The 57,671-nt window shown below is 60.8% G+C and carries 38 protein-coding genes and 2 pseudogenes (1 of these 40 cut by a window edge); 13 read left to right on the top strand and 27 right to left on the bottom strand.

The window, feature by feature from the left end:
* The 8 genes from urtA to dksA all read right to left on the bottom strand — a co-directional run.
* Positions 1-486, bottom strand: the start of a protein-coding gene (gene urtA / locus IEY47_RS05700; protein ID WP_188982184.1) for an urea ABC transporter substrate-binding protein. 780 nt of this gene lie to the left of the window's left edge; the window shows 486 of its 1,266 coding nt (coding positions 1-486); it begins with the start codon at positions 484-486; the stop codon falls past the left edge of the window.
* Between the two features lie 50 nt (positions 487-536).
* Entirely contained in the window at positions 537-1,274 is a 738-nt protein-coding gene (locus tag IEY47_RS05695; protein ID WP_188982183.1) for a GntR family transcriptional regulator, read from the bottom strand.
* Between the two features lies 1 nt (position 1,275).
* Positions 1,276-4,905: an urea carboxylase gene (gene uca, locus IEY47_RS05690; RefSeq protein WP_188982182.1), complete on the bottom strand. Its 3,630-nt coding sequence runs from the start codon at positions 4,903-4,905 to the stop codon at positions 1,276-1,278.
* An 89-nt stretch (positions 4,906-4,994) separates the two neighbouring features.
* Positions 4,995-6,803 (bottom strand): allophanate hydrolase, encoded by a 1,809-nt coding sequence (gene atzF / locus IEY47_RS05685; RefSeq protein WP_188982181.1) that lies wholly within the window; start codon positions 6,801-6,803, stop codon positions 4,995-4,997.
* A 267-nt stretch (positions 6,804-7,070) separates the two neighbouring features.
* Positions 7,071-7,709, bottom strand: coding sequence for an N-acyl homoserine lactonase family protein (locus IEY47_RS05680; protein ID WP_229779234.1), 639 nt, complete (start codon positions 7,707-7,709; stop codon positions 7,071-7,073).
* 172 nt (positions 7,710-7,881) lie between these two features.
* The gene (gene zigA / locus IEY47_RS05675; protein WP_188982180.1) at positions 7,882-9,099 is read right to left on the bottom strand and encodes a zinc metallochaperone GTPase ZigA; all 1,218 of its coding nucleotides are present in this window, start codon (positions 9,097-9,099) and stop codon (positions 7,882-7,884) included.
* Positions 9,100-9,129: 30 nt separating this feature from the next.
* Entirely contained in the window at positions 9,130-9,504 is a 375-nt protein-coding gene (locus IEY47_RS05670) for a Fur family transcriptional regulator (RefSeq protein ID WP_229779233.1), read from the bottom strand.
* Between the two features lie 241 nt (positions 9,505-9,745).
* A complete protein-coding gene (gene dksA / locus IEY47_RS05665; protein WP_188982178.1) occupies positions 9,746-10,150 on the bottom strand; it encodes an RNA polymerase-binding protein DksA in 405 nt (134 codons plus the stop codon).
* Between the two features lie 345 nt (positions 10,151-10,495).
* Between dksA and IEY47_RS05660 the strand changes: the two genes are divergently transcribed.
* From IEY47_RS05660 to IEY47_RS05645, 4 genes are read left to right on the top strand one after another with little or no spacing between them, the layout of a single operon-like run.
* Positions 10,496-12,034, top strand: coding sequence for an ABC transporter substrate-binding protein (locus IEY47_RS05660; protein ID WP_188982177.1), 1,539 nt, complete (start codon positions 10,496-10,498; stop codon positions 12,032-12,034).
* Positions 12,031-12,966, top strand: a complete 936-nt coding sequence (locus IEY47_RS05655; protein WP_188982176.1) for an ABC transporter permease — start codon at positions 12,031-12,033, stop codon at positions 12,964-12,966. Before IEY47_RS05660 ends, IEY47_RS05655 begins: the two co-directional genes overlap by 4 nt.
* Positions 12,963-13,784, top strand: coding sequence for an ABC transporter permease (locus IEY47_RS05650; RefSeq protein ID WP_188982175.1), 822 nt, complete (start codon positions 12,963-12,965; stop codon positions 13,782-13,784). Before IEY47_RS05655 ends, IEY47_RS05650 begins: the two co-directional genes overlap by 4 nt.
* The gene (locus tag IEY47_RS05645) at positions 13,781-15,235 is read left to right on the top strand and encodes an ABC transporter ATP-binding protein (RefSeq protein WP_188982174.1); all 1,455 of its coding nucleotides are present in this window, start codon (positions 13,781-13,783) and stop codon (positions 15,233-15,235) included. Before IEY47_RS05650 ends, IEY47_RS05645 begins: the two co-directional genes overlap by 4 nt.
* Positions 15,236-15,296: 61 nt before the next feature.
* On the opposite strand, the gene IEY47_RS05640 is transcribed toward IEY47_RS05645, so the two are convergent.
* From IEY47_RS05640 to IEY47_RS05585, 12 genes are all read right to left on the bottom strand, one after another.
* A complete protein-coding gene (locus tag IEY47_RS05640) occupies positions 15,297-15,647 on the bottom strand; it encodes a hypothetical protein (RefSeq protein WP_188982173.1) in 351 nt (116 codons plus the stop codon).
* Positions 15,648-15,800: 153 nt separating this feature from the next.
* The gene (gene hisI, locus IEY47_RS05635) at positions 15,801-16,310 is read right to left on the bottom strand and encodes a phosphoribosyl-AMP cyclohydrolase (protein ID WP_188982172.1); all 510 of its coding nucleotides are present in this window, start codon (positions 16,308-16,310) and stop codon (positions 15,801-15,803) included.
* A 68-nt stretch (positions 16,311-16,378) separates the two neighbouring features.
* Positions 16,379-17,713, bottom strand: a complete 1,335-nt coding sequence (locus tag IEY47_RS05630; RefSeq protein ID WP_188982171.1) for a dihydroorotase — start codon at positions 17,711-17,713, stop codon at positions 16,379-16,381.
* Complete coding sequence (thrS, locus tag IEY47_RS05625; protein WP_188982170.1) at positions 17,710-19,722, bottom strand: threonine--tRNA ligase; 2,013 nt, start codon at positions 19,720-19,722, stop codon at positions 17,710-17,712. The genes IEY47_RS05630 and thrS overlap by 4 nt, the downstream gene beginning before the upstream one ends.
* Positions 19,723-19,725: 3 nt before the next feature.
* Entirely contained in the window at positions 19,726-20,286 is a 561-nt protein-coding gene (locus IEY47_RS05620; protein WP_188982169.1) for a gamma carbonic anhydrase family protein, read from the bottom strand.
* A gap of 19 nt (positions 20,287-20,305) precedes the next feature.
* Positions 20,306-21,334, bottom strand: coding sequence for an arsenic resistance protein (locus tag IEY47_RS05615; protein WP_188982168.1), 1,029 nt, complete (start codon positions 21,332-21,334; stop codon positions 20,306-20,308).
* Positions 21,328-22,446: an NAD(P)/FAD-dependent oxidoreductase gene (locus IEY47_RS05610; RefSeq protein WP_188982167.1), complete on the bottom strand. Its 1,119-nt coding sequence runs from the start codon at positions 22,444-22,446 to the stop codon at positions 21,328-21,330. Before IEY47_RS05610 ends, IEY47_RS05615 begins: the two co-directional genes overlap by 7 nt.
* 73 nt (positions 22,447-22,519) lie before the next feature.
* Entirely contained in the window at positions 22,520-22,774 is a 255-nt protein-coding gene (gene yidD / locus IEY47_RS05605) for a membrane protein insertion efficiency factor YidD (RefSeq protein ID WP_188982166.1), read from the bottom strand.
* Positions 22,771-24,186 carry a cysteine--tRNA ligase gene (gene cysS / locus IEY47_RS05600; RefSeq protein ID WP_188982165.1) on the bottom strand — a complete coding sequence of 472 codons (1,416 nt, stop codon included), beginning with the start codon at positions 24,184-24,186 and terminating at the stop codon, positions 22,771-22,773. The genes yidD and cysS overlap by 4 nt, the downstream gene beginning before the upstream one ends.
* Entirely contained in the window at positions 24,183-25,253 is a 1,071-nt protein-coding gene (locus IEY47_RS05595) for a CobW family GTP-binding protein (protein WP_188982164.1), read from the bottom strand. Before IEY47_RS05595 ends, cysS begins: the two co-directional genes overlap by 4 nt.
* Positions 25,243-26,166 carry a GTP cyclohydrolase FolE2 gene (gene folE2 / locus IEY47_RS05590; protein ID WP_188982163.1) on the bottom strand — a complete coding sequence of 308 codons (924 nt, stop codon included), beginning with the start codon at positions 26,164-26,166 and terminating at the stop codon, positions 25,243-25,245. Before folE2 ends, IEY47_RS05595 begins: the two co-directional genes overlap by 11 nt.
* Before the next feature lie 353 nt (positions 26,167-26,519).
* Complete coding sequence (locus IEY47_RS05585; RefSeq protein WP_188982162.1) at positions 26,520-26,750, bottom strand: hypothetical protein; 231 nt, start codon at positions 26,748-26,750, stop codon at positions 26,520-26,522.
* A gap of 213 nt (positions 26,751-26,963) precedes the next feature.
* On the opposite strand from IEY47_RS05585, the gene IEY47_RS05580 reads away from it, so the two are divergent.
* The 9 genes and pseudogenes from IEY47_RS05580 to IEY47_RS05545 all read left to right on the top strand — a co-directional run bounded on the left by IEY47_RS05580 (position 26,964) and on the right by IEY47_RS05545 (position 48,187).
* On the top strand, positions 26,964-29,150 hold the full coding sequence (locus IEY47_RS05580; RefSeq protein ID WP_188982161.1) for a TonB-dependent siderophore receptor: 2,187 nt from the start codon (positions 26,964-26,966) through the stop codon (positions 29,148-29,150).
* 276 nt (positions 29,151-29,426) lie between these two features.
* A pseudogene (locus tag IEY47_RS20730) lies at positions 29,427-31,037 on the top strand ((2,3-dihydroxybenzoyl)adenylate synthase); the annotation flags it as partial.
* Positions 31,038-31,091: 54 nt separating this feature from the next.
* On the top strand, positions 31,092-32,453 hold the full coding sequence (locus IEY47_RS20725) for a salicylate synthase (RefSeq protein WP_268240434.1): 1,362 nt from the start codon (positions 31,092-31,094) through the stop codon (positions 32,451-32,453).
* Positions 32,450-42,205 carry a non-ribosomal peptide synthetase gene (locus IEY47_RS05570; RefSeq protein WP_188982159.1) on the top strand — a complete coding sequence of 3,252 codons (9,756 nt, stop codon included), beginning with the start codon at positions 32,450-32,452 and terminating at the stop codon, positions 42,203-42,205. Before IEY47_RS20725 ends, IEY47_RS05570 begins: the two co-directional genes overlap by 4 nt.
* Entirely contained in the window at positions 42,202-43,173 is a 972-nt protein-coding gene (locus tag IEY47_RS05565; RefSeq protein WP_188982158.1) for an alpha/beta fold hydrolase, read from the top strand. Before IEY47_RS05570 ends, IEY47_RS05565 begins: the two co-directional genes overlap by 4 nt.
* 2 nt (positions 43,174-43,175) lie before the next feature.
* Positions 43,176-44,318, top strand: a complete 1,143-nt coding sequence (locus IEY47_RS05560; RefSeq protein ID WP_188982157.1) for a saccharopine dehydrogenase NADP-binding domain-containing protein — start codon at positions 43,176-43,178, stop codon at positions 44,316-44,318.
* Positions 44,315-46,219 carry a saccharopine dehydrogenase NADP-binding domain-containing protein gene (locus tag IEY47_RS05555; protein ID WP_188982156.1) on the top strand — a complete coding sequence of 635 codons (1,905 nt, stop codon included), beginning with the start codon at positions 44,315-44,317 and terminating at the stop codon, positions 46,217-46,219. The genes IEY47_RS05560 and IEY47_RS05555 overlap by 4 nt, the downstream gene beginning before the upstream one ends.
* 20 nt (positions 46,220-46,239) lie before the next feature.
* Positions 46,240-47,076 carry a class I SAM-dependent methyltransferase gene (locus tag IEY47_RS05550; protein WP_188982155.1) on the top strand — a complete coding sequence of 279 codons (837 nt, stop codon included), beginning with the start codon at positions 46,240-46,242 and terminating at the stop codon, positions 47,074-47,076.
* Between the two features lie 208 nt (positions 47,077-47,284).
* Positions 47,285-48,187: a helix-turn-helix domain-containing protein gene (locus IEY47_RS05545; protein ID WP_188982154.1), complete on the top strand. Its 903-nt coding sequence runs from the start codon at positions 47,285-47,287 to the stop codon at positions 48,185-48,187.
* 126 nt (positions 48,188-48,313) lie between these two features.
* Here the strand turns inward: IEY47_RS05545 and IEY47_RS05540 are convergent, their stop codons facing one another.
* The 7 genes and pseudogenes from IEY47_RS05540 to IEY47_RS05515 form a co-directional block, all read right to left on the bottom strand.
* On the bottom strand, positions 48,314-50,071 hold the full coding sequence (locus IEY47_RS05540) for an ABC transporter ATP-binding protein (protein ID WP_188982153.1): 1,758 nt from the start codon (positions 50,069-50,071) through the stop codon (positions 48,314-48,316).
* A 122-nt stretch (positions 50,072-50,193) separates the two neighbouring features.
* Positions 50,194-51,939, bottom strand: coding sequence for an ABC transporter ATP-binding protein (locus IEY47_RS05535; protein WP_188982152.1), 1,746 nt, complete (start codon positions 51,937-51,939; stop codon positions 50,194-50,196).
* A complete protein-coding gene (locus IEY47_RS05530) occupies positions 51,936-53,174 on the bottom strand; it encodes an MFS transporter (RefSeq protein WP_188982151.1) in 1,239 nt (412 codons plus the stop codon). The genes IEY47_RS05535 and IEY47_RS05530 overlap by 4 nt, the downstream gene beginning before the upstream one ends.
* 1 nt (position 53,175) lies before the next feature.
* Positions 53,176-55,185, bottom strand: a complete 2,010-nt coding sequence (locus IEY47_RS05525; protein ID WP_188982150.1) for a TonB-dependent receptor — start codon at positions 55,183-55,185, stop codon at positions 53,176-53,178.
* Between the two features lie 88 nt (positions 55,186-55,273).
* Positions 55,274-55,495 (bottom strand): annotated as a pseudogene (locus IEY47_RS20720) (LysR family transcriptional regulator); the annotation flags it as partial.
* 775 nt (positions 55,496-56,270) lie between these two features.
* Positions 56,271-56,570: a BPSL0761 family protein gene (locus IEY47_RS05520; protein ID WP_229779230.1), complete on the bottom strand. Its 300-nt coding sequence runs from the start codon at positions 56,568-56,570 to the stop codon at positions 56,271-56,273.
* 50 nt (positions 56,571-56,620) lie between these two features.
* Positions 56,621-57,064: a hypothetical protein gene (locus IEY47_RS05515; RefSeq protein ID WP_188982149.1), complete on the bottom strand. Its 444-nt coding sequence runs from the start codon at positions 57,062-57,064 to the stop codon at positions 56,621-56,623.
* Positions 57,065-57,671 lie beyond the last annotated feature (607 nt).

The following is a 57,671-nucleotide window of genomic DNA, read 5'->3' as shown; positions in this document are numbered from 1 at the left end:
GTCTTCGCTCATGAGGTACTCGACGGCCGGGATCGCTTGCTGGTTCGGCGCCGCGCCGGTGTAGAACACGTTCGGCGACATCTCTTCGCCTTCGTACTGCACGGGGTAGAACAGTAGGCCGTTCAGTTCTTCGTAGACGGGCAGTACGGATTTACGTGAAACGGACGTCCAGCAACCGAAGGTGACCGCCACTTTGTCCTGCGTCAGCAGTTGACGCCCACGCTCCGCAAACAAAGGCCAGTTGGACGCCGGGTCGACGACGACGGGCTCAAGTTTCTTGCCGAGCACGCCGCCCTTGGCGTTGATCTCGTCGATCGTCATCAGCGCCATGTCCTTGAGAGACGTCTCGGAAATGGCCATGGTGCCGGACAGCGAATGCAAAATACCGACCTTGATGGTCTCGGCGGCTTGCACGGTCCAGCTCATCCCCATGGCGGCGATGGATGCGGAGAGGGTAAAGGCTTTGATCAGACTACGACGTTGCATGGTGCGATCTCCATTCACAAATATGAGGTGTTGTTGTCGAGGGCAGAGACTCAAGAGACATGGCTGTCACCTTTCTCCGGTGTCGCGCGCTCACGGGCGAGGTGGAGCATGTGGAGGGTGATCTTGCGCACTTCTGCTTTGCTGATCTCGATGTGTGCTCTCAGCAAGAGCTGTGCTTCTTCGTAGCGACGCGAAAGGATCGCGCCGAGTATTCGTGCGTGTTCCTGATAGGTGAGCTCGACGCGGGGGACCTTGGTGAAATCCAGGCGTCGGATGATGCGAATCTTCTCGCTGACGTCCGCATGGATACGTGCCATCTCCCGGTTGCCCGCGGCTTCCACCAGCTGGCAGTGAAAGCGCTCATCGAGCTGGGAAACTTCGCGGCCATCCGAAAGGTATTCGCCGGCAGCCACGCACCAGATGACCTTCAGCTCATCCAATAGCGGCGCTGGTTGGTCGGCCGGGCGTTCGCAGAGGCGTTTCACCGCCTCGATTTCCAATACGATGCGCAGCTCGTACAGTTCTTCGAAGTATTGGAAATCGAATGGACGGACCTGCCACCCACTGCGGAAATACACCTCGAGATAGCCTTCGCGCTCGAGGCGGTAAAGTGCCTGGCGTACGGGCGTCCGGCTGACGTCCATGCGCGCCGCGATCTCGCCTTCGGAAAAGCGATCGCCAGGCAGCAGGCGGAACTCGAAAATGTCGTCCTTCAATTGGCCGTAGATACGCTCGGCAAGGTTCTCCGGGCGTTCCTTCGTGCGGCTGTCGGACCTCAAGAGTTGCATTTCAAGCAGCCTCTTCCGTTTCGAGCAGCACCAATGCGTCGCCTGGGGCAACGGCCTTACCGGGTTGGCAGCGCACGGATTTAACGATGCCTGCGACCGGTGCGGTAACCGCGAGCTCCATTTTCATCGCTTCGACTACCAATAACGGCGTACCGGCTTCGACGCGCTGGCCGGGCTCGACCAGGACCTTCCATACGCTGCCGCACATGTCGGCGCTGACGAGATGACCATCGAGGTCGCCATCGTCTTCCAGCGCGCTGGCCAAGGGTTGTGCCGCCGCGGGATCGTCATCGCGCCAGAGCTCGACTTCAGCGTCGAACGCGGCTTTCTGACGGGTCTGAAAGGCGCTAATGTCTGCGGCGTTTTCACTCAAGAAGCGCTGGTATTCAGCGAAGTCGAACTCGGTGTGTTCGATGCGTACCTCGGCGCGACCTTCGCGAAAGGCTTCACGGAAGGTGTCGAGTTCGCTCTCGCTGACCGGGTAGAAACGCACCTGATCGAAGAAGTGCAACAACCATGGCTGCCCCCCTTCGAACTGGGCATTCTTCACGAACTTGTTCCAGATCGGCAGGGTACGGCCCACGAGCTGATAACCGCCGGGCGAGTCCATGCCGTAGATGCACATGTACATGCCGCCGATACCTACCGTGCCTTCGGCGGTGTAGGTGCGCGCCGGGTTGTATTTGGAGCTGAGTAGCCGATGGCGTGGATCCAGCGGCACGGCGCAGGGTGCGTCGAGGTAGACGTCGCCAAGGCCGAGGATCAGGTAGCTGGCGTCGAAGAGGATGTCGCGTACCTGCTCGCGGGTCTCCAAGCCATTGGTGCGTTGCAGGAAGTCGACATTGTTCGGCAGCCACGGTGCTTCGCTGCGTACCGTTTCGCGATAGCGGGTCACGGCGCCAAGCGTCGCACTGTCCTCGAAGGCCATCGGCAGATGGACGATGCGAGTCGGGACCTTGAGGTTGGCGACATCGGCTAGTCGCAATTCCAGACGCAGCAGGTGATCGAGCAACGCTTGCTGATGCAGCACGCGGCTGTCGTAGCGGAGCTGTAGGGAACGCACGCCCGGTGCCAGCTCTTCCAGCCCGGGCAGAGGTTCGGCTTTCAGTGCTTCCATCAGCAGGTGCACGCGTAGACGCAGCGCCAAGTCGAGGACGTTATCGCCGTACTCCAGGAGCACATAGGCATCGCCGGCCTGGCGATAGACCACCCGCGGGCGGCTACCTTCAGGCGGGAATTCGGCCAGCACGGTGGCCGATACGGTGTGCGAGGGCTGCAAACTGGGCGCGGGCAATGTGACGGCCTTGATCGCAGCGAGCGCTTCGAGGCTACCCCGTTGGGCCTGCTCCAGGCTCTGCGCCTGTTGGAAACCGATTGGGTGAAACCGCAGTTTGTCGCCGGGTTTGACCTGACCGACCTTCCACAATTCGGCCTTGGCGATGGTGACTGGGCAGACGAAGCCGCCGAGGCTCGGGCCATCCTTGGTCAGGATCACGGGGAAGTCGCCGGTGAAGTTGATGGCGCCGATGGCGTATTCGCAATCGTGGACGTTCGACGGATGCAAGCCCGCTTCGCCACCGTTGGCGCGTGTCCAGCTTGGCTTGGGTCCCGACAGACGTACGCCAAGACGGTTGGAGTTGTAATGGACTTCCCATTCGGCGGCGAAGAATTCTTCGATGGCTTCGGGGGTGAAGAAGTCCGGCGCGCCATGAGGACCGTAAAGCACGCCGATGTTCCAGGTGTTGCCATAGGCCGGGATCAAGCTGGCGTGTGCGGCTTGCGCCGGCGCTACCGGTGCAGGCGTTGTGCAAGCCGGTAGATGCGGTTGCGAGACCGCCAGCATGTCAGCAGGACGCAGGGTCCGACCGGCGTGGCCGCCAAACTGGCCAAGCGAAAAGGTCGATCGACTGCCGAGATATTGCGGTACATCGAAGCCGTTGCGAACCGCGAGGTAGGTGCGGCAGCCGTTCACGGCGCGTCCGAGTTTGAGTACTTGGCCCGCCTTGACCGCAATCGGTTCCCAGTACGCGACGGCCTCTCCATCGAGGGTGGCCGGGCAGTCGGCGCCGGTCAGGGCAATCAGTGCATCACAATGAAAGCGCAGTGTTGGCCCCTGGAGCGTGAATTCGAGGCCGGCGGAATCGGCGTGGTTGCCGACGATGCGGTTTGCCAAGCGAAAAGCGAAATCATCCATCGGGCCGGACGGTGGCACGCCAATGTCCCAGTAACCGAGGCGACCGGGGTAGTCCTGCACGCTGGAGTAGGTACCGGGCTCGATCACTTCGACCACGCTGGCATTGAACCCGAAGGTGTCGAGCAGGCGAGTCCACACCTTGCCACTCGCGAAGCGCGGATCGGCCACTACCTGCCGCAGGTAATCGAGGTTACTGGCAATGCCATGCAGACGGGTTTCGCTCAGTGCTGTGCGCATCTTGGCGATGGCATCATTGCGGTCGGCGCCATGGACGATCAGCTTGGCGATCATCGGGTCGTAGAATGCCGAAACCTCGCTGCCGGTGCTGACCCAGCCATCCACGCGCACGTCGTCGGGGAATCGCACTTCGGTCAGCACACCAGGGCTCGGCTGGAAGTTCTTCAATGGGTCTTCGGCGTAGATTCGCACCTCAATCGCTGCGCCTTGTGGCGCGCGATTCAGTGCGTTCCAGTCAAGCGCGTCGCCCGCGGCCACGCGCAGCATGCATTCGATCAGATCGAGGCCGGTTACCATCTCGGTAACCGGATGCTCGACCTGCAGGCGGGTGTTCACTTCAAGGAAGTAAAAGTCATCGCGGGCGGCGTCATAGATGAACTCCACAGTGCCGGCACTGCGGTAGTTCACCGATTCACCCAGTTGAATGGCGGCGGCATGCAGGCGTTCGCGAGTGGCTTGCGGCAGGTTTGGCGCTGGGGTTTCCTCGACCACTTTCTGGTTGCGCCGTTGCAGCGAGCAGTCACGTTCACCGAGCGCGGCGACTTTGCCCTGGCCGCTCCCGAATATCTGTACTTCGACGTGGCGAGCCTGATCGACGAAGCGTTCGAGGAACACGCCGGCATCGCTGAAAAACTGCTCGCCCATGCGCTTGACGCTTTCGTAGGCGCTGGACAGCGCGTCGGCATCGGCGCAGCGGGTCAGCCCGATACCGCCACCGCCCGCGGTGGTCTTGAGCATCACTGGGTAGCCGATGGTTTCGGCAGCGGCGAGGGCGTCTTCCAGGCTCTGCAGCAATCCTGTGCCGGGCGCCATTGGCACTTGGGCTTCACCGGCCAGTTCACGAGCGCGGTGCTTGAGGCCGAATTCACGAATCTGCTCACCCGTCGGACCGACGAAGGCGATGCCGGCGGCTTCGCAGGCATCGGCGAACTCGGCGCTTTCGGAGAGAAAGCCGTAGCCCGGGTAAATTGCCTGGGCACCCGTCTCCCTGGCCGCTGCGAGGATCTTGTCGATGCGCAGGTAGCTGTCGGCCGGTTTGTCCCCGCCCAATGCGATGGCGATATCGGCATCACGCACGTGCGCTGCATTGCGGTCGGCATCGGAATACACCGCGACACTTTTCACGCCAAGGCGCTTCAGCGTGCGGATAGCGCGAACGGCGATCTCGCCACGGTTGGCAATCAGGACGGTATGGAACACGATCGATCCCTTTTCGTAGGGTGAAAACCGCTAAGCGTTTTCCACCCGCTGTCTGGTGGTGGATGGCCCTGGCCATCCACCCTGCGGTTTCAGTGCTTGGCTGTTTGCTGGCTGGCGATGAAGGCGCGCCAACCGCCGAAGGTCGTGATGTCGCGGGCGCCGTCGAGCGCGTAGGGCTCGCAGATGAAGCCCTTGACCCAGCGCCCGTCAGCCAATTGCACGTTGCCGATGCCTAGCGGCGGCGGGATCTCGGCCACGAATTCACCGAAGCGGGCCTGCGGGACGTCCCACAGCTCGACGATGATTTCCGCGCCGTCGTCCGCGACCTTCGCCAGGCCTGGCTTTGGCGGTACGGTGCCGGGGAGGGCGTAGAGGCGATAGGCCGGTGCGGTGGTGGTCTGTTCGACGAGCACCGCATCGCGTGTCATCAACTGGAAGTTCAGCGGCATGCCGGTGAGATGGGCACCCACCACCGCGACTCGGACGCTACCGGGGGCTTGTTTCGCCGTAGCCTGTTTCGGCAGCGCGCGGCCCGTTGCGCCGAGCGGCAAGCCCAACGCCTGTTGCCAACGTTCGCCAAATGCCGCAAGGGCATGGTCGTGCCATGCTGGCGCAATCAAGGTGATGCCGGCGGGCAAGCCATCGGCGCGGAATCCGGCGGGCAGCGCCAAGGCAGAAAGGTCGGCGAGATTGGTGAAGTTGGTATAGGTGCCGAACTGGCTGTTGTAGAGCACGGGCTCGGCGGCCATTTCAGCGAGGGTCCGAAGGGTGGGCGACGTCGGAACCACCAAGGCGTCGAAACCCACGAGCGCATCATTGATCTGACGGGACAGCTCCGCGCGGATGTACTCGGCCTTGTACGCGTCGCAGGCGCTGTACTTCAGACCGTTCTCGACGATACCGCGTACCACGGGGTCGATGTGTTCGGCGTTCACACCTTCCACCGCGACCGTTCGTTCAGCCACCCACGGGCCGTAGTACAGCTGTTCTGCCAGTTTCCGGAACGGCATGAAGTCGATGGTTTCAATCTCGGCGCCCAACTCACGTAGTTTGCCTAGCGCGGCCTCGTAAACGGCCTGGTTTTGCGTATCGCCAAAGAACTCGGTTTCGGCCGGTACGGCCAGCCGCGGCTTCACCGGCATGCCGACCTTTGCGCTGTTCGGGTTCTTCCGGCTGTAGGGATCGGCGGCATCGTACCCCCCGATGATTTGTGCGACCTGGGAGGCATCCGCAACGGTCAAGGCGAACACGGAAATGCAGTCCACCGTGCGGCAGGCGGGTACGAGACCGGTATTGGGGACCCAGCCTTTGGTCGGCTTCAGGCCGACGATGTTGTTGAAGCCCGCCGGAACACGTCCGGAGCCGGCGGTATCCGTACCCAGCGAGAAGGCAACCAGCCCGCGCGCGACCACACTCGCGGAACCGGAGCTGGAGCCGCCGCTGACATAGTCAGCGTTGAAGCTGTTGACGACCGCGCCATGGGGCGACCGTGTGCCGACGAGGCCTGTGGCGAACTGGTCCAGATTGGTCTTACCGATGAGGATCGCACCCGCTTCACGCAAGCGGGCAACGACCGTCGCATCGGCCTCCGGCGTATAGGCAAATGCCGGACAGGCCGCGGTCGTGGGCCAACCCGCAGCATCGATATTGTCCTTGAGGGCGAATGGGATGCCGTAAAGCGGAAGGGTTGTTTTGTCGCCGCTCACTGCGTCCAGACGCCGTTGTAAGTCCGCCAACTGCTGCTGTAGTTGCTCGGTACTCGCAAGCGCAATCCATGCGGAATCCACCTGTTGGCACTCTTCGGCAAGGAGTGGGATCAACACGTCTACCGGAGTAAGACCGCCGTCATAGAGTGCTTGCCATTCGGGAAGAGTAAGACCAGCAGTCGATAGAGACATATGTGGAATCCAATCTTGTATCCAAGTTGAATTCGCTTGAGCAATTCCGATGCCAGCTGGCTCTAGCCCAGTATTTTCGATGGTTTGAAAGCAAAGTTGGTGGATTAGCTAACTGTCTTCTGTATAGCAATGCACCAACGGTGATCGCTGTGCACATTACCGGTGCGGTTGTCGAAGACGTTGCGCCTCGCACGTATGGGACCTAGCGGGTGGGCGGTGACACAGCAGGCAACGCCCATTCGCTACGGAAACGCGCGCGCGTTGGTGTCAGTCGTAGAATGCGGGCGCGTGCTTGAGGGATGCGGTCTGCGCTGCGTCGTGGTTCAACCAAAGCGTGGCGTTTTCCGTAACGATCCGATCCATGGAGCGACGAGACGCCTCGGGATCGCTGTTCATGCTGGGTACGTTGCGGCGCTTAAGGTTGTAGTGGTAGTGCGCTACATCCGCTGAAAGCAAAACTGGGCCGGTACGTTGAAGCTTTACCAGCAACGAGCAATGACCGGGGGTATGGCCTTGCGTGTCGATGACACGGACAGCGCCATCGCCGAACAGATCGAGATCGCCGTCCATGAACTGAACATCCGCGTGCTTCAAGGCCTCATAGAGCGGCGGGGTATAGCCGTATTGCGCGTAGTCCTCGCCGAACATGGCGTCATGCTCGCGCTGCTGAATGTGCCATTTGGCATGTGTGAGCAGCCGTGCATTGCCGACATGATCGAAGTGCCCATGTGACAAGATGATCCGCCTTACGTCCGAAGCCTTGATCCCAACGTCCGACAACTGCTCGACGAGGGTTCGTACGACGATGCCGCGGAGTTCGTGAGCAATGATCTTGCCGCCGGCTGCTTTGGCAACCTCATCATCGATACCGGTATCCCAAAGTATCCATTCCCCCGCGCGGTGCATGAGCTAGGCATTGTAGGGCAGGATGATTTGCTGGTTCTGCCACCGCCCCGGGCTGTAGATCGATCGGTCCGGCGCCACGGCAAATCCGGCATTGAGTGCATAGAGGCGATCTATGTAGCCCAACTGGAGGCCGCCCTTCAGGGCGGCTTCCAGCGCATGCGCTCGTGGGGGCTCAAGGCCAGTCGGAAAAGGGATTGTTCCAGGTTTTCCAGACGCTTGGCCCTTGCGCCATTTCGGTGTCAGTCAATAGGCATCCGTCCAGCCATTCGCGCAGCTGGCCTTCATCCATGTTCATGCCGATAAGCACTAACTCCTGGCGGGCGTCGCCCACATCCGCGTCCCATTGTTCGCGTATCAGCGCCACCGTTTCTGCGTCTTCGGGCCATTGCTCTTCAGGCATCGCCGCCCACCAATAGCCGGCTGGCCCGTGCCGAGCCACGGCCCCGGCCTGGGACCAGCTGCCAGCCATGGTTGGATGGCAGGCCATCCAGAAGAAGCCTTTTGAACGTACAACGCCGGGCCATTCTTGCTGCACGAGATCGAAGAACCGCTGCGGGTGGAAAGGGCGACGGGCGCGATAGACGAAGCTATGGATGCCGTATTCCTCCGTTTCCGGCGTATGGGTACCGCGCAGTTCCTGCAGCCAGCCCGGTGCGTTGGACGCCTGTTCGAAATCGAATAGGCCAGTGGACAGCAACCGGTCCAGCGGTACCTTGCCGAACTCGGAGATTTCGATGCGGGCACGGGGGTTGAGGCTCTTGAGTATCGCGATGAGTTGATCACGCTCGGCCGCGGAAATGAGATCGATCTTGTTCACGACGAGCACATCGCAAAACTCGATTTGGTCGATCAACAGGTCGACAACGGTACGGGTGTCTTCTTCGCCCAACGATTCGCCACGTTCGGCGATATCGTCCTGGGAGCTGTAGTCACGCAAGAAGTTGAACGCGTCAATCACAGTGACCATGGTGTCGAGCTTCGCGACGCTGCTTAGGCTTCGTCCGTCTTCGTCCTCGAAGGTGAACGTTTCGGCGACTGGCATCGGCTCGGAGATTCCGGTGGATTCGATGACTAACTGGTCGAAGCGTCCGGCTTTGGCGAGGCGATCCACTTCGACCAAAAGGTCTTCGCGCAGCGTGCAGCAGATGCAGCCGTTGCTCATTTCGACCAGCGTTTCCTCTGTGCGGGAGAGTTCGGCACCCCCGTCGCGCACCAGGGAGGCATCAATGTTGACCTCACTCATATCGTTGACGATAACGGCAACTCTGCGGCCTTCTCGATTGTTGAGGATGTGGTTGAGGAGGGTGGTCTTGCCCGCGCCCAGAAATCCGGACAGGACGGTAACAGGAAGCCGGCCCGATTCGGGCGACGATACGGTTGTCTGGCTCATCAGGATCTATCTCGGTTAGTAGTCTTGCGGTTATCGATCGCTTCTATTTGGCGATTCGTTGGCGCAACTTGCGCAATTGCCGTGTACTTCGATCGTGGATTCGCCTGCGGCGAAATGGGTACGTGCCATCCAGTCGCGCAGGCTGTGGGTCAACGCTTGATCCGTGAACGCTTCTACCTGTCCGCAACAATCACAGATGGCAAATGCAGTGAAACTCGCATGGCCTTGCGGCGACTGGGAGGCGACATAGGCGTCCAACGTTTCAATTCGATGCGCCAGGCCGTAGCTGGTAAGCACGCGCAGGGCACGGTAGACCTGCATCGGCGCGTTGATACCGGTTCCTCGAAGGTTTTCCAGCAGCGCATAGGCACCAAGCGGTACCTTGGCCGCTTCCAGAGCAGTCATAACGTGTTGCTGATTGGCGGTAAGGCGTGTCGCCTTTTGCCGTGCTTTGGCCATGGATTGGTGTCACTACCAAATCAATGTGTTCAGTAGTTATAACATAACATATTGAGAGGTGTATGCCGGACTTACGTGACGTCGCGATGTGAAGCTAGGAGGAGCGCTTTCAAGGGGTTCGCATGAGGGTGTGCGAGCGGCGGAAATCAATAGGCACGCCGCCTGCGGTAGGGATAAGGCCAGCTGATTAGCTGTTTCGCAGATGTTTTTCTTTCTGCTCTTGGAGCTCTTTCGCCTCAATGGACAGTGTCGTCGTTGGACGTAGAAGCAGGCGTTTTAGGCCTATGGGCTCACCAGTCTCTTCGCACCAGCCATAGTCGTTTCGGGCGATACGCTGTAGCGCCTCGTCAATTTTGTCCAAGAGTTTCTTCTCGCGTTCAAGCAAGCGAAGCTGCCATTGATGCTGTTCTTCGGCGCTGCCAATGTCGGCAGGATCGCTGCTAGGCTCTCGTTCTCGAAGTCCTTCGAACTCGCCAGCAATACGGTCTTGCAACTCCTGACGCTGAGCGTTCAGTAGGTCCCTGAAAAACGCGAGCTGCGTGTCATTCATGTATGCGTCGGCGGGTTGCTGGAGCAGTTCTTGTTCCGTCATGAAAGCGCTTCCTATTGAAGAGGGTGGCGTGGCTAAGGCAGCGTTTGAGCGTATATCAGCCCCGAAATTCAACATGTTATGTTGTAACATTTGATGGCGGTCAAGCTGTTTCTCTCAATCCATCGTTCTGACCTATGCCGATCAATAGCGGGCGCGGAGATCCTGGGCCGTTTTGTTTTATTGAGACAAGAAACGATGAAATAGGAATGATTATCGACGTGCTGTCTGGATGTTATTTCGTAACATACCTATTATGTCCGGCTTCTGTCCTGTCGGCGATGCAGCGCGTTGCTCGACGGCTCCGCTGAAACCCATCTCAGATCAACTTTGATAACTAGGAATGTCATGTTTCTAAAGGCCCCTCGCCAACATCTGGCCGCGGTGGCGCTGACCGCGCTATTCGCTATCAACCCCAGCTTTGCTATCGCCGAAGACGACGTATTCGACGTTGTTGCTCCGTTCGAAATAGGGGGCCTCGATCCTTCCATCTCTGGTTTTGTATTCCAACGGATGCAAATCACCGAGACGCTGCTCGATGCCGATGAAAAGGGCCTTCCGGCGCCAGGTCTCGCAGAGAAGTGGGTCGTCTCTCCCGATGGCAAACGTTGGACGTTCAGCATCCGTCCCGGCGTTAAATTCCACGATGGCAGCGACTTGACGGCGAAGGCGGTGGAGAAATCATTGAACGCAGCGCTGGCTCAGCCGGGCATGCTCAAGAATGCCGACATCGCCACCATCGAGGCCCAAGGCAACGAAGTAATCATTTCCCTGAACGCGCCGTTCAAGCCTCTGAGTTCGGTGCTCGCTCACTCGTCGACCAATATCCTTGCGCCAGCGTCCTATGACGCGGAAGGCCGCGTACAGAAGATCATCGGTACGGGCCCGTTCAAACTGACTGGCATCGAGCTGCCGCAACGTCTGTCGGCCGAGCGGTTCGAGGCCTATTGGGGCACCAAGCCGACCATTACCAAAACCACTTACCTGGCTGCAGGCCGTGGTGAGACCCGTACCCTGATGGCCGAAAGTCAAGGCGCGGACATGGTCTTCCAGCTAGACGCGCCCAGCATTTCGCGCCTCAAGCGTTCGGATGACGTACAGGTACTCATGGGGCCAGTTCCGCGGGTCGTGATCCTAAAGGCCAACGCCGGCGAGGGCGCAACGGCGTCGGTTGCGGTACGCCAGGCACTCAGCCTTGGGATCCAGCGCGAAGGTATTGCCGCGGCGGTATTGCGAACGCCGGGTACCGATGCAAAACAAATGTTCGCCGACAACGTGCCTGCCTGGCACGACCCGGCGCTGGCGCCGTTGACGTTCGATCCCGCAGCAGCGAAAGCGCTTTTGACGAAGGAGGGGTGGACACCCGGCGCCGATGGTGTGCTCGAGAAGAATGGTCAACGCTTGCATTTGCAGTTGCTGACCTACGCGGATCGGCCTGAACTGCCCCTGATTGCGACGGCAGTCCAAGCCCAGCTTGGCGAAATCGGCGTAGACGTCGAAGTGTCGGTCACCAGTTCCAGCGCGGTGCCCGCCGCCCATACCGACGGCACGTTGCAGCTTGCTCTTTACTCACGCAATTACGCGCTGGTACCCGATCCACTGGTGACACTGCTGGGTGACTTTACCCGCGGCGGTACGGAATGGGGGCCGTTGGGCTGGAACAATCCGAATTACGAAAAGACCATGAGCGCGTTGCTCGAGAGTGATGACCCTGCGGAACAGCAACAGTTGCGCAATAAGATCGTGGGATTGATCCAGCATGACCTGCCGCTGATTCCGATCGCTTGGTACCGCCAGTCCATCGCCGTCTCCAAGAAGGTGGAGGGCGCGGCCATCGACCCATTCGAACGTAGCTTCGGCCTGACCCACATGCGGTGGGCGGAATGACGCGACTGCTGACATTTCGGCTCATGCAAGCGGTGATGGTCGCAGTACTCGTCGGTGCCTTGACCTTCCTGCTGATGAGTCTGCTTCCCGGTGATGCGGCTTACCGCATTGCCGCAGGACGCTACGGCTATGACATGGTGAACAGCGCTGCCGCAGATGCTGTTCGCGCCGAGCTGAACCTCGATGGTCCCGTGTTGAGCCGCTTCGCCGCCTGGATCGGGGATTTATTGACCCTCGATCTTGGGCATTCACTGGTCTCGGGCGAGCCCGTGCTGGCGGTGGTCGCCCATGAGTTGGGCGGATCGATTCGTCTCGCGGTCGGCGCAGTGCTGCTGTCGTTCATCATAGGTCCCGCGCTGGGCATCATGGCTGGGCTACGTCCGGGCGGGCTGCTGGATCGCGGGCTTCTGCTGGTCAGTACCGCCATTCGCGCGATTCCGCATTTTGTCCTGGGTGTCTTGCTGGTTCTGGTGTTCGCCGTGACCTGGCGCCTTCTGCCGTCTGCGGGATACGGGACATTCGCGCATTCGATATTGCCCACGCTGACGCTGGCCCTGGGTCTTTCTGCGGTGTCGTCTCGGGTCGCACGCGATGCGACGGTCGGGGTGGCTTCCTCCGCCTTCTACGCCTTCGGCCGGCTCAAAGGGCTGAGTGGTTTCAGCGTGTTCGTTCGTCACGGGCTTCGCAACATCGGGGTGCCGGTGGTCACTTACCTCGGCGTCCAATTGGTGTATCTGATCGAAGGCGTCGTCGTGGTGGAGACCTTGTTTGCGTGGCCGGGCATCGGTCATGGGCTCGTGCACGCGGTGTTCCATCGCGATGTACCGATGGTGCAGGGCACTGCGCTGGCGATGGGGTTGCTGTTCGTGCTGCTCAATACCTTCGTCGACCTGGCGAATCACCTGATCGATCCACGCCGGAGGGATGCATGAGTTTCGATATGACGGTCGCGGACGCGACGTCGCCGCCTAAATCCATGGCGCGATTATTCGGGCTGGGCGTTTTTGTGTTGTTAGTGCTGTTTGCCGTACTGGTACCGATGTTCTGGCCGCTAGACATTGCCAAGCAAGATTATTCGGCCATCTTGTCCAGCCCTAGCGATGCGCATCCGCTGGGAACGGATCACCTGGGCCGCGACATGCTTGCGCGGCTGGCATCGGCGGTCCGGCTTTCGTTGGGACTGGCGCTCGTCAGCGTGGTCACGGCAGCGATACCGGGCGTGCTGCTGGGTATCCTGGCGGCATGGAAGGGGGGCGTCGTCGATAAGCTGCTGGGCCTGCTGACCGAGATGTTTCTTGCACTCCCCGGGCTACTGCTGGTCCTGCTGATCGTTGCGGTTTTCCCAGGCTCGTTCCTCGCGCTCTATGGCGCGGTGGCGTTGGTCCTCTGGATCGAATATTTCCGCATGACACGCGCGCTATCGCGCACCGTGCTGGCGTCACCCGCCGTCGCGGCGACCCGCTTGCTCGGGTTCGGTCCGCTGTATGTCATCCGGCGCCACCTCCTACCGGAACTGCTGCCCGTCTTACTTACCATCGCGGCATTCGGCGCGGCGTCAGCCATCATGGCCATCGCCGCGCTGAGTTTCGTCAGCGTGGGTGTGAAGCCACCTACTGCAGAGCTCGGGCTGATGATCACGGAACTGTTGCCGTACTTCTCCGAGCAGCCGTTCGTGATTGCTGCACCCATTCTGGTGATCTTCCTGATCATTTTGTCGCTGATGCTGATCGCCGGAGGGCGTAAACCATGACGCCACTGTTGAAGACTGACGCATTGGAAATCCGGACAGCAGAGCGTCAGCTCGTGGAGCCGCTGTCCATCGAGCTCTACCCAGGGCGTGTGCTGACCATCATTGGCGAGACCGGATCAGGCAAAAGCCTGTTTGCGCAAGGCGTCGTCGGCAACTTGCCAGCCGGCCTTCATGCCCATGGCCGGGTTCATTTCGCCAATGGTTTCACCGAAGAAGGGCGGGAGGACGGGCGTAAAAAACTCTGGGGCCGTGAGTTATCGGTATTGCCGCAAGAGCCGTGGCTGAGTCTCGACCCAACCATGCGCGCCTTACCGCAAGTCGTGGAAAGCTACACGCATGTAGCCGGTCGCACTTCGTCTGATGCGCGACAGCAAGCACGTACCGACCTCAAGCGCCTAGGACTGGAAGGCGCGGAGACCCGATTCCCGTTTCAGCTTTCCGGCGGTATGGCACAACGGCTCGCGTTCGCGGCGACACACGCCGGCGGCGCCAAGGTGATCATTGCCGATGAGCCAACCAAAGGCCTGGACAGCGCACGCATTGGCGAAGTGATCGCCTTGCTTCAAGCCGGCTTAGCCGAGGGTGGGGCGCTACTTATCATCACTCACGACATCGAAGTCGCACGGCAACTGGGTGGGGACGTGATGATTATGCTCAAAGGCAAGATCATCGAGACCGGCACCGCGGACGACGTACTCAACAATCCACAACATGAGTACACGCGGGTGCTGTTGGGCGCCGATCCCACACGCTGGTCTCCGCGGAAGCGGCCGCGTCCTCAGGGGGAAAGTGTCGTTACGGTAAGCGAGCTGACTGCCGAACGGGGCGGAAAGACGCTGTTCGAGAACCTTTCATTCGACGTGCGCCCAGGCGAAATCGTCGGAGTGACTGGGCCTTCAGGATGTGGCAAATCATCGCTTGGCGACATCATTCTAGGATTGGCCAAGGCAAAGGCCGGAAAGGTCGCACACGCCGCCGGAGCCAGACGTGTCGCGTTCCAGAAGCTGTATCAAGATCCGGTCGCAGCCTTTCCTCCCACCATCACCTTGGGCCGCAATCTGGTCGACCTAGTGCGGTTACACAGGCTCGATGCCTCACGGATAGAGGGGCTGATGACTCGCTTGCGACTCGATTCCGTTCTGTTGGACCGGCTGCCAGGCAACGTCTCGGGCGGTGAACTGCAGCGCTTTTCCTTGCTTCGGGTTTTGTTGCTCGACCCGGTTTTCATTTTCGCTGATGAGCCTAGTTCGCGCCTGGACCTGATCACTCAGAAGGAAATGATCGAGCTGCTTGTCGAGGCAGCGGACAAAAACGGTACGGCGGTACTGTTGGTGAGCCATGATGAAGCGCTGGTCGACGCCGTCTCGGATCAACGCATCCATCTGGGAACGGACGTGCCATCGTCTCAACCGCACTTGCCTCAGAGAACCGCTCTGGCAGCCAACGTCTGAGAAGTGCCTGAGCTGCTATCTAGCGTTGCGCTGCTTGCGGCGCAACGCTAGAGGGTCATGCTCATTTCACGACGGATACCGGACCATGATCGTCGCAATGGTCACCATGTGGATGATGCAGGTGTCCGTCTACCAGGTAGTCCACATGATCACCATGCGGCACCGCCTCGTGTCCGCAGCCCGGCCCATGAACATGATCCGGCGCATGGCCGGCGCATTGATGATCAGGTGTGCAGCGTTCCGGGTTCGTGGCGCTCACATCTAGCGAATGCTCGTCTACATGGTCGCCATGAGGGTGATGGAGGTGCCCATCGTGCAAGTAATCCACATGACCGTCGTGCTCGATCGCGGTATGGCCGCAGCCCGGCTTGTGCTCATGTGCGTGATGGGGATGTTTGTCGCAGGTGCTCATGATGTCTCCAAGTGCGGTGCAGAATTACGATGAGCATAAAGTCGTTGCGGTGCTGCCGTCGACTTGATTCACCTTGTCTGTATGGCGCCTCAGATGGATGGCGAACACCGTAGGACAGAAAACGAAAACAAATCGCGACGACTTCCCAGGCATTTACAGTTTCGTCGGATTTGGCGCATCCCCGTACACCTCAACTGGATCAAAGGTTTTGGCGGATTCCGTGAACAACAGGCGATCACCCGCGATACGCTGAGAGCCAACCGGTACCTCGCGATAGAAGCATGAGCGGTAGCCGACATGGCAGCTAGCGCCAGAGCCAGATACGCTGACGCGAAGCCAGACGGCATCTTGATCGTCGTCGATACGCAGCTCTTCGACCTGCTGGACGAGCCCGCTGGTAGCCCCTTTGTGCCAAAGGATCCGACGCGAGCGGCTCCAGTAGTGTGCTTCACCGGTCTGGATGGTTTTTTCTAACGCTTCGGCGTTCATATAGCCGAGCATCAATACCTCGCCACTGTGCGTATCGGTGGTGACGCAGGTCAGCAAACCGTCACGATCGAATTTGGGTGCTAAGACTTGACCTTCTTCCACCTGCTCGATGGAAATTCTTGTGGCAAAACGAACGGGAGCGTTCAGCTGAACGGTCTCGGATTTGGAATGCATGGTGAGTTCCTTGATAGGAAAGATCCGGCATCGAAACGCCAATCTATAAGCGGGGCTATGGTTGAGCATCAAAAAAAAACGATGGGCTGCCCGCAAGGCTGGCCGGCCATTGCCTCGTCGCGGACGGCAAGCTGGCCGCGCACGACGGTATGGATGGGCCACCCAGTGACGCGCTTGCCGTCATAAGGTGTCCAGCCACTGACGCTGGCGATCCAGTGGTTAGTGATGGTTCGTTGCGCGTGAAGGTCTACGAGAGTCAAATCGGCGTCGAAGCCCAGTGCAATACGGCCTTTGCCTTGGATACCAAATACCCGAGCGGGACCGGCGCTCGTCAAATCAACCAGTCGGTGCAGGCTCAAACGGCCGTGGTGCAGGTGGTCGAGCAGGATAGGCAATAACGTCTGAACGCCCGTCATGCCGCTGGGTGAGTCTGGGTAGGGCTTGGCTTTTTCCGCACGTGTGTGGGGCGCGTGATCGCTGCCGATGACATCCACCACGCCCTCCTGGATTGCCTGCCAGAGGGCGTCCTGGTGATACTGCTCGCGTACTGGCGGATTCATTTGAGCGAGTGTACCCAGCCGTTCGTAGCATTCGGGCGCGGAAAGCGTTAAGTGATGCGGGGTCACTTCGACGCTCACCCGATGCTTGTGTTGCGCGAGATAAGCCATTTCTTCGCCGGTAGACACGTGCAGGATATGCAGCCGCCGTCCACTCTCTGCTGCCATCTCGACGATGCGCCGCGTGGCCATTAACGCACTTTTCACGTCGCGCCAGTGTGGGTGCTGAATGACATTGACACTGGCCTCGACTAGGGCCCTGCGTGCTCTTAGCCGCGCCTCGTCCTCGGCGTGTACGGCCATGCGCCGCCGTCCGTTTCGCACGATACGACGTAACACGGTCTCATCGTCCGCCAGCAGATCACCAAAGGAACTGCCCATGAAGACCTTGACGCCCGCGCAGCCTGGCAAATTTTCCAGCATGGGCAGGTGCTCCGCATTTACGCCGGAGCCACCGATATAGAAGGCATAGTCGCACCACGCACGGCCCGCGGCTCGATCGAGCTTGGCCTGTAAATCCTCGGCGCTTAGCGTGAGCGGTTGCGTGTTGGGCATTTCGAACACGGAAGTAACGCCACCGAGCACAGCGCCACGCGTGCCGGCTTCCAGCGTTTCCTTATGCGTCAGACCGGGTTCTCGGAAATGCACTTGGCTGTCGATCACTCCGGGCAACACATGCAGCCCAGCAGCATCGAGGGTCGCATCTGCCGTCCACCGTCCGCGAAGGTCTCCAAGCGCGACGATACGCCCGCTCTGGCACGCGATATCGATGCGTTCGGCCCCATTGGGCGTTAACACTGTTCCGCCCAGGATCAGCAGATCTGCATGCAGCAGTGTACTGGTCACGGCACGGGCTCCAAGGCGGCCTCGCTACGCGTCGCGCCTAGACGAGCGCGCAGTTCGTGTTGCGCCGATTCACGCATGGCAACATCGGGCGCTTGCGCCTCTCGCCTTAGCATGGCCACCGCCTGCTCCAACGAATGTGTACCCAAGTCTTCGCCCTCACGGCTGCGAATGGCGACCGTCCCGGCTTCGCGTTCTTTCGCACCGGCCACTAAAAGGAAGGGCACGCGTTGCAGCGTTTGCTCGCGAATCTTGTAGCCGATCTTCTCGTTACGAACGTCCGACTCGGCGCGCAGGCCCACCGTGCGCAGCAATGCGGCAATATCGCTTGCGTAATCCGCGTACTCTGAACTGATGGACATCACTACTGCCTGTACGGGCGCAAGCCAGGTAGGCATCTTGCCCGCGTGGTGCTCGATGAGAATGCCGGTAAAGCGCTCGAAAGAACCGAACAGTGCGCGATGAAGCATGACGGGCCGTTGGCGTTGACCGCTCTCATCCACGTAATCGATCCCGAACCGCTGCGGCAAATTCATATCAACCTGCAAGGTGCCACATTGCCAGTCGCGGCCAATCGCATCACGCAGCACGAATTCCAGCTTTGGCCCGTAAAACGCGCCCTCGCCGGGATTCAGACCATAAGGTAGCCCCATGTCATCCAGCGCATGGATCAACGCGCCTTCCAGCCGGTCCCAAGTGGCATCGTCTCCCATACGATTGTCGGGCCGGGTAGATAACTTGATACGGACGTCTTCGAAACCGAATTGCTGATAAATATCCAGCACCAATGCCACGACTTCGCGGCATTCATCGTTCATCTGCTCGGGTGTGCAGTAGATATGGGCGTCGTCCTGGGTGAAATGACGCACACGCAACAGACCATGCAAGGCGCCGGACGGCTCATATCGATGAACCTTGCCGAATTCGCCCATACGGATCGGTAGGTCGCGATAGCTTTTCAGGCCGTGCCGGTACAGCAAGACGCTGCCTGGGCAATTCATCGGCTTGAGCGCTAGCGATCGCCCGTCTTCGGTTTCTGTGGTGAACATGTGGTCACGGTAGTTATGCCAATGACCGGAGATTTCCCACAGGCGCCGATCCATCACATCTGGCGTATTGACTTCGGTATAGCCCGCATCTTCCTGACGCCGCCGCATATACTCGATCAGTTCGCGAAACAGCGCCCAACCCCGCGGGTGCCAAAGCACGGCGCCCGGTGCGTCCTCCTGAAAATGAAACAGATCGAGCTCACGCCCTAGTTTGCGATGATCGCGCTTTTCGGCTTCTTCAAGCCGCTGCAAGTAGGCATCGAGCTGCTTCTTGTCCGCCCAGGCGGTGCCATAGATGCGCTGCAGTTGCTCGTTTCTCGCATCACCCCGCCAATAGGCGCCAGCCAGTTTCGTAAGCTTGAACGCCTTCAGAAAACGCGTGTTAGGTACATGCGGACCGCGGCACATGTCCACGTATTCCTCATGGTGGTACAGCCCCATGGCGTGCTCATCCGGCATGTCTTCGATGAGACGTAGCTTGTAGTCCTCGCCCCGTGACTGAAAGATTTCGATCACCTCTGCCCGAGGCGTCACGCATTTGACGACGTCGTAGTCCCGCGCGATCAACTCACGCATGCGCTGTTCGATAGCGGCGATATCTTCCGGCGTGAAGGCTCGCTCGTAGGCGATATCGTAATAGAAGCCGTCTTCGATGACGGGGCCGATCACCATTTTGGCAGTCGGGTAGAGCTGCTTCACCGCGTGGCCCAGTAAGTGCGCGCAGGAGTGGCGAATGATCTGCAGGCTCTCATCGTCCTTCGGGGTGACGATATGGACGGTCGCGTCGTGCTCGATCGGGTCGCAAGCATCCACGAGTTGGCCGTCGACCTTGCCGGCAACGGTTTGTCGCGCCAGACCTGGGCCAATGGCGGCGGCAATTTCGGCCACGCTGACCGGTCGCTCGAAGGCGCGCCGCGCACCATCGGGCAGCGTGATGGTGATCTGTTCGGCAGAGGTGGACATGGTTTAGAACTCGTTCTGGATGGACTTATAGCCGCGTACTAACTCGTTGTTGGTACGCGCCACATCTTCGGAAAAATCGCTAGCATCGGCCGTTACCTGGGGCAGGGCAGCAAGGTCGGTTTCCGGTCCAATACGCTCGGTCGAACGAACGTAGAAGCCCGAGGGGAGATGAACGCCATCGACGACGGCGTTGTAGCGCACCACGCAGCGATCCTCGATCGTGCAATTGAACAGCACACTGTTAAAGCCGATAAACACGCCGTTGCCAACGGTACAGGGCCCGTGAACGATGGCACGGTGCGCGATGGATGTGCGCTCGTCAATGGTTACTTGAGCCCCAGATTTGGAGTGAATCACGACGCCGTCCTGAATGTTGGAATGCGCACCAATGATGATGGGGTCAATGTTGCCATCGGCATCCATTTCGTCTGCCCGAATCACCGCATAGGGGCCGATGAAAACATTCTCTTCGACGACCACAAGGCCGCAGAGAATGGCCGTTGGGTCGACGAACGCGCTGGGGTCTATCTGTGGCAGGTCGCCACGGGGGTTTTTCCTGATCATGGCTTATCGGTTCTTGTGTTTAAGTGGAAGAGGGCCCACGGGCTGCGGAGGGCAGGCCCGCGTTACGCTGGCGCAGGGCAAGCAATACGCGCCGCAAGACGGTGAGATGAGGAAACTCGACGAGCATGCCGATCACCAGCGCGGCGTAAATCAATGGCTGGTCAGGCAGTACGGCCATGGTTACCGCCAGCATCAATGGTGCATTGCGGGCGGCGATGGTCATCGTGAGTAGAGCGTGATCTGGAAACGGCAGACGAAACAGGCGACTAATGCCTTCGCCGATCAAAAAGGTCGCGACAAAAAAGGTGAAGACCGCTAGCAGTACCCACGCGAATTCAACGCGGTGCTCCATGATCACTGCGATGTTGCCGGCAAATATCTGCAGTACGAGAAGCGCGATGACCCAGGGTACGATCACATCCGCAAGGGCCAACACCTGTTCAAAGCGTGCCTTGTTCAAGGCTTTACGCACTACTTGATGCAGGGCTACGGCGATCACAAAGGGCAAGAGGAACCAGTGCAACAGCGTATCGCCCATGACTCCCGCTTCGACTTGCACCGTTTGCTGGGTGAACAGCGCCAGGTAGAGCGGATACAACAGCAGCTGCAGGATCATGTTCAACGGCATCAAGGTCGCGCCCAGCGCAACGTTGCCACCGGCCAGCCGGGTGAACCCCAGAAACCAATCGGTGCAGGGCGACATGAAATAAATCACCAGGCCAACCATCAGCAACGGGCGGTCGCTCAGGAAAAGTGACGCCACGCCATAGCCGATTAGCGGTATCACCGTGAAGTTGGTAACCAGCGCAACCAGTAGAAAACGCAGATTACCGACCGCCTGTAGCAACGCGCCGAAGCGCACACCGAAGAACAACAAACCGATGAGCGCGAGCAGCGTGTAATCCAGCTGATCGCCCAGCCATTGGCCACCCGAAGGTACTGCGTGACCCAGGCACGCACCCAAAGCGATAGCGCCTACGATCAATAGTGATGTCAGTGCCACTCCAGGAAGGCCGGGCATGTTGGTAGAGCGCGTCGACGTTAGCATTGGCAGTCCTCGCAGCAATCGCTGTTGCCGAAGGGGCCCCAGTCGCCGTCACTCGCCGGTGTGTCTGGATCGATGCCCATCTGATCGGCAATGTGCGCACGGATCAGGGCAAAGCGCTGGCGGAACTTGTAGATGAAGCAGTAGATGACCGGGTCGTGGCGTACCTGCGGTCCAACCAAATAAAGCCCTGGTGTACGGGTTGACTCATCCACTTCTGTGAGTGCGATACGACCTTCGTCATCCCAATCCCAGAACTCTTCGATTTGCCGAGCCCCGCCGCCCTTGAAGAACCCGGTGCCCAGGATGGGCGGATAAAAAGCGTTCCAGGCGCGACCATCGCCGGCGATGATGTGAAAGTCGTCGCTCGAGCGACGATCGACCGCCATCACGTCTGCGCCGAGAACGATTTCCAAGTTGCCCGAGCGGAGGGCGTCGTTGAGCCGGCCGCGGGTATAAGGTGATAGCGAAAGGCTCGGATCGGCTGCGCTGTCCGGCCCCCAACTTTGACTTCGCGCAAGGACACGGACCTGGCTCCCAGCGTTGACGAGGTTGATGGCGGCGTCGAGGCTGCTCTCGTAGCCACCGATGACCGTGTGCTGCCCGATCGGGAAGTCGTCCCAGCGCTTGACGTGCGCATAGTGGTGGCAGTGTTCCGCTCCGGTAAAAGGCTGTAGATCGGGGAACTGAAACTCGCCGGTCGCCCAGATCAGAAAGCGCGTATGCAGATCACCATGGTCGGTGGATACGACAAAACTACCGTCATCGATCCGTACCACGGCAGTCACTTTGCACTGCTCGGTCAGCGGCAGGTCATGCTGCTCGGAGAGCGCCGCCAGATAAAGCGCGTATGCCTCGCCACTCAGGTGCTCCTCGCCCGCGAACAATGCTGGCGAACTGGTTTCGTTGACGGCGTTGAGATCAGCCAATCCAAACGGATTACTGTAGAACGATGGGGTGATGAACCGCGTCTGCGCCGGCCAGCGTCGAAACGACTCGCCAATCCGTCCCGCTTCGACGATGCCGTACTTGATCTCTCGCTGCTTATCCAGCGCGAGTGCCATACCGATACCCGCGGGGCCCGCGCCTACGATCAGGACATCGAGCTCAATCACGCGCCACCTCCCCAACGAGCATCCTGCACGCGTTGGTGCGCTCGCGCGTTATGTCGCCTACGCATTTGATTGGTTAGCATGAGGGGCGATCTCCTCGCGATTTGGCAGGAGGTACTGGATCAAGCCCTCCCGGATGGAAGGGATGGCAGCGGCTGAGCCGGCGCAGGGTCAGCCAGCTGCCTTTAAGGGGTCCGTGGGCTTGCACCGCATCTATCGCGTAGTGCGAACACGTCGGATGAAATCGGCAGCGAGGGCCGAGTAGGGGGCTGATAGCGAGTTGGTAGCCGCGTACGAGCAGCACCAGAATCCGGGTAACGAAGCGCCTCATGAGGAAACCTCCTCGGCGTATCGCCAATGCGTGCCTTCGGGCGTGTCGCAGATCGCGATCCCAGCGGAATCCAGCTGCCGGCGGACGGCGTCCGCGCGGGCAAAATCGCGTTGCTGGCGGGCTTCGTTGCGTTCGCGAAGGAGCTTTTCGACGTCGTCGGCTTCGACACGCTCCGGCTCGTGAACAAGACGGGAGCGCAACGCACCGAGCGCGCTATGCGCCGGCTGTTGCAACAAGCCCACCAGCGCTGCAGAGGCACGTAGCGTTTGGGCCGCTTGTTGGGCTTGGACCGGGTCTTGAACATGGCCGATGGCTGCCGACATTTCATGCAAGCGGCTGATAACTCGCGAGATATTCAAGTCATCTCGTAACGCAGACAGCACTTGCGTATCCACCGGCACGGTCGATGACGGAGTCTCGTCGTGTTCAACCTGTGCCAGACGGCTGTACCAGCGGGTGAGTGTCTGCTTCGCATGCAGGACGCGTTCGGCGTTCCAATCCAGTGGGTTGCGATAATGCGTGGCCAGCAGCGCAAAGCGGATGGCCTCACCGGGCGCCTCTGCCAGCAGGTCACGCACCAACAGTACATTGCCGAGCGATTTGGACATTTTCTGCCCGTCTACCGTAACGAAACTGTTGTGCACCCAGGTGTGGCAATAGAGTTCGCCATGGGCGCAGGTCCCTTGTGCAATCTCGTTCTCGTGGTGAGGAAAGATCAGGTCCTGTCCGCCGCCATGAATGTCGACAGTGGTGCCCAGGTGTCGACCAATCATCGCGGAACATTCAACGTGCCAGCCGGGGCGCCCATATCCCCACGGACTCTCCCAGCCAGGTTGATCGTCGTTCGACGGTTTCCATAGGACGAAGTCCATCGGGTCGCGTTTGTAAGGCGCTACTTCGACGCGCGCGCCTGCAAGCATGTCTTCTGGCCGCCGCCCGGACAGTTGGCCATACCCCGCGTAGGATGGAACATGAAACAGCACATGGTGCTCTGCCGAGTAGGCGTGTCCACCCTCGATCAGCGTCTGGATCAGTTCGATGATCTCCGGCATGTGGGCCGTGACCCGTGGCTCCAGATCGGGCGTGTCAACGCCTAGCGCGTGCATGTCATCGTGGTAAGCCCGGATGTAGCGCTCAGTGATCGCGCTGATGGGAACGCCCGCCTCCGCAGCAGCGGCGTTGATCTTGTCATCGACGTCGGTGAAGTTGCGGGCATAGACGAGCTCGGCATAGTCATGCCGCAGCAATCGCGCAAGAATGTCGAACACGACCGCCGGGCGGGCGTTGCCGATATGTGCGTAGTTGTAGACCGTTGGCCCACAGACATACAGCGTTGCCCGGTTTGGACGTTCGGTCCGTAGGGGCACCTTGGCGCGGGCGAGCGTGTTGTAGAGATGGATGGTATCCGTCATGCAGAAATCTCCCACGCCTGGGGCATGATTTCGCGGAAGGCATCGAATGTGCGCTCGATAAAATCTCGATCGACATCCTGCGTGATGAAAACAAGACGCGAGCGGCGATCTTCACTGGGCCAGGCAGGCAAGGGCACCGGCGGATAGAAGATGTGCTGTACGCCATGCAGCACCAACGGCTGGGCTCGTCCGGCGACGTTCAGTACACCCTTGATGCGCAGAATCCGGCTGCCGACGAAGTCCATGAGCGTCTCGAGCCATTCGAAAAGTACTTCCTCAGGAATGGGCTCGCTCAGCGAAAAACAGAAGGCGCGGATGTGGTCATCGTGGCGGTTGACGTCGTGAACGTGGTGGTGATGACCATGACCGTGTACCGTGGCGTAATCTTCTTCTCGCAACCATCGCTCGACATCTGGCGTTTTGCTTCGCGTCGAAAAGAGCCCCAGATCCAGCACATGCGTGCTCGACACCTGACCGGCTAAGACCGTATGGCGGGTTGCGCTCGGATTGATGGCATCCAAACGCTGCATCAGGGCTATACGGTTTTCGCTCGTAGTGAGATCCGATTTGGAAAGGAGAAGGGTGTCAGCCATTGCCGCTTGTTTGATCGCTTCGTTGTGACGATCCAGGGTGTCAGAACCTACGGCGAGGTCGACGACAGTGACAATCCCGTCAAGCCGGTAACGTGACGCGATGTAGTGATCGGTCATCAACGTGTGAATGATCGGCGCCGGATCCGCGAGCCCCGTAGTTTCGATGAGGACGCGACCGAATTGCCGCTCGCCCTCGCGGGAAAAGCGCCAGGTGATATCCCGAAGCGTTTTCACCAAATCGCCACGAATGGTGCAGCACAAGCATCCGCTGCTCATTTGCTCAACCACGTTCTCGGTGCTGTGGGCGATCAGCAGGTGATCCAGCGCCATTTCGCCGAACTCGTTGATGATGACTAACGCATCGGACAGCTCAGGCTGCTGTACGAGGTGATTGAGAACAGTCGTTTTGCCGCTGCCAAGAAAACCAGTGAGTAGGGTCACCGGGATGAGCGGGGTAGTCGCATCAACGTTCATGAAGCACCTGATCCGTCGTCGAACGTGCCCATGCCGAGGCATCGTGCGGATGCAGGCTTTCAAGGTGGCGAACGTGAACCTGCGGGTTCCGATATTCCCCGCTCAGGGCTCCCAGTATCCGGCGAGAAGCATCTTCGACGAACATGAGGTTCTGCCCATTCAACGCTGCGAAAGCCTGTTCATCTGCGCGTTTGACAGCCGTTTGCACCGGTGTCCCAAGCGTTTGCTCTACTTGGTCTATCAGGGCAAACAGTCCTAGGGTTGGGGCATCACTCGGCACATCGACCTCTACCGTGGCCTCGCTACGCTGGCTATGGGGCGTGGCCAGCGTAGCGTTCTGACGCAACCAAGCGGCCACGGTTGCCGGCTGTATGGCTTGATCGCTCGGAAACGCGTGTAGAAAGCCTTGCTCGACGATTTGCCGTGCGAGGGCGGCAGAGCAGGGGCAGGTCGAGGAGTAACCCACGCCGACCGTCAGCCGGAGTTCGAATGTGCCGCCAACCAAGGACGCGTCCAGTGTTACGGGGTACGCCTTCCAGCCGGATAGCCCTTCGGTGATTAGCGCGGGCCTTCGGGTCAGAAGATCCATCTGCAAGCGCAGGCGCGCATTCTGGCTACTGCAGTCGTGATGGCTATCAATCATTTCCTGGAGCAGTGGTTGCAATAAGACAGGCGAGAGGGCAACGCCATCACTGAGCGTATCCAGCAGCCGATAAAGCCGGGACATATGGATGCCCTTGATATGGGGTGCCGGTAGATCGACCTGAACATCTGCCCGCGCGTGCACCTCACGGCGATAGCCCGGTTCTTCCAATAGCAAAGACAAATCTATGCCCTGCATGCCGACCCACTCCAGAGGACGCAATGCAGGTGCGAGATCGGTCATAGATACGTCGGGAAGTACGGCTGTCATGAGGATTCCAATTAGAGCTGCCTGATGGCGACGCAATTGATATTGAGAAAACGCGCTGCCTGGGCCGTCTGCTGAAATCGCCCTGGAGGTGTTCGGCTGACGACCAAGGGACGGCGCACGGAAAACCGTTAGCGGCCTTGTATGTGCAGTGCATGCAGTGACAGGCAGCAACCGCTAGGTCCGAGCCTCATATGGCGGCACCTTCTATCAGCAATAAATGCATGAGTTATAACATAACATTTAAAGTAGAAAAGAAAAGAGCCTCTAAGGGGCTCCTAGCCGTAATGTGTCTCACTCCAGTCACTTAACGAACGTACAAGCATCCTGATGTTTCAGGCGCCCGTGATCGAACATCAATTGCTGGGAGACGCCTCAGCAGCTGCTTGTCGGTACCAATCCAGTACCGAACGCAAATGAGCAGCGCCGTAGAGCTCGGTAAAGCGCTCCGTCTCGTATTCCTTTGGGTTAGTGAGGATCGCGAGACGTTTTTCGATGAACGCTGGCGTTAATGCAAGGCCGCATTCGACCGTGATGCAGTGCCGCCAAGTGGCGTAGTCGTAAGGAATGGCGGGGGATGTTTTCATGAGCTCGCTCCGAAATGCGGTGTGGCGTTTGTGGAAAGGAAGGGTACGCGCCCAGCCAATAGCGTAGCTACTTCTGGTACCTCCTTATTGATACACGAGACACGCCCGCCCGAGTGGGCACTGTTCAGGTGCATGACATATTCTTGACAAATCAAATGCTAACGATTCTCATACGCGCCCGTTACCATTTGTTACTAAGTCAGGAACCCTTTCATGTCGCGTCTTACACCGTCGCGTTGCTTCAACACCCCGCGCAGTCTGTTGGCCATGGCCATCTGTATGGCCACTCTGAATCCAGCACTCGCTGACGACAACAGCGAGACGCAGGAGCCCTCTCCCGCGGGCACCATGGAACTTGGAGCCACTGAAATCAGCAATTCCCAGCTGGGCAGCGTCACCGAGGGTTCCAAGTCTTACACCACGGGAACAATGTCGACCGCGACCAAGCTGCCGCTGAGCATGCGTGAAACGCCGCAGGCCACTACGGTGATTACCCGTCAGCGCATGGACGACCAGGGAATGACCAGCATCAATGATGTGGTCAATGCGACGCCCGGCTTGTTTCTCGACTATTCCAATGGGCCCGGCCGGCAGACCTATTCGGCACGCGGCTTCGACATCGACAACCTGATGTATGACGGCATCCCGAGCGGTTACCAGGGATGGACTGTCGGCGCGCAGCCGAACCTGGCGATGTTCGATCGTGTCGAGGTTGTACGCGGCGCGACGGGGCTCGTAACGGGTTCAGGAAATCCATCGGCAGCCATCAATATGGTGCGCAAGCGACCACTGGCCGAGCAGAAAGTTACCCTGACCGGCGCTGCTGGCAGTTGGGACGACTACCGCGGCGAGATCGACGTTTCCAGCCCGCTTAATAGCAGCGGCACCCTCCGAGGCCGAGTGGTCACCTCATACCGGGACGCCAATAGCTTCATCGATGATAGGGAAGAGGACCATGGCCTGTTCTATGCCGTGACGGAAGCGGATCTGAGCGAAGACACCACCCTGACGCTCGGTTTCTCCCACCAAAAAGACAAGACAAACTACTTCTGGGGCTCCTCGATGGTCGGCCTCGATGGCCGTCACCTGGACCTGTCACGTTCGTACAACCCAGGCACCGACTGGGAAAACAAGGACCAGGAGATCAACACGGTATTCGCCGAACTGCGTCAGCGTCTTGCGAACGACTGGAAGCTTCAGCTCAATGCCAATTACTCCGAGCAGAACGCCATTTTCCAGGGGTCCTATCAATCGCGTTGGGCTGAAGATAAAAGTCTGGGCCGGACCGTCTACCGATCCGCTCACGATGAAAATCAGGCCGGCCTGGACGCCTTCGCCAGTGGCCCATTCGACGCGTTCGGGCGTACCCATGAGCTCGTAGTCGGCGCCAGCGAGCGCATCTACGACATGACAGACCACAACTACAGCCCGTACGACCTCGAATGGCCGCTCGACGGCGGAAAACCGAACTTCGTCCATACCGGCAATAGCCGAGCGGTCACGACCCAAAACGGTGTCTACATGACCACTCGCCTGAACCTGGCAGACCCGTTGAAGTTGATTCTGGGCGGACGCCTGGACTGGTACGACTACGATGACAAGGAAAGCTCAGAGGGGGACTACAAAGTCACCCGCAATGTGACCCGCTACGCCGGCTTGATCTACGACCTGGACGAGCATCACTCGGCCTATGTCAGCTTCAGTGACATCTTCACTCCGCAGACCGCCAAAGATGCCTCAGGCAAGCGGATCAAGCCGATCGTGGGCAAGAACTATGAGGTGGGCATCAAAGGCGAGTACTTCGACGGCGCGCTGAACGCGAGCTTGGCCCTGTTCCGTGTCGATCAGGAGAACAGAGCCGCCTCCTTGATCGATAAATCAGGATGTGTGGACCAGACTAACTGCAGCGAAGCCTCCGGCGAGGTTCGCAGCCAGGGTATCGATCTCGAACTGCAAGGCGCACTCACCGAAAACTGGCAGATTGGCGGCGGCTACACCTATGCGCCCGTACACACCATCAAAGATGACGCCAACCCACAGAACGAGAACCAGCGCTTCGACACCGATACGCCGGAGCACCTTTTCAAGCTAACCACCACCTACCACTTCCAAGGTCCGCTGGAAAAACTGCGCGTCGGCGGCAACGTTTCCTGGCAGAGTCGCATGTACAACGACATTGCGCTGGCCGATGGCAGCAGCTATCGCCTGAAGCAAGGCGCCTACGCCGTAACCAATCTCATGGCGGGTTACGAAGTCGACGAACACCTGGACCTGCAGCTCAACGCCAACAACATCTTCGATCGTGAGTACTACTCGTCCATCTCCAGCTCCGTGGACTATGGCGGCGACACCTACGGCACGCCCCGCAACCTGATGCTGACTGCCAAGTACAGCTTCTAACCCGCGGGGGCACGACACCAGCGATCCCGAAGGGGGACAGATTCAAGATCTGTCCCCCTTTTTCATTTCTCCTTACGCAAAAAAGAACGCTCGAATCACTGTCGCGGAGGACAAAAAATACCGACCGGGTCATTGGTGAGTCCGCTCGGGGTATCTGTGTTTGTGAGAATCATTACCATCTTCTCCAGGAGGTCTGGCCGGTGATGCGTGATCTGCGAAAGGAGTCGGTTATCCGCAACTGGCGGGCCAGAAGATGGCTACGGCAGGAGAACGAACATGAGCGGAGACGTCACCTTTCGACCCGACTCGCTATGCGATGAATACGAACGCCTGGGGTATTGGCAGAACCTGTCGCTGGGGCAATGCCTGAGCCGCTGGGCCGCGCAATATGGCTCGGCCATCGCGCTGGTCGAAGGGGACCGGCGACTTTCCTACGTTGAACTGGATAACCGCGTCGAAGCCCTGGCGCGAGGCTTTCGTGCCCTCGGCATTGACGCTGGCGAACGCGTGCTGGTGCAGTTGCCCAACGGGATTGCCTTCGTCGAAACCTGCTTTGCGTTATTTCGCATTGGGGCATTGCCGATCCTTGCGATGCCCGCGCAACGGGAGAAGGACATCGAGGCGCTGTGTGATCTGGCGACGCCTGTGGCTTGTATCGTCAAAGAACGTTTTCTCGGTTTCGACTACGCCACGATGGCGGAGCGAGTGGCCGCGCCCAGGGACTTTTTGCGTCATGTGATTGTGGATGGCCAACCCGTTATCGGCCCGCAGGTAACCGGGCAATCGCTGGCAGATGTCCGCCGTCTTGGCGAGGCCGCGCCTTCCTCGATCCTGGACGCCCCGAGCGCACGGGATGTTGCGCTATTACTGCTTTCCGGCGGCACCACCGGCACGCCGAAATTGATCCCGCGGTTGCATGCCGATTACGTCTACAACGCCGAAGCATCGGCGCAGCTCTGTGGCCTGGACGCCTCCAGCGTCTACCTCGCCGCATTGCCCACTGCGCACAACTTTCCGCTTGCGTGCCCCGGCATCATAGGCACGCTATCGGTCGGCGGCCGGGTCGTGCTGGCTCACACGCCAGGCCCGGATGAATGTTTCGCGCTGATCGCGCGGGAGCGTGTGACCTTCACTTCGCTGGTGCCGCCGATTGTGCAGCTGTGGGTAGAGGCCCGAGAGTGGGACGACACCGATCTGTCTTCCCTGTCATTCATGCAGGTAGGGGGTGCCCGTTGTGATGCGGTGCTGGCCGCGAAGGTGACGCCTGCTTTCGGCTGCGCCTTGCAGCAGGTCTTCGGTATGGCCGAAGGGTTGCTTTGCTACACGCGGTTGGACGATCCGCTGGACGAGGTTCTGCACACTCAAGGGCGGCCGCTCTCGCCGCTGGATGAAGTCCGTCTGGTGAATGAACGGGGCGAAGACGTAGCGCCCGGCGAGGTCGGCGAGCTGCTCACGCGCGGTCCCTACACCATCCTCGGCTACTACCGGGCCAGCGAGCAGAACGCCCGTGCCTTCACGCCAGACGGCTTTTACCGGTCTGGAGATCTGGCACGTCGGACCCCGAGCGGTAATCTGCAGGTGGAGGGCCGCATCAAGCAACAGATCAACCGCGCCGGCGAGAAGATCGCCACCGAAGAGATCGAGGAAGCGCTGTGCTTCCACCCCGCGATCGAGAGCGCAGCCCTTGTCGGTGTGCCCGACGAGCGCCTGGGTGAGCGCAGCTGTGCGTTTCTGATCGGCACCGATCCGGCGCTGCGGGTTAGCGATCTACGGGCGTTCCTGATCGGCCGAGGTCTACCGGCCTATAAGTGCCCCGACCAGATCGAGTTCATCCGCCATTGGCCGCTGACGCCTATCGGCAAGGTCGACAAACAGAAACTCGCCGCGCGCCTCGGTCCAGCCAAAGACACGCGTTCGGTTTTCAGGGAGCAACGACAAACCATCGCGTCCACTCCCATCGAGCTGGCGACCGCACTGGTGCGTGCATCCACCGATACGGAATACGTCATCTACGAGCGTGGCGGCGAATGGCTTGTCGCGCTTGGCCGGTTGGCCACGGTGCGGGCTTCGGCGTCCCAGGTGACGCTGGTGCAAAACAGCGAAACGCGCCATTGGGATGGTCCGGATATCGCCGCGAATGTGGCCCGTGCACTGGGTGCGATGAGTGTCGATGGCTGGCGTGCCTATGGTTCCACGATGTTCGAGCTGGCCGATCATTTCCATGGCGCCGGCGCGGCGACCGGTGAAACGTTGCTGGAGCTGGTCGTGCCCCGGCTGGAGGTTCGCCTTCGCGCAGGCGATGTCGTCTTGCGGGGCACAGAGAGCTCCGAACTGGAAAAGCTGGTTCGGCAGATCAGCGAACTCGACCGAGTCCAAAGTCGGGGTGTCGATGAGCGACCCGCCGTCCGCACGCTCGACATGGCCGCAACCATTGCCGAGCACGACGCCGACCGTTACCGGCAGAACGTCTCCCGCGCCGTGGAAGACATTCGTATCGGCCGATACGAGAAGGTCATTCTGTCCCGGCGTGTCCCCGTGCCGCAGCCGGTGGATATGCTGCAAACCTATCTGCACGGTCGCCGCCACAACACTCCAGCGCGATCGTTTCTGGTCAACCGGCCTAGCTTGCAGATGCTTGGTTTCAGCCCGGAAACGGTGGTCGAAGTGAGCGCGAAGGGCGAGGTCAGCACTCAGCCGCTGGCCGGAACGCGGGCGCTCGGTCGTACCCCGGAAGAGCAATATCGCCTGCGTCGGCAGTTGGAAACCGACGTCAAGGAAATCGCCGAGCATGCGGTCTCGGTAAGGTTGGCGGTCGAGGAGCTGAAGCCCATCTGTGCGGTGGATTCTGTCCGAGTCACTGAATTCATGGGCGTCAGCGAGCGGGGATCGGTGCAGCACCTGGCCTCGCGTGTACGTGGTCGGCTCATGGACGGTGCGTCAGCATGGCAGGCGTTCGAAGCATTGTTCCCCGCGGTGACTGCGTCCGGCATTCCGAAACGGCAGGCCATCGAGGCCATTCACCAATACGAAGGCCGCGCGCGAGGCCCTTACAGCGGTAGTGTGCTGATGGTGGACAGCGACGGCGAGATGGACGCCGCGTTGGTCCTGCGCTCGCTGTTCCGCCAGGGCGACGACACCTGGTTGCAGGCCGGTGCGGGCATCGTGGCCCAGTCGACTCCCGAGCGTGAGCTTGAGGAAACACGGGAGAAACTGAGCAGCCTGTCAGGCTTCCTCGTCGCGGAGACTGAGGTACCCGTCGAGGCAAAGAAGCATCGCGCGGTTGTGGGAGGGGGCGTCCAGTGAGTGCTCCTCTTCGCACCGAACCGTCCATGCCGCTAACCCGGGACGACGTCGTGACGCGCCTTCGGGCTCTGGCTGATCTGCCCGACGGCCCAATCCCGGACAACGCGAATCTGATCTCCCTCGGGTTGGATTCACTGGCGGTCATGCGGCTGGCGAGCCATTGGCGGCGATTGGGCGCGCCCGTCAGCTTCGCGAGCCTGATCGAGCAACCGACGCTGGGCGCCTGGTGGACGCAATTGTCTGCGGTGTCGGCCGAGCCGTCTCCGGAGCCCGAGTCAGAGGCAATCACCGATTTCGATCTTGCGGCGCCATTCCCCCTGACCGAGGTACAGCACGCCTACTGGATCGGCCGGCAGGACGGCCAGTCACTCGGCGGCGTGGGTTGCCATGCGTATCTGGAACTGGACGGGCAGGGTGTCGAGGTTCAGCGCCTCACGCGCGCCTGGCAGCTGCTGCGCGAACATCACGGCATGCTGCGAGCACGCTTTACCGATGACGGCGAACAGCTGATCGAAGCCGAGACACGTCCGCAGGCGATTTCCCTGCATGATCTTCGTGGGATGGCAGCGGCAGACGCCAGATGCGCACTCGACAAGGTACGGGACCGTCTTTCCCATCGCCGGCTAGAGGTCGAGCGAGGGACGGTCATGACATTGGAATTGAGCCTGCTGGACGAAGGCCGTACGCGGCTGCACCTGAACCTCGACTTGCTGGTCGCCGATGTGCAGAGCCTGAACATCATCCTGCGGGACCTCGCCACGGTGTACGAGGAGGGTGATACCCGCTCCTTACGTGCACCGTCGAGCTGGCATTTCGGTCGCTATCTGGCCGATGCGCGGGAGCGCCGCAGGGATGATGAAGCGCGTGCCAAAGCCTACTGGCAGGAGCGGCTGAACACGCTGCCCGGTGCGCCTGGCCTGCCATTGAGCCCCGATGCTGACCTGACGCAACGTCCCACGTTCAAGCGCCGGCGTTATCTGTTGCCGCCCGATGCCTGGCGTGCGTTGCGCGACAGTGCCGCGGCTCACGCGGCGACGCCCGCGAACGTCCTGCTGGCCGCCTATGCCGAAGTTATCGCCTACTGGAGCAGCCAGCCGCGCTTCCTGCTGAATATCCCGCTGTTCGACCGGGAGACGGCGAGTTCGAGCGTCGAGGACGTGGTCGCAGACTTCACCAACCTGCTGTTGCTGGAGTGTGATTTCAGCGAGGCATTGCCGTTCGACCAACGCCTGCGTCAGGTTCAGAGCCGGCTGCATGCGGACGTGGCTCATGCGAGCTATTCGGGCGTGAGTGTGCAGCGCGATCTGGCCCGGCAGGGGCTCACCGATGGTATGGCTGCACCGGTGGTGTTCGCCTGCAACCTCGGCACGCCGCTGACAGATGAACGTACGCGTCGAGTGCTCGGTTGCCTGAACGAAATGATTTCGCAGACGCCACAAGTCTGGCTCGACCATCAGGTCTACGAGCAGGACGACGGTTTGCTGCTGGTATGGGATGCCGTGGACAACCTGTTCCCGGCCGAGATGGTCGACGACATGTTCGCGGCCTACACCGGGTTGATCGACTGGCTGGTCGGGCAGGCCGGCGAGTGGAGTGTCCTTCCCAAGAGCCTGCTGCCGGCAGCGCAGCGCATCGCGCGGACCTGCGTCAACGACACCGCCCATTCCAGCCGTCCCTGCATGTTGCACGAGCCGCTGTTCGATCAGGCTGATCTGCGAGCGGATCAAGTGGCGCTCATCGACGGCGACGATGTGCTCAGCTACGGCGATCTGTTGATGGCGTCCCGGCGGGTAGCGGGTTACCTCGTCACGCTTGGTCTTAAGCCTGGTACGCCAGTGGCCGTCAGCCTGCCGCGTGGGGTCGATCAGGTGATTGCGGTGCTTGGTGTGTTGGCGGCGGGTGGTTGCTATGTTCCGGTCGGCCTGCGTCAGCCGCCGAGCCGGCGCGCGAAGATTCATCGCACAGCCGGAATCGAGTTCGCCCTGTGCAGCCGCGAGCAGCGCCCTGAGCAGGCCGATGAGGACGGCGTTCGGCTGATCGATCTGGAGCAGGCGCTGGATCATTCGCCGCTAACGACTCCTGTTGAGGTCGACCCTGCTTCGCCGGCCTACATCATCTTCACGTCCGGTTCGACCGGCGAGCCCAAAGGCGTACAGATCGCCCATCGAGCCGCGGCGAACACGATAGACGACATAAACCGTCGATTCCGTATCGATGACAGAAGCCGTGGGCTTGCCGTCTCCGCGCTGGATTTCGATCTGTCGGTCTACGACCTGTTCGGCATCCTCGGTGCGGGTGGCTCGCTGGTGCTGATCGACGATGCCCAGCAGCGCGATGCAGCGGCCTGGGTCGAGCTGGTGCAACGTCATCAGGTGACGGTCTGGAACTCCGTTCCGGTGTTATTGGACATGCTGCTGGTGGCCAACGAGGGAAATCCACTGCCGCTGCAACAGGTGCTGCTGTCGGGCGACTGGATCGGCCTGGACCTTCCGGCGCGTCTGGATGCGTGCAGTGAGGCGCGGTTGTTCGCGCTGGGCGGCGCGACCGAGGCTTCCATCTGGTCGAACTTCATCGAAGTCGAGCATCCCATTCCAGAGGACTGGACCTCGATCCCCTACGGCCAACCGCTGACCAACCAGCAGTACCGTGTAGTCGATGGTCAAGGTCGGGATTGTCCGGACTGGGTAGCCGGCGAACTCTGGATCGGTGGCAGCGGTGTTGCCGACGGTTATCGCGGTGCGCCGACGCTCACCGCCGAACGTTTCGTCGAGCACGATGGCGTGCGTTGGTACCGTACTGGCGACCGTGGCCGCTATTGGGCAGACGGCACGCTGGAGTTTCTTGGTCGGCAGGACCATCAGGTCAAGGTACGCGGCCATCGCATCGAGCTGGGCGAGATCGAAACCGCGCTTAAAGCGCAGCCCGGCGTCGAGCATGCCGTGGTCGTCACCGTCGGCAAGCCGGCGAGCCTGGCCGCAGCGTTGGTGATAACGCCGGTGCCGGACGACACGACGGCTCGTATCGCCGCACTCCGGCAAACCCTTGGGCAGGCGTTGCCGGAGTACATGGTCCCGAGCCACATAGTGCTGCTGGACGCGCTGCCCTTGAGCGCCAACGGCAAGGTGGATCGAGGGGCGCTGGTACACCTGCTTAGCGAGCAGCATCGCGTGTCTGAAACCTTCGAAGCGCCGGAGGGTGAGGTAGAGCAGAAGGTAGCGGCATTGTGGTCGCGCTTGCTGGGCGTGGACCGAGTGGGGCGGCGGCAACGCTTCTTCGAGCTGGGTGGCGACAGCCTGCTGGCCACTCAGGTGATCGCCGAGTTGAAGGCGCAAGGGTTAGGTTCGTCGCAAGGGCTGCGTCTGCTTTTTGCCAAACCCGTGTTGGCCGATTTCGCGGCCGAGCTCCAGGCGATCGCTACGCAGGAAACCACAGCACAGGTACGGCCGGATCTGGCCAACCGTCACGAACCCTTTCCGCTGACCGAAGTGCAGCGCGCCTATTGGGTCGGCCAATCCACTGGTTTGCCGCTGAGCTGTGGCACTCATTATCTGGTTGAGCTGGATGGGGACGACGTCGACCTTCCACGTCTTGAACAAGCCTGGAATCGCCTGATCGCGCATCACGAAATGCTGCGCGCGGTGGTGGGCGAAGACGGGCAACAACGCATCCGTGAGACGGTGCCAGCATCACGTATCCGCGTCGACGAGCAACCGCTCGCTGACGCCACGACCGCGCAGCACATCCTGCATGAAGCCTGGGCACACGAGCGCGGTGAGGACGAACTGCCGCATCGACTACGGGCAGTGCGCTATGCGGGAAATCGCTGCCGGATTGGCGTGTTCTTCGACTACATGATGCTGGATGGTTTCAGCATCAAGCGGGTGCTGGACGAGCTCGCGAACCTTTACACCGCACCGGATCAAACGCTGCCGGAACTAGGCCTGTCATTCCGTGACTACGTCTGCCAAGTCGCGCCGAATGAAGCCGCGGTGCAACGGGCGAGCGACTATTGGACTGAACGTCTGCCTACGCTGCCGCCAGCAGCGGAACTGCCTCTGGCGAAGGATCCACAGACGTTGCCAGTGGCGCATTTCTCCCGGCGTCAGGCGGAACTGACCGCGCCACAGTGGCAACGTCTGCGAGCGCTGGCGAGTGCCCAGGACGTCACGCCTTCGGTCCTGCTGTTGACGGTATATGCCGTTGTGCTCAGTCGCTGGAACGGCGGGCGCGCCCATACGCTGAACATGACCCTGTTCGATCGCCAACCGGTCCACCCGGACATCAATCGTGTGCTCGGCGATTTTACCTCACTGGCGCCGGTCGTATTCCAACCGCGCAACGACGATGATCTTCGCCAAATGACCCGCGCCATGCAGCAGGAGGTCGCGGACGCACTCGAGCATCGCGAGCGCTCATCTATATGGGTACAGCGGGCACTGGGGCGCGCCGATGCGGGGGCAAACGTAGCGCTGCCGGTGGTGTTCACCAGCACGCTTGGCCTGGGTGGTGGGCTGTTCGAAACGGTGGCTCCGGGCTTTCCTGCGTTGGTGGCCGGCGGTCTATCAGAAACGCCCCAGGTGTGGCTCGACCACCAGCTCTATGAGTACCAAGGCCGGCTGATCCTGACTTGGGACGCCGTGGATGAGCTCTTCCCTGACGGCTTGCTGGATGACCTGTTCGACACGTACCAACGGCGTTTGCATGCCCTGTGCGACAGCGCTGATGGCGTGACCGTGGATGCCGGTTTGCCCGATGAGCAGGCGCGGGTTCGCCAGCGCGTCAATACGACGGCCGCGCCAGATCGACCGCGTGCGCTTGCTGCGGACGTGTTCGATCGTGCAACGGTGGAGCCGGATTGTTTGGCGTTGATCGCTGGCGAAGCCTCGATCAGCTTTGGCGAACTCGCCGACCGAGCGTTACGCGTAGGAGGGTATCTGCACGCGCAAGGAGTAACGACCGGCATGCCGGTCGCCGTCAGCTTGCCGCGTGGGGTCGATCAGGTCGTCGCTGTGCTTGGCGTATTGGCAGCAGGTGGTTGCTATGTACCTGTTGGCTTGCGTCAGCCACCGAGCCGGCGCGCGAAGATTCACCGTACGGCGGGAATCCGGTTCGCCCTGTGTGGCCGTAGGCAGCGTCGCGAACTGGCGGATGATGATGGCGTGCGGCTGATCGATCTGGAGCAGGCGCTGGATCATCCTCCGTTGGCCGCTCCTGTTCCGGTCGATCCATCCACACCGGCGTATGTGATCTTCACCTCCGGCTCCACCGGCGAGCCCAAAGGCGTGCAGATCGCGCATCAGGCTGCCGTGAACACGGTCGACGATATCAACCGGCGCTTCGGCATCGGTGCCGAAAGCCGAGGGCTGGCGGTCTCCGCGTTGGACTTCGACCTGTCGGTCTACGACCTCTTCGGCATCCTCGGAGCGGGCGGCTCGTTGGTGCTGATCGACGATGCGCAACAACGCGATGCAGCGGCTTGGGTCGATCTGGTGCAACGCCATGGGGTGACGGTCTGGAACTCCGTGCCGGTGCTGCTGGACATGCTGCTGGTGGCTAACGAGGGACGGAGCTTGCCGCTGCAGCAGGTGTTGCTGTCGGGTGACTGGATTGGCCTGGATCTTCCGGCACGCCTGGATGCCTGCGGCGAGGCTAGGTTGTTTGCATTGGGCGGCGCGACCGAAGCCTCCATCTGGTCGAACTTTATCGAAGTGGAGCATCCGATCCCGTCCGAGTGGACCTCGATTCCTTACGGCCAACCGCTGACTAATCAGCAATACCGCGTGGTCGATGCCCACGGTCACGACTGTCCGGACTGGGTCGCGGGTGAACTCTGGATCGGGGGCCGTGGCATTGCCGACGGTTATCGCGGTGCGCCCGCGCTCTCCGCCGAACGCTTCGTCGAACGCGATGGCGTGCGTTGGTATCGCACCGGCGACCGTGGCCGTTACTGGGCAGACGGTACGCTGGAATTCCTCGGGCGTCAGGATCATCAGGTCAAGGTGCGCGGCCACCGTATCGAACTGGGCGAGATCGAGACGGCGCTGAAGGCGCAGCCCAGCGTCGAGCATGCGGTGGTCGTCACCGTCGGCAAGCCGGCGAGCCTGGCTGCTGCGCTGGTGGTCGCACCGGCGCCGGAGAATGCATCTGCGTTTCTCGCTGAGCTGAAACGCACGCTCGAGCTGGCATTGCCGGACTACATGGTGCCGAGCGATCTCATGCTTCTGGATGCATTGCCGCTCAGCGCCAATGGCAAGGTCGATCGTGGACTGCTGGCTCGGGAGTTGGGCGAGCAACGTGCAATCCCTGAAACGTTCGAGGCGCCGGAAGGCGAGCGCGAGCAACAGGTGGCATCGTTGTGGTCGCGTCTATTGGGGCTCGAACGCGTAGGGCGCCAGCAACGCTTCTTCGAACTGGGCGGCGACAGCCTGTTAGCGACTCAAGTCATCGCGGAGCTGAAGGCCCAGGGTTTGGGCGCCCCGCAAGGCCTGCGGTTGTTGTTCGCCAAACCGGCACTGGCAGATTTCGCTGCCGAGTTGGAGGTGATCGCGGCGAGCGATGCCACGCCACAGGTGCGGCCGAATCCTGCGAATCGTCACGAGCCTTTCCCGCTGACGGAAGTGCAGCGGGCCTACTGGGTCGGCCAGTCCACTGGCTTGCCGCTGAGTTGTGGCACCCATTATCTGGTGGAACTGGACGGCGAAAGGGTCGATCTGCCTCGCCTGGAGCGAGCGCTGAATCGCCTCGTTGGACGCCATGACATGCTGCGCGTGGTGGTCGGTCCGGACCGTCAGCAGCGGGTGCTGAATTCGGCAGAACCCTGCCGTATCGATCTGGACGCCGCGCCGGCGCTCGACGCGCAAGACGCCCATGAGCGTCTTCGGCATGCGTGGAGCCGGCATCGCACCGTGTTGCAGCAGGGGCCGGTTCTCGTACTCAAGGCCATCCGTTATGGGCAGCAGCGTTGCCGGTTGGGGCTGTTCCTCAACTATCTGGCTTTGGACGGCTACAGCATCAAGCGTCTGCTAAACGAATTGGCCCTGATCTATGGCGACGAGACCTGTGAGCTGCCAGCCATCGAGATCGGGTTCCGTGATTACGTCTGCCAGGTAAGCCCCGCGCCGCAGCGCGTGAAGTGTGCCGAGGATTACTGGCGCGGCCGACTCGAAGATCTGCCTCCTGCTGCGGCGTTACCGCTGGCGTGCGATCCGCAGACGCTGCCCCATGTGCGCTTCCGACGCCACAGTGCGCGTCTGGATGCACCGCTATGGCAGGCCATCCGACAGCAGGCGAAGGCTCATGGCATTACACCCTCGGTGGCCGTGCTGGCGGTCTACGCACAGGTGCTGTCGCGCTGGAGTGGCGGCGTGGCGCATACCCTGAACTTGACGCTGTTCGACCGCCAGCCGGTGCATCCTGATATCGATAAGGTACTGGGTGACTTCACTTCCCTGGCACCAGTGGCCTATGCGCCGCAGGTGGATGGCTCTCTGTTGGCGCAGGCACGGACGCTGCAACAGCAGATTGCCGAGGTGCTGGAGTATCGCGAGGTCTCGTCCATCTGGGTACAGCGGGAGCGAGCCAAGCGGGTCGGTGCGGCCGCGGCGGCCTTGCCGGTCGTTTTCACCAGCACGCTCGGCATTGCGGATAGCTTGTTCGATCAGCCACTGCCGCCGGGCTTTCCTGATCTGGTCGCGGACGGCGGCCTGTCGCAGACACCGCAAGTCTGGCTCGACCACCAGATGTACGAGCACCAGGGCGCGCTGCTGTTCTCCTGGGACGCGCTGGAAGAGCTGTTCCCAGCAGGCTTGATCGAGAGCATGTTCGCGAGCTTCGTATCCCGACTGGAGGCCTTGGCAACGAGCGCGTGGGATGCACCGCTGAAGGAGCGTCTGCCGACGCGGCAGGCGGCAGTTCGACAGCAGGTGAATGGGACGATGCAAGCGCTTGAATCTCGGGCGCTGCATGAAACGCTGTTCGTTCAAGGACGGACACAACCTCAACGGGTCGCTTTGATCTCCGAGGATCGGGCGCTACGTTTCGGAGAACTTACCGAACGTGCATTGCGGGTCGCCGGCCACCTTGTTGCACAAGGGGTGGAGGCCGGCACGCCGGTCGCCGTCAGCTTGCCGCGAGGGGTTGATCAGGTCGTCGCGGTGCTTGGTGTACTGGCAGCAGGTGGTTGCTACGTACCTGTTGGCTTGCGTCAGCCGTCAAGCCGCCGGGCGAAGATTCACCGTACGGCGGGAATCGAACTCGCACTGTGTGGCCGCGAGCAATGGCCTGAACTGGCGGATGATGATGGCGTGCGGCTGATCGATCTGGAGCAGGCGCTGGATCATCCACCGCTAGCCGCTCCTGTCTCAGTCGATCCATCCGCACCGGCGTATGTGATCTTCACTTCCGGCTCCACGGGCGAGCCCAAAGGCGTGCAGATCGCGCATCAGGCTGCGGTGAACACGGTCGACGATATCAACCGGCGCTTCGGTATCGGCGCCGAAAGCCGAGGGCTGGCGGTTTCCGCATTGGATTTCGATCTGTCGGTCTACGACATCTTCGGGGTCCTCGGAGCGGGCGGCTCGTTGGTCCTGATCGATGATGCGCAACAGCGCGATGCAGCGGCTTGGGTCGATCTGGTGCAACGCCATCAGGTGACGGTCTGGAATTCCGTTCCGGTGCTGCTGGACATGCTGCTGGTGGCCAACGAAGGACGGTCGCTACCGTTGCGGCAGGTGTTGCTGTCGGGTGACTGGATCGGCCTGGACCTTCCAGCGCGTCTGGATACGTGCGGCGAGGCGCGATTGTTCGCGTTGGGTGGCGCGACCGAAGCGTCCATCTGGTCGAACTTCATCGAAGTGGAGCGTCCGATTCCGACCGAATGGACCTCGATCCCCTACGGCCAACCGCTGACCAATCAGCAGTACCGCGTCGTCGATGCTCATGGTCACGACTGCCCGGACTGGGTCGCGGGTGAACTTTGGATCGGGGGCAGCGGCGTTGCCGATGGTTATCGCGGTGCGCCTGCGCTCACAGCCGAGCGCTTCGTCGAACACGATGGTTCGCGCTGGTATCGCACCGGCGACCGTGGCCGTTACTGGGCAGACGGCACGCTGGAGTTCCTCGGGCGTCAGGATCATCAGGTCAAGGTGCGCGGCCACCGTATCGAGTTGGGCGAAATCGAGACGGCGCTTAAGGCGCAGCCCGGCGTCGAGCATGCGGTGGTCGTCACCGTCGGCAAGCCGGCAAGCCTCGCAGCGGCACTGGTGGTCGCGTCATCGCCAGCAGATGCCGCTGCCTATATCGATGACCTCAAGCAGGCGCTTGGCAATGAGCTGCCGGATTACATGGTTCCGAGTTACCTCTCGTTGTTGGATGGCCTGCCCCTGAGCGCCAACGGCAAGGTGGACCGCGCGCTCGTGTTGCGTGAACTGCAGGAGCAGGGCGCTGGGGCGGTGGTCTCGGCAGCGCCCGCTGCCGGGCTGGAGGCAGAGATTGCGCAGGTCTGGGAGCACGTGCTGGAACGGACCGGCATCGGTCGCGACGACGATTTCTTCGCCATCGGCGGCGACAGCCTGAGTGCCACGCGCATCGTGGTGATCCTGCAGCAGCGACTCGGCAAGGAGCAGCTCTCGCTACGTGTCTTCTACGGCAGCACCCCGACCATTGCAGCGCTTGCGCGGCACGTACAGCAACGCAATCCAGGTGTCGCATCGGCGGCTTCCGACACTTCCCTGTACGAGGAGGGCGTGATTTGAACGGCAATGAAAAAAGCACCATCGACGGCCTGTTGATGCAACTCGATGGCGCCGGTATTCGACTCTGGAGCCAGGACGGATGCTTGCGATTCCGCGGTCCTGTCGGTGCCCTGACCGCGGAACTGCGAACGCAGCTGGAGGGCCGCCGGCAGCAGGTGGTGGATTACCTCGATAAACAGTCCCGACAGCGGGCGTCGGCCTGGTTTCGCGTCTGGCAGCCTCGCCCCGAGGCGCGGATGCGGGTGTTCTGCCTGCCGCATGCCGGAGGTGCTGCGAGCTTTTTCAGGGAGTGGGGCAAGGCGTTGCCCTTCGATGTGGAGGTGGTAACCGTTCAATACCCCGGACGGGAAGAGCGAATCGAAGAGCGCCTGCTCGATGATCTCCAGCTGCTCGTCAGGCAACTGACCGACAGCCTGGAGCGCTTGCCGCATCTGCTGGACCGGCCCTATGTGCTGTTCGGCCACAGCATGGGTGGCGCAGTAGCCCACGAACTTTGCCTGACGTTGCGCGCCCGTGACTGCCCCATGCCTGAGCATCTCGTCGTATCTGCCTGCGAAGCACCCTCACGGCGCAAAGAGGAGCGCTTCCACCTTGCTTCGAACGCCGAGTTGCAAGACGAAATCGTCCGGCTCGGTGGTACCCATGCGGACATCGTGCGGGTGCCCGAACTGGCGGAACTGGTGTTGCCGGTCATTCGCAGCGACTACCGCTTGATCGAAACCTATCGGCCGGATACCTGGCGCACGCCGTTGGAGCTGCCAATCTCGGCCTTTACCGGCGACGAGTATGGCGCGCTGGACCCCGACGATGCTCGAGCCTGGGCCGAAGAAACCAAGGGTGACTTCGTACATCGCGAGTTCAGCGGCGGCCACTTCTATCTGGTGCAGCAGCGGCAGGCTGTGCTCAAGCAGCTGCTACGTCTGGTGCAAGCCGGCGACGCCTCTCATTTACGACCTGGAGCACATTGACCATGAGCGTGACCGATCATGAAAAACCGGTATTGATTCTGGGTGGCCACGGGCGCGTCGGGCAGGTCGTGGTCCGCCATCTGCTGGCTCATAGCGACGTATTCCTGCAAGTGGCGTCGCGGCGCAATCCGGTCATTCCCGATGAGCAGGCTGACCGGGTCCAGGGCATCGCGCTGGATGTGTTCGATGCCAAGGCACTGCATACAGCCGTTGGCCGTGCGCGATTGGTGATTGCCTGTATCGGCCCTTCCGGCGTGATAGGCGATCGTGTCGCCCATGCTTGCTGCGAAGCCGGCGTGCCGTTGGTGGACGCGGGGGGCTATGACCCATTGCTGACGGCACTGGAGGCACGAGAACAAGAGCGGCCAGCATCCGTCCCGTTGCTGATCAGCGTTGGGCTGATGCCCGGTCTCACCGGACTGTTTCCGCGTTACGTGATGGATCGCACGGCGGCGGGACGCGCCATCGAGCGTCTGAGCACTTACTGCATCGGGCGCGACGCCTGGACCTACAACTCGGCTTGGGACATCGTCCACAGCCTCGGGGACTTCGGCCAGGACCGTGGCTTCCCGGTGATCCGCAATGGGCGGCACGAGTCCGTGGGGTTCCTTAAAGCCACTCGCAAAACAGCCTTTGGCGGTGACGCGGGGTCAGTGACCACCATGCTGATGCCATCGGAAGAACTGGCACGACTGGCGCGGCAACTCGCCATCCCGGAAGCCCGTGCCTATGGCAGCAACGTCGGGTCTCGGGCTGCGATGGTCTGCGGGGTGACGAAAATGCTTGGCCTTTATCGCTCCACAGCGGGTATCGAGCGTTCGGCACGCTGGCTGGAAAGAGCGTCCCGCAAGGATCTGCGTCGGCTCGAACCGCTTTACGGGTTGAAGGTCGAGGTGGCCTACGCGGATGGCGCGGAGATCAGCGCCACGCTGCGGGTGACCGACACCTACCTGGCCACCGGCGCGGTGATTGCGATCAGCGCACTCTGCCTGCTCGAAGGCGAGCCGCTTCGCGCGGGTGTGCAGATGCTGCATGAAGCCTTCGACAGCCGACGCTTCATGCGGCTGCTCGATGCCGAGGGCTTGATCACGGTGGACGGTCTTTCGCCGTCGCTTTCCGTTCCCGCGCAGAGGAGCCACGCATGAACCGGCCCGCGGAATTTCAGCCTCGCTCGACCTCGGTACTGGTGATCGGCGGTAGTGGTGAAACCGGCCAACGCATTCTGGGTGCGTTGCAGGCGCGTCATCCAGACTGGACGCTGACGTGTGCCTCCCGGCATGCCGGCCGTGCGCTGGACTTGCCACCGACGATTCGACGCGTCGCGCTGGACGCACAGGATACGAGCGCGCTGGTCAGCCATCTTGAACATCACGATCTCGTTGTGTTGGCGGCTGGGCCAATAGATGTGCTGGGGGCGAGCGTTCATCAGGCTTGCTTGCAGGCTGGAGTGGATTGCGTAGATATCAACGACAGCCTGGAGGCGGCGGATGCCATCTTCGCGCTGCAGGGCGAAGCAGTAGCTCGGCAATGTCGGCTGCTCACCGGCATGGGATTGACGCCAGGGCTTTCTGGCCTGTTGCTGATGAAGCTGGTGCGTGAAGGTGCTTCGACCCTTGGCGTCTATCGCAGTCGTTTCTATGCGGGTGCGGCTTATGGCGGCGGAGCGGCGAGCCCCTACGTGATCCTCGACAGCTTTGCGCGGGAGAAAACGCTGCTGGTCGACGGTGTACGCCAGCAGGGCGAGGTTCCGCCCGGGTCGTTCCATTTTCCGGGTCAGACGAAGTCATTGCCGCTGTTTGCCCATGCGGCTCCGGAGATAGCCGGTCTTGCTGGCGCGTCCAATCGGTCCGAGACAGGTGCGATCCGCACGCTGGATTACCGCTATCACATTCAGTTTCTTTCGCCTGGGATGGCCAATCTTTTCGGTCGTCTGGCGCGCTGGCCAGGTATGCGCGAGCGTCTGGCGAAGATGTTTCACAAAAGCGGCCAGTCGATGAAGCGCCGCAAGGCTGCGGATAGGGATTGCAGCTTGTGGGTATACCCTGACGACCGTCCCGAGGCGGGCTGGGTGCTACACGGTGAAATCTCGTCCTACGACTTCACTGCGCTGAGCGCTTGCGCGGCAGTCGAGCTGTTGTTGGAAAGACACGTGCAAGTCGCGCCAGGCGTGCACGGCATGGAGCAGTTGCCGGCTCCGGCGCACGAGGCCATCGAAGCGAGCCTTCGGCGTTACGGCATTACCGCACGGCGGGCAGACGACCTTGCGCGACCTGATGAGCCGCTGCCTTTCGGCTGGTGTAGCGTGGTGACGGGGGAAGCGGCATCGCTGCGGCATTTCGGCTGCTGCTGGTACGACTGCGAGCCTCATCCGCGTATGGTCGCGCTACAGAAGACCTACCTCACCGACTCTGTCATCTGGGCACGATTACGCGCCGCGCTGCCAGGCGTGCGTTTCGCCGGTTTCGTCGCACGCTTCCTGCGGCGCTGGCGTCAGCATCATCGTGCGCTGGCGAGCTACCGTCGGCGTTATCCCGACCAAGCGGCCAGTTGGTCGCGCATCACCCGAGACGTCAGCATGTTCACTTCCGGCTACAGCCTGGCGCGCGATGTGCTCGGGCAGGCCGAAGCCTTCGCGCTCTACCGGCAGATGTTCCTCGATACGGGGCGCATGGAAATGCGCTGGTTGTGGCCCGCGCCCGAGGTGATGGCGGCCACGAACGACCCGGTGAGGTCGACGCATCAGTACTGGTCAGCGTTCGTCGCACGCTATCAGGCGCTCGGTCTGCTGACGGCGGAAATTTCCGACGACGGCGTCGAGATTCGTCAATGCACCTTCGCCGACATGTTCACCTTGCTCGGCTGCCCCGAACTTTCACTGTTGATGCGCGAAATGGAGGAAGAGGCGCTGCGCCATCTGGGGTCGCAGACGGGCGCCGTCATCGATTGGCACACGGGCGAGGCCGGTCGTGCCGAGGTGCGAATCACCGCAACCCAATCGCCTGTGCTGGAACGCTCGCCCGCCGCTGATGCGGCTCACACGCTCTGACCATAAGGAAAGCTGCCGCCATGTACGCAACCATCGATGACGCCCGGGTCGCACCGAGCCTGAGCGGGGTACCGGAAACCATGTTGTTGACCACCTGGACCCGCTCCGCCTATTCGTCCGGGCCGGACAATCTCCTTCATGATCCGCTGCTGAACGAGTTGGTGAGGCAAATCGACTACGACTTTCGTGGGCGCTTCGGTGCACCCAGCCCGGTCCATGCGATTCGCTCGCGTTATGCGGACGAGCGCATTCGCACGTTTCTGACACAGCATCCAGACGGCACGGTCGTCGTTCTAGGGGAGGGCTTGGAGACGCAGTTCTGGCGGGTGAACGAGGCGAGGGTGCCTTGGTATTCCGTGGATTTGCCCGAATCCATAGCCATCCGCCGTCGGCTGCTGCCCGCAGACCCACAAAACCGGCTGGTGGAATGTTCGGCGCTGGACACCGCCTGGCTCGACCAGATCGCGACCGAGAGCAGCGGCCCGGTTTTTGTCAGCACGGCGGGGCTGCTCATGTACTTCACCGAGGATCAGGTGGTCACGCTGTTGCGTAACATCACCGAGCGTCTGCCCCGGGGCGAAGTATTCTTCGACACCATCCCGCCCTGGTTCTCGCGCAAAACGCTGCGGGGTTGGCATCTGTCTCGGCAGTACACCGCGCCACCCATGCCGTTCGGGCTGGCGCTCGCGGACTTGCCCGAATTGATCGAACGCGTTCCCCGGCTGGAAGTGGTTGCCGCACCGAACTATTCCCAGCCCTATCCGCGTTACATGCGGCTGTTCAACCTGCTGTCACGGATTCCCTACGTCCATAACCACATTGCGCCGGGGCTGATCCATTGCCGCTTTGGCGCGTAAGCGACGCTTTTTGTTGGCGATCTTGCGCGGGAAAACGTTTGTAGTGCTCTGGTACGCATATCTCGCAGAAGTAGGCGTTCACGGACCTAAGGAATAAACATATGCAAAATTGATTGCATGATATTCATTCGCATCTAGAATGGGCTTCTTTCGATGCTATCCCATACCAACACTGGTGTGGCTTGGCTAATAGGAGGTAGGAGGGCCCATGTCCGAACTTCGCTCTGTCGACCTGGCAGGCTTGTTACCGACCGACTTCGTCGAGGGCGGTGACCCCTGGCCAGGTGTACCGGAAAAAATGGGGGCGTATGTCGGTGATTCGGGCCTCCAGAGCTTCGCCAGTCGTAACGACTACACCACGCCGGTGGAAATTACCGTCTGTGATTCCGACCCCCGGGTGCACCTGAGCGTCTGGCTTTGCGACGGTGTGGATATCCGCACCAGTGGTTGGAGCGGGCGAATCAATGGGCTGGATGCGGTGGCTGGGTTTTTGCCCGGCAAGACCATCGAGCATCACTTCCGTGGCAAGGCACATCATGTCGGGCTGATGTTCAGCCCGGAGACACTGGAAATGCTCGCGGGCGATGAGGGGCTCTGCTTCTTCGATCTGCTCCGTGGCCGCGGCGGCCTGCATGTCACGCCGAGCGATTCCCGAACCCTGCGAGCGGCACACGACCTGGATCAGCTGCTTCTTTCCGAGCGCCCCGCACGACTGTTCTGCGAAGCGAAATGTCTGGAATTGCTCGGCTGTTTCCTGGAGCAGGGGAGAGGTTGCGCAATGCAGCGCAGCCCTGATCAGGAACGTTTACGGCATGCCCGCGAACTGCTCCTCGCGGACCTCACCAACCCTCCCACGATCGCTGAGTTGGCGCGCGCCTGCGGTCTCAATTCACTCAAGCTCAAGCGGGGATTCAAGGCGCTTTTTGGCCTGCCGATCCATGCGCTGTACCGGCAGGAGCGCATGCGTGTCGCCTGGGATCTGGTGCAGGAAAGCAACCTCAGCATCACCGAAATCGGCGCGCATATTGGCTACCAGAACCTCAGCCACTTCAGTGCCGCATTCCACCGCCAGTTCGGCGTATTGCCCAGCATCTTGCGGCGCAAGGCTTGAGACTCGGCGAGCCATCTACGGTCACTGAGGCATATTTGAAAACCCAATTTGTAGGGCGGGTAAAACCCGCAGCTTTTGTGGCCTAGCTACGCGGGTTTCACCCGCCCTTCGGGGCTTTCACAGATTTCAGCTCGCTGCGGCACCGTCCGCCCGAGCAGGCAAGTCCTTCCCCATCTGCTGCCAGAGCCTGGTGTAGCGCCCATTACGTTGCAGAAGTTCGGTATGACGGCCTTCCTCAACCAGTCGCCCATCTTCCAGCACCAGAATACGGTCGGCGTGCTGAATGCTATGCAGTCGGTGGGCGATGACGAGGACCGTGCGACCTTTCACCAACTCCGCCAGCGCCTGCTGGATGAGCCGTTCGGCAGACGGGTCCACGCTGGCAGTGGCTTCGTCCAGCAGCACGATGGGGGCGTCCTTGAGGAGCGCGCGGGCAATGGATAAACGCTGGCGCTCACCGCCAGAAAGATTGCTGCCGTTCTCGTCCAGCAGCGTGTCGTACCCCTGAGGCAAACGCTCGATGAAAGCATGGGCCTGCGCAAGGCGAGCCGCGTGCTCGACCGTCTCTCGACTGGCATCCGGGCGGCCGATGCGCAGGTTTTCCAATACGCTGACGTTGAACAGTTGTACGTCCTGAAAAACCATCGCGATCTGCTGTTGCAGGCCGTCGCTGCCGAGCGTGCGCAGATCGACACCGCCGATGCGGATGTGGCCGCTGTCCACGTCCCATAGCCGGGCAATCAGGTGCATCAGCGTGGTTTTACCCGCGCCGGATGGGCCGACCAATGCAGTCAGGCTGTTGGCGGGTAGCGTGAGATCGAGGTCGTCCAGTGCTGGTTTGCTCGCACCGGCGTAGGTAAATCGCACTTGCTCGAAGCGAATGTCATGGCTCGTCGGCAATTGGGAGGTGGCCGGTTCAGGGAGCGCGGGCACCGCAAGCAAGCCGCGTATACGCAGCAGCGATTGATGGGCGAAGCGCAGCAAGAGAAACGCCAGGCCAACCTCGAACAATTGCCGGTAGACCGGCAGGGCGAGCACGGCGAAGAGCAATAATGTCGAGGCATCGGTTTGCCCGGCTGCCAGGCGCTGTACGCCGAACCACAGCAGGAGGGCGAAGCCGATCTCTACGGCGAAACCGAACAATCCCACTAATGGCGCTGGCCAGACGTCGATGCGGATAGCCGCACGGCGCAGGGTCTCCAGCGAGTCGGCGAGCTGCCGGCGTGAGGCATCCGCCTGACCAAGACTGCGCAGCACATTGAGGCCCTGAATGTGTTCGAGCAGGTCCGCGTTGGCCTGAGCGCTGGCGACAGCGAGCTTGTTGCCCTGTGTTACCAGAATTCGTTGGCTCGAGAGCAGCATGAGCACGGCGATCGGAAGGCAGGCCAGCACCAGCAGGCCGAGGCGCCAGTCGACCCAGAGCAGAAAGCCGGAAAGCAGCACCGGTACCAGCAACCCTCCGAAAAAGACGCCCAGCGAGTGGGACCAGAGGTCCTCCACAACTTGGAGATCATTGGCCAGTACCGCGCTCAGATGACCGTTGCGTTGTGTTTGCAGCCAGCCGAGGGGTAATCGGCGCAGATGGTCGGCCACCCGCAGGCGGGCTTGGCCCATCATGGCGTAGGCGCCGCCGAACAATGCAGGCATCGCCTGCCGCGCGCAGAGCATGCGCAGCAACAACGTGGCCAGTAGCGCAAGGGCGATCCAGCCGGTCCGCGTGGGATCGGCTCGGGCGAGCAGCAGATCGGCCAACAGCAGGTACAGCAACGGGTAGGGCAGAAAGGCACAGACGGCCTCGGCCGTTGCCCAAAGCAGGCCGCGCCGGATGCGAGGGTCGTGATAACCGGCGAGTTCGCGGCCGGCGAATAAAAGATCGAGGAGCATTTTTGCGGTCTCGCGGGTGAACGGCGGCGCGGATGATGGGGCGAAGGTTTCGCCCTTTATGGATCACAGGCCGCGTGAAAACTCATGAGTGGGGGACACGCAGCGGATGGGCATCGAAGATGTCATCCGCGCGCGAGTTGCCAATCGGCGGCGGCTTGCTGGTCTTCCCAGGACTTTCGATATGTCGGGCAGCTTGCCAGCAGCTCTTCATGGCGACCCTGGCCGACCACCTTTCCGGCATCCAACACCACGATGTGGTCGGCATGGCGCACGCTGTAGAGGCGGTGCGCGACCATCAGCAGCGTGCGGCCTTGGCACGCCTGTAGCAGGGATTCGTGGATCAGCCGATCGTTCTCCGCATCGGCATGCGCGGTCGCTTCGTCCAGCAGCAGTATCGGCGTATCACGCAGCAGCGCGCGGGCCAGGGTCAGGCGTTGCCGTTCGCCGCCGGAAAGGCCGGCGCCGCGCTCGCCCAAAGGTGTGTCGTAACCCTGTGGCAGTGCGCTGATGAAGCCATCCGCCCGCGCGGCTCGTGCGGCGGCGGCCAACTCTGCATCCGTTGCATCGGGACGCGCCCGGCGCAGGTTATCGGCCACGCTACCGTGGAACAGAAACACCTCCTGCAAGACAGTCCCGAGACGTTGCAGCAGCGCGTCTTGTGGCCATTCCCGAACATCCTTTCCAGCTACTCTTACTTCACCGACATCGGCTTCTTCCAGACGTGAGACCAAGCGCAACAAGCTGCTTTTGCCGGAGCCGGACGCACCAACCAGCGCGGTCACCTGGCCAGCCGGCGCTGTGAAGCTCACGCCGCGCAGAGCGGCTTGGCCGTCGTAGGCGAGATGCACGTTATCGAAAGTCACGGCGTGGAGCGTGGTGGCTGCGGGAGCGACGGCGTGCTGGGGTGTGTTCATTGGCGGTGCCTGCAACAAGGCATCGATACGCTCCAGTGCGACTTGCCGACGTTGCTGTTCACCAAGAGCGAAAGTCAGCCGCAACAGCGGTTGCAGCACTATCGGAGCCACCAACAGGAAAAGCACCACGGTGGCAGCGTCCACTTCGCCCCGACCATGCAGCCAGACGCCCAGCGGCGCGATAAGAATCAGGTTGGCCGAGAGCAGCGCGGTGAACCAGGCCCAGCCTACTGAGAGGCGAGCGGCGTGGTGTTCTACCCAACTTGCGAGCGCCAGCACGTTGGACTCCAGTTTGCCGAAAGACCTGGCATGCAGGCCGAACGCTTTAACCACTGGCATACCGCGCAGGTATTCCGCCCACTGGGCTGAGAGCCGCGCCTGCATGGCTTGCCAGTCGACCATGCGCTGGCGACCACCGCGCATCATCCATGCTTGCAACAGCAGTGCAACGGGTAGGGGAGCCAGCGCGGCGAGGCCGAGGCGCCAGTCCATGGTCAGCAGTAGCGCGAAGGCGAACAACGGTGTACAGAGCGCGGCGGCCGCATCGGGTAGCAAGTGAGCAAGGAGGCCTTCGAGGGAGCCGACATCGTCCATCACTACCTTGCGCAATTCTCCGCTCCCGCGCGCTGCATGAAACCGGGGAGACGCGTGTGCGAGCCGTTCGGCGATGCACAGGCGCAGACGGTGGATCACGTCGAATGCACCCAGATGCGCCAGTGAATGGCTGGCCGCCATCAACGCCCAGCGCAAGAGTACAGCGAGCACGGCCCAAGCCACCCATCCCTGGATTTCCGCAATGTTTGGGGTTGGGACGAACAGTTCGCTTGCAATGCGATACAGACAATAGAAAGGCACCAGGCTGGCCAGCGCCGATAGACACGCCAACAGCGCCGCGCTGCCGAGTGACCAGGGCGCCATGCCAATCAGCATTCGAACGTCGAGGGTGCGATTCATCCGGCTTCGCCTGCCAGTTGCAGTCGCCGGAGGCAGAAGGCGATCAACAGCCAGGCCATTGCACCTGCTACCCAGGCGCTGGCGAACACGTTGCTGTAACCGAACGCCTGTCCCAGCCCGCCAACGATGCTGGCGCCGACCATGTTGGTGAGGCTTTCGCAGCATTGCATCGCGCTGTAGTCGGTACCGGGCCGCTCGTGGGACGCCCAGTTCATGAACAGCGCCCAGACCGACACGTAGAACGAACCCTCGAAGATCGCCTGTAACCCGAAGCCCGCGTAGTAAGCCCGCACGTCCTGCACGCCGCCGGCGTCCAGCAGCCAGGCCGTGCCCAGCAGCAGCGTGGCCAGTGCACCGGTGATCAGCACCGCGCGGCGATTGCCGGTGCGACGGACCAGCGGAATGCCCACCAGCACGCCACCCAGTGCCATCAGCAGCAGGTTGCTGACCTGCAGCGAGCCGGCCTGCGAGACATCCAGCCCTTGGTCGATCAGCCACGATTTGGTCAGGGTAGCGACAGCGGTGCTGGCGAACTTGAAGCTCACGGCGATGCCGAGGGCGAACAGCAGGTCGCGATGCTGGAGCACACCGAGCAGGCGCACCTTGCCGGCACGGGTCAGCGGGTCATCACTGTGCCAGTCGCGGCGCAGCAACAGCGGTAGGAACAGTAGCGGCATGCCGATGGCCATCAGCAGCATCAACCCGCTCCAGCCAAGGTGCGGGTAGAGCATCAGGAAGCCGCCACCGCCCGTGAGCATACCGAGGATGAAGCCTGCGACCTGCATGGCATTGGCCGGCCCGGCCGCACGCCCTTGCAGACGACTGACCGCGTAGGCGTTGGTGGCGATGTCCTGGGTGGCGCAGATCAGATTTAGGCCAACGACACCCGCCAGCGCGAAACCGAGATGCGTGCCTGGTGCGAACGGCATTAGCGCCAGGCAGGCCAGGGCCAGCAAGCCTTGGGTGACGTAAATCACGCGGGCGATGCCCCAACGGCGGCAGGCATTGTCGATAGGGCTGGCCCAGAGAAATTTCAATGCCCAGGGCAAGAAGGCCAGGCCGACCCAGCCGATCTGCGCCATCCCGTGGCCGCCCTCGCGGATCAGCACCGGCAGCGCGTCGAAGGCCAAGCCGGTGGGCAGTCCTTGGGCGAAATACATCAGCCCCAGTGCAAGGTAGTCACGACCAAAACCCTGCCGGCGCGCAGAAGAGAGGGGCATTGAAATGTCGCTCATGTCAGAAGTCCACCCCGACGGAGACGCCTACCGAGCGCGGCGTACCCGGCACGAAGGCGTTATTCGCCACGCGGCCGAAGTACTCGGCATTCCCCAGGTTCTTGCCGTATAGCCCGACGGTCCAGTTTTTCAGGCGGTAGCTGACGTTGGCGTCGACCAGGGTGTAGGCATCGTTGGTGTATTCGGTCTGCGGGTACAGGTACGACTTCGCCTGGCGGCTCGCGCCGACGCCCAGGGTCCAGTGCTCGTCCGGTGTCCAGGTCGCCGAGACGCCCTGGCTGTTGCGCGGCGCATCGGGGAACTGTGTGCCTTCAAGGTCATTGCCGTCGGTGTCTGTGTACTCGTCGTATTCGGCCTCGACCCAGGCGGCGAAGGCGCGCAGTTCCAGGCTGTCGATGGGGCGAACCTTGGCGCTCAGCTCCACGCCCTGGTTGTGCGACTTGCCAGCATTGTCCGTGAGGCTCTGATTCTCATCGCCGATGACCACCACCTGCTGGTCACGAAGCCGGGTGTAGAACACCACGCCCTCCAGTTCCCAGCGACGGTTAGCGTCCCGCAGGCGGTAGCCCAGCTCGACGTAGTTGCCGTATTCCGGGTCGTAGCTTTGCCCAGCGGACGACGCGTCGGTGGCGTAGATGTTGAAGCCGGACGCCTTGTAGCCACGGGCCAGGGTCAGCCAGGCGAAGTGCTGGTCGTCCGGCTGATATTCCAGGGTGAAGCGGGGCAGGGCGACGGTGTCGCGGGCCTTGACGTCATTTACTTCGTTGAAGCCTGCGCCGGTGACGTCGGCGCTCCAGTCCATGTCCGCCCGGTAGTGCTCGATGCGTAGCCCGGCCGCAGCGCGCCAGTCCGGCGCGAAGCGCCAGCCGAGCTCACCGAACGCGGCGAACGTATCGCCATCGACATCGGCGGTCGTGGCGCTGACGAACATGCCGGGCATTTCATACAAGTAGGGGGATTCGCGCTTGATGTGCGAGGCGTAGCCGCCGACGAGCCAGTCGAAGTCGCCATCAACGCCCGTCAGGCGCGATTCCAAGTTGAATTCCTTGGTCTTGGCATCGAACCCGGAGATGGCGTCGTACGCCGATTCCGGCATCCAGTAGTTCCACTCGCTCTGGCTGGCCCCGGCGAGCACGACCAGCTTGCGGTTGTTCGCCAGCTCGCGCTTGTACTCACCTGTAAGCAGGGAGTACTCGAGGTTGTTGCGACCGGGCTCGGTGTTGTCGGACTGGTGCTTGCTGGCGAGGTCGCGGGTGGTGAAGTAGTCGTTGCCACCGTGGTTTTCCAGGTGGCTCAGGCCGAATCGCCATTCGCCGCCGGCATCGTCCAGGTGCAGCAGCTTCAGGCGGCCAAAGCGGCTTTTCCAGTCGGCGCCTTCATCGTTCAGGGTGTCGTTTTCGACGAAGCCGTCGGACTTCTCGCCGCCGACCACGGCACGGATGGCCGTGTTGTCCGAGAGCGGCAGATCCCCCGCGACCTCGGCCCGCATACGGTTGTCGGTGCCGTATTCGAAGTTCGCGTTGCCGCCGGCGGTAAAGCCCGGATCGCGGGTCTTGAAGGCCACCACGCCGCCCATGCTGTTCTTGCCGTAGAGCAGGTTTTGCGGGCCGCGGAGGATTTCCACCTGCTCCATGTCGAACGGCTGCCCGAGGGTTTTACCGTGCACGGGAATACCGTCGATAAACACGCTAGTGCTGGTGCTGTCCGACTCGTCATCGGAGAAGCCCAGGCCCCGAATCGTCAACTGTGGCGAGTTGGGCGTGTAGCCGGTGAAACCGGCGTTGGGAGTGCGCTGGGCGATTTCCGCAAGGTTGTCGTAGCGGTAGGTGTCGAGCTGTTCACCCCCGATAACCGTGACGGCGGACGGCGTGTTGAAGGTAGTGGTGTCCTGTTTGGTCGCGCTGACGGTCACGTCGGGCAGGGCCAGTACGCCGGCATCCTCCCCAAGCGCCACACCGGGCAGACAGATCATCAGGGACAGGGTGGTACGACGTAGCGGGCAACGGATCATCCGGGTACTTCCTGTGTATGAGACGAATCCCACGGATGATATTTGTTCTCATCGTGCGCGCTGCCCCGACTGGTTCGCCCATTGCCCGAATCGGTACTTTCTGCGCGAAGGGAGCGTTTGGCGTGGTCCTTTCTGCCACGCGGGCTTCCAGTTCATGGCCATCCTTCCCGAAGTCCCACTACAGCAGGCTGCCATGTGTAGGCAAGCGCAGGTTGATGCAGTTGTGCGCCGCGAGATCACTGGGTGCGGCAGGTTGAGGGTTTTGTCGGAAGTAGTCTGACGAGGCTACGACCGCCATGTGCAGCTTTGGTATCGGTCGCGGAGCCATAGCTGTGACTGAGCCCCATTCAGCCCAGCCCAAGGGCTGAAACTTCCAGAGCACTGTTTCCCAGTTATTGATATCTGGGGGGAGGATTGGGAGCTAATGCATGACAGGGTCGAAAGCTCGTTTCTGATAAAGAGGCTCTGGGTTGTGGAGGGGCTACCACTGAAAAAGATAAACTAAGTCAATCTTTGATTTAACATAATATACATTATGCGAATCGGCTAGCGCCAGGGCCTGGAAGGATACTCACTGTCGCCAACAATACTGAAGCTCGAACCGGCTGTCGTCCGTCATTGAAATTGAGAAATTTGGTCACTGAATACGATAAACGCCTAATCCAGAGCTTATCTGGTCGCCTATGCCCGATCTGCGCTGCTAGGCGATCAAAGCTATGGCAGGCCCTGCTATGAGAAAAGCGTATTGGAGCCTAAATAACGAGCCTGGTGTGAAGGGATCGGTTTCGAGAATGAGCAAGAAAGCGTCGGTAATCACAAGGTCAGTGAAAGAGATAATTTTTTTCTTAACTCATTGAGTATTAAATGTTTTTTTCATTTTTGGTCATTAAAAGCAATAATTTAGCGATGGTAGATCGTGAAGGATATTGGATAAAACGGCAGCCGTTGTGCGAACGGTCATTACGTGAACCGTCCCCTGAACTGCTGCACGGGACCAAAGAGCAACGTCTAGCCAAAGCCGCCATGGCAAAGTTCACCCCGTGGTCTGCAAAATCCAGAATTGGATGAGCCGCTACTCGTTAGTCTTAGGCTTGCGACGGCCCTTCACTTTGCTGCTCTTCAAGATCAGCAACCTTGTTCGGATCCGAGGCGCCATGGAATTCCAGCGTTGAGCTGAAAACTGGAAAGGCAAAAATAGATGGTACATTTGCGACCTGTTTTTCAATCAGGCCTGCCATCCGGATTTCCCGTTTATCAGGGAAATGGCGCAGAAGAAATTTTGCATCTTGCCTTATTTTTTCAGGTAACGATCGATCTTTAGAAAGCTCCACCAAAAAATCGCGAGTCTGGACAACTGCCCTGCTGCGTTCGTGAGGCATTGTCATCTTGGATTCCTATCTTTAGTGATCTGTACGGAATCATTGCTTATGCTTCACTATTCCGATCGGTTCACGCTGTAAATCGTAGCGGCGCAGCAATGCTTTTTTTCGTGCTCAGAAATCTCACCCATTGAATAGATACGCCCTCCTCCTACCTGATACGTCTGCCCTATTTCAATGCTGTTTTCGTTGGTAAATGAAACAATTTCCAGCAAGGGCTCCATCATCCACCGCTCTGTCTGGTTCATGTGATGGGGGGTGAGTATCTGGATGCGATCAACATAGCGGCCGGTGCAAAGGGTTTGCTCCACTCGTTCGCGAATAGACGATGGAAAAGCCAAGACGGCTTCTCGAAATTCCTCGCCGTCAACGATCTCAGTAATTTCCATTAGAAACAGCGGCTGCATCAGCTCGATCCCTACGTAAGACCAGTACTGAGCATCATCGAATAATATAGCTAGGCCATGCAGAAGCTGAGCATGCCTCTCGGTCTTGAACATCTTCAAAGTCACAAAAAATTTGCTAACGCAAAATATATGTTGTAGTCATATATTATGCAATAACGCTTCATCGTCCCATTTTGCAGGTCGCAAAATGGATGGGAAGCAATCGTTCGGCAAAGCTTTAAAAATGGCGCGGTTGAGCAAGAACCTGCCCCAAGAAGCGTTCGTAGACGTGAGTAGCCGGACAAATATGAGTCTGCTTGAGCGAGGGAAGACGATTCCTACCATAGTGAAGCTGGAACAGCTTTGCGGTAGATTGGGCATCCATCCCGTCACCTTGCTCGCTATGTCCTACATCGTCGATAGTAAAGGAACAGAAGATGCTCACAGTCTCCTAAACAGAGTCAAAGGCGAGCTTAAGCAGTTGGAAAGCAACAGGATAGATGGGATGCGGGTTTCGTCGTCCGGTCGTATTGGTAGACGCTGCGATAGCGAAAAGTAACCGGATAGCATGTCTAGCCCGCAGTACACGTTCCATGATCTGGAAGCCACGTTTGCACTAGATAGATACCGACCATCCCCGCTCTCCGCCGTAGCAGCCGCTGTCGGTTCCGACTTTCGCGGCTCTAGGCTTTTGAAGCAGCTGTCGCACGGCGGTAGCCCC

The organism is Pseudomonas matsuisoli, from assembly GCF_014647635.1.
GTDB lineage: Bacteria > Pseudomonadota > Gammaproteobacteria > Pseudomonadales > Pseudomonadaceae > Pseudomonas_P > Pseudomonas_P matsuisoli.
The sequence above is the reverse complement of the archived record's forward strand: the minus strand, read 5'-3'. Positions and strand labels throughout refer to the sequence as shown.

What these genes read in the sequence shown, in the direction of transcription:
- IEY47_RS05615 (WP_188982168.1), bottom strand. Translation starts at nt 21,334, where the DNA reads ATGCTAACGTCGACGCGCTCTACCAACATGCCCGGCCTTCCTGGAGTG.
- dksA (WP_188982178.1), bottom strand. Translation starts at nt 10,150, where the DNA reads ATGACGGAACAAGAACTGCTCCAGCAACCCGCCGACGCATACATGAAT.
- IEY47_RS05620 (WP_188982169.1), bottom strand. Translation starts at nt 20,286, where the DNA reads ATGATCAGGAAAAACCCCCGTGGCGACCTGCCACAGATAGACCCCAGC.
- IEY47_RS05670 (WP_229779233.1), bottom strand. Translation starts at nt 9,504, where the DNA reads ATGACTGCTCTGGAAGCGGCCAAGGTACCGCTTGGTGCCTATGCGCTG.
- IEY47_RS05540 (WP_188982153.1), bottom strand. Translation starts at nt 50,071, where the DNA reads ATGCTCCTCGATCTTTTATTCGCCGGCCGCGAACTCGCCGGTTATCAC.
- IEY47_RS05535 (WP_188982152.1), bottom strand. Translation starts at nt 51,939, where the DNA reads ATGAATCGCACCCTCGACGTTCGAATGCTGATTGGCATGGCGCCCTGG.
- IEY47_RS05545 (WP_188982154.1), top strand. Translation starts at nt 47,285, where the DNA reads ATGTCCGAACTTCGCTCTGTCGACCTGGCAGGCTTGTTACCGACCGAC.
- IEY47_RS05660 (WP_188982177.1), top strand. Translation starts at nt 10,496, where the DNA reads ATGTTTCTAAAGGCCCCTCGCCAACATCTGGCCGCGGTGGCGCTGACC.
- IEY47_RS05560 (WP_188982157.1), top strand. Translation starts at nt 43,176, where the DNA reads ATGAGCGTGACCGATCATGAAAAACCGGTATTGATTCTGGGTGGCCAC.
- IEY47_RS05680 (WP_229779234.1), bottom strand. Translation starts at nt 7,709, where the DNA reads ATGCACCGCGCGGGGGAATGGATACTTTGGGATACCGGTATCGATGAT.
- cysS (WP_188982165.1), bottom strand. Translation starts at nt 24,186, where the DNA reads ATGACGGATACCATCCATCTCTACAACACGCTCGCCCGCGCCAAGGTG.
- IEY47_RS05580 (WP_188982161.1), top strand. Translation starts at nt 26,964, where the DNA reads ATGTCGCGTCTTACACCGTCGCGTTGCTTCAACACCCCGCGCAGTCTG.
- folE2 (WP_188982163.1), bottom strand. Translation starts at nt 26,166, where the DNA reads ATGACAGCCGTACTTCCCGACGTATCTATGACCGATCTCGCACCTGCA.
- zigA (WP_188982180.1), bottom strand. Translation starts at nt 9,099, where the DNA reads ATGAGCCAGACAACCGTATCGTCGCCCGAATCGGGCCGGCTTCCTGTT.
- IEY47_RS05645 (WP_188982174.1), top strand. Translation starts at nt 13,781, where the DNA reads ATGACGCCACTGTTGAAGACTGACGCATTGGAAATCCGGACAGCAGAG.
- atzF (WP_188982181.1), bottom strand. Translation starts at nt 6,803, where the DNA reads ATGTCTCTATCGACTGCTGGTCTTACTCTTCCCGAATGGCAAGCACTC.
- hisI (WP_188982172.1), bottom strand. Translation starts at nt 16,310, where the DNA reads ATGCATTCCAAATCCGAGACCGTTCAGCTGAACGCTCCCGTTCGTTTT.
- IEY47_RS05695 (WP_188982183.1), bottom strand. Translation starts at nt 1,274, where the DNA reads ATGCAACTCTTGAGGTCCGACAGCCGCACGAAGGAACGCCCGGAGAAC.
- IEY47_RS05655 (WP_188982176.1), top strand. Translation starts at nt 12,031, where the DNA reads ATGACGCGACTGCTGACATTTCGGCTCATGCAAGCGGTGATGGTCGCA.
- IEY47_RS05650 (WP_188982175.1), top strand. Translation starts at nt 12,963, where the DNA reads ATGAGTTTCGATATGACGGTCGCGGACGCGACGTCGCCGCCTAAATCC.
- IEY47_RS05515 (WP_188982149.1), bottom strand. Translation starts at nt 57,064, where the DNA reads ATGTTCAAGACCGAGAGGCATGCTCAGCTTCTGCATGGCCTAGCTATA.
- thrS (WP_188982170.1), bottom strand. Translation starts at nt 19,722, where the DNA reads ATGTCCACCTCTGCCGAACAGATCACCATCACGCTGCCCGATGGTGCG.
- IEY47_RS05595 (WP_188982164.1), bottom strand. Translation starts at nt 25,253, where the DNA reads ATGAACGTTGATGCGACTACCCCGCTCATCCCGGTGACCCTACTCACT.
- IEY47_RS05550 (WP_188982155.1), top strand. Translation starts at nt 46,240, where the DNA reads ATGTACGCAACCATCGATGACGCCCGGGTCGCACCGAGCCTGAGCGGG.
- IEY47_RS05525 (WP_188982150.1), bottom strand. Translation starts at nt 55,185, where the DNA reads ATGATCCGTTGCCCGCTACGTCGTACCACCCTGTCCCTGATGATCTGT.
- IEY47_RS05640 (WP_188982173.1), bottom strand. Translation starts at nt 15,647, where the DNA reads ATGAGCACCTGCGACAAACATCCCCATCACGCACATGAGCACAAGCCG.
- IEY47_RS05520 (WP_229779230.1), bottom strand. Translation starts at nt 56,570, where the DNA reads ATGACAATGCCTCACGAACGCAGCAGGGCAGTTGTCCAGACTCGCGAT.
- IEY47_RS05585 (WP_188982162.1), bottom strand. Translation starts at nt 26,750, where the DNA reads ATGAAAACATCCCCCGCCATTCCTTACGACTACGCCACTTGGCGGCAC.
- IEY47_RS05530 (WP_188982151.1), bottom strand. Translation starts at nt 53,174, where the DNA reads ATGAGCGACATTTCAATGCCCCTCTCTTCTGCGCGCCGGCAGGGTTTT.
- IEY47_RS05555 (WP_188982156.1), top strand. Translation starts at nt 44,315, where the DNA reads ATGAACCGGCCCGCGGAATTTCAGCCTCGCTCGACCTCGGTACTGGTG.
- yidD (WP_188982166.1), bottom strand. Translation starts at nt 22,774, where the DNA reads ATGAGGCGCTTCGTTACCCGGATTCTGGTGCTGCTCGTACGCGGCTAC.